The sequence below is a fragment of the Murimonas intestini genome (assembly GCF_024622195.1).
Taxonomy (GTDB): domain Bacteria; phylum Bacillota; class Clostridia; order Lachnospirales; family Lachnospiraceae; genus Murimonas; species Murimonas intestini.
Genome location: NZ_JANKBI010000016.1, coordinates 1 through 57,671, shown reverse-complemented (window position 1 = coordinate 57,671; position 57,671 = coordinate 1). Strand labels below are relative to the sequence as shown.

At 48.2% G+C, this 57,671-nt stretch carries 51 protein-coding genes (1 of these 51 running past the window's edge); 8 read left to right on the top strand and 43 right to left on the bottom strand.

The window, feature by feature from the left end:
* From NSB28_RS19150 to NSB28_RS19025, 26 genes are all read right to left on the bottom strand, one after another.
* Positions 1–2,081 carry the 5' portion of an ATP-dependent Clp protease ATP-binding subunit gene (locus tag NSB28_RS19150; RefSeq protein WP_109748229.1) on the bottom strand. The gene continues 376 nt to the left of window position 1, outside the view, so only the first 2,081 of its 2,457 coding nucleotides appear in the window; the start codon lies at positions 2,079–2,081; its stop codon lies beyond the left edge, outside the window.
* 17 nt (positions 2,082–2,098) lie between these two features.
* Positions 2,099–2,467, bottom strand: a complete 369-nt coding sequence (locus tag NSB28_RS19145; RefSeq protein ID WP_109748230.1) for a GntR family transcriptional regulator — start codon at positions 2,465–2,467, stop codon at positions 2,099–2,101.
* A 163-nt stretch (positions 2,468–2,630) separates the two neighbouring features.
* Positions 2,631–3,704 carry a uroporphyrinogen decarboxylase family protein gene (locus NSB28_RS19140; RefSeq protein WP_257497892.1) on the bottom strand — a complete coding sequence of 358 codons (1,074 nt, stop codon included), beginning with the start codon at positions 3,702–3,704 and terminating at the stop codon, positions 2,631–2,633.
* A complete protein-coding gene (locus tag NSB28_RS19135; RefSeq protein WP_109748232.1) occupies positions 3,697–6,006 on the bottom strand; it encodes a glycoside hydrolase family 31 protein in 2,310 nt (769 codons plus the stop codon). Before NSB28_RS19135 ends, NSB28_RS19140 begins: the two co-directional genes overlap by 8 nt.
* Positions 6,007–6,104: 98 nt before the next feature.
* Complete coding sequence (locus tag NSB28_RS19130) at positions 6,105–7,151, bottom strand: ABC transporter permease (protein ID WP_109748233.1); 1,047 nt, start codon at positions 7,149–7,151, stop codon at positions 6,105–6,107.
* A 12-nt stretch (positions 7,152–7,163) separates the two neighbouring features.
* A complete protein-coding gene (locus NSB28_RS19125; protein WP_109748234.1) occupies positions 7,164–8,147 on the bottom strand; it encodes an ABC transporter permease in 984 nt (327 codons plus the stop codon).
* Positions 8,148–8,159: 12 nt separating this feature from the next.
* Positions 8,160–10,058: an ABC transporter substrate-binding protein gene (locus NSB28_RS19120; protein WP_109748235.1), complete on the bottom strand. Its 1,899-nt coding sequence runs from the start codon at positions 10,056–10,058 to the stop codon at positions 8,160–8,162.
* A 55-nt stretch (positions 10,059–10,113) separates the two neighbouring features.
* Positions 10,114–11,136, bottom strand: coding sequence for an ABC transporter ATP-binding protein (locus NSB28_RS19115; protein ID WP_109748236.1), 1,023 nt, complete (start codon positions 11,134–11,136; stop codon positions 10,114–10,116).
* Between the two features lie 14 nt (positions 11,137–11,150).
* Positions 11,151–12,179, bottom strand: a complete 1,029-nt coding sequence (locus NSB28_RS19110) for an ABC transporter ATP-binding protein (protein WP_109748237.1) — start codon at positions 12,177–12,179, stop codon at positions 11,151–11,153.
* 24 nt (positions 12,180–12,203) lie between these two features.
* Positions 12,204–13,889 (bottom strand): hypothetical protein, encoded by a 1,686-nt coding sequence (locus NSB28_RS19105; protein WP_109748238.1) that lies wholly within the window; start codon positions 13,887–13,889, stop codon positions 12,204–12,206.
* Positions 13,890–14,223: 334 nt separating this feature from the next.
* Positions 14,224–15,279, bottom strand: a complete 1,056-nt coding sequence (locus NSB28_RS19100) for a LacI family DNA-binding transcriptional regulator (RefSeq protein ID WP_257497891.1) — start codon at positions 15,277–15,279, stop codon at positions 14,224–14,226.
* A 268-nt stretch (positions 15,280–15,547) separates the two neighbouring features.
* Entirely contained in the window at positions 15,548–16,744 is a 1,197-nt protein-coding gene (locus NSB28_RS19095) for a cadherin-like beta sandwich domain-containing protein (RefSeq protein ID WP_109748240.1), read from the bottom strand.
* A 25-nt stretch (positions 16,745–16,769) separates the two neighbouring features.
* The gene (gene purD, locus NSB28_RS19090) at positions 16,770–18,041 is read right to left on the bottom strand and encodes a phosphoribosylamine--glycine ligase (RefSeq protein WP_109748241.1); all 1,272 of its coding nucleotides are present in this window, start codon (positions 18,039–18,041) and stop codon (positions 16,770–16,772) included.
* Positions 18,042–18,110: 69 nt separating this feature from the next.
* A complete protein-coding gene (gene purN / locus NSB28_RS19085) occupies positions 18,111–18,737 on the bottom strand; it encodes a phosphoribosylglycinamide formyltransferase (protein ID WP_109748242.1) in 627 nt (208 codons plus the stop codon).
* Complete coding sequence (gene purM / locus NSB28_RS19080) at positions 18,731–19,756, bottom strand: phosphoribosylformylglycinamidine cyclo-ligase (protein WP_109748243.1); 1,026 nt, start codon at positions 19,754–19,756, stop codon at positions 18,731–18,733. The genes purN and purM overlap by 7 nt, the downstream gene beginning before the upstream one ends.
* A 65-nt stretch (positions 19,757–19,821) precedes the next feature.
* Positions 19,822–20,334, bottom strand: coding sequence for a 5-(carboxyamino)imidazole ribonucleotide mutase (gene purE / locus NSB28_RS19075; protein ID WP_109748244.1), 513 nt, complete (start codon positions 20,332–20,334; stop codon positions 19,822–19,824).
* Positions 20,335–20,447: 113 nt separating this feature from the next.
* Positions 20,448–22,493, bottom strand: coding sequence for an aminopeptidase (locus NSB28_RS19070; protein ID WP_109748245.1), 2,046 nt, complete (start codon positions 22,491–22,493; stop codon positions 20,448–20,450).
* Positions 22,494–22,495: 2 nt separating this feature from the next.
* Positions 22,496–23,092, bottom strand: a complete 597-nt coding sequence (locus NSB28_RS19065) for an HD domain-containing protein (RefSeq protein WP_109748246.1) — start codon at positions 23,090–23,092, stop codon at positions 22,496–22,498.
* Positions 23,093–23,103: 11 nt separating this feature from the next.
* A complete protein-coding gene (locus tag NSB28_RS19060; RefSeq protein WP_109748247.1) occupies positions 23,104–23,421 on the bottom strand; it encodes a DUF6142 family protein in 318 nt (105 codons plus the stop codon).
* Positions 23,414–23,875, bottom strand: coding sequence for a VanZ family protein (locus NSB28_RS19055; RefSeq protein ID WP_109748248.1), 462 nt, complete (start codon positions 23,873–23,875; stop codon positions 23,414–23,416). Before NSB28_RS19055 ends, NSB28_RS19060 begins: the two co-directional genes overlap by 8 nt.
* Positions 23,872–24,024, bottom strand: a complete 153-nt coding sequence (locus NSB28_RS19050; RefSeq protein ID WP_187374236.1) for a hypothetical protein — start codon at positions 24,022–24,024, stop codon at positions 23,872–23,874. Before NSB28_RS19050 ends, NSB28_RS19055 begins: the two co-directional genes overlap by 4 nt.
* A gap of 64 nt (positions 24,025–24,088) precedes the next feature.
* The gene (gene pyrE / locus NSB28_RS19045) at positions 24,089–24,763 is read right to left on the bottom strand and encodes an orotate phosphoribosyltransferase (RefSeq protein ID WP_109748249.1); all 675 of its coding nucleotides are present in this window, start codon (positions 24,761–24,763) and stop codon (positions 24,089–24,091) included.
* Between the two features lie 77 nt (positions 24,764–24,840).
* Complete coding sequence (locus NSB28_RS19040) at positions 24,841–25,743, bottom strand: dihydroorotate dehydrogenase (RefSeq protein ID WP_109748282.1); 903 nt, start codon at positions 25,741–25,743, stop codon at positions 24,841–24,843.
* 5 nt (positions 25,744–25,748) lie between these two features.
* Entirely contained in the window at positions 25,749–26,528 is a 780-nt protein-coding gene (locus tag NSB28_RS19035; protein ID WP_109748250.1) for a dihydroorotate dehydrogenase electron transfer subunit, read from the bottom strand.
* 10 nt (positions 26,529–26,538) lie between these two features.
* Complete coding sequence (gene pyrF / locus NSB28_RS19030) at positions 26,539–27,465, bottom strand: orotidine-5'-phosphate decarboxylase (RefSeq protein ID WP_109748251.1); 927 nt, start codon at positions 27,463–27,465, stop codon at positions 26,539–26,541.
* Positions 27,466–27,547: 82 nt separating this feature from the next.
* A complete protein-coding gene (locus tag NSB28_RS19025; protein WP_109748252.1) occupies positions 27,548–28,840 on the bottom strand; it encodes a dihydroorotase in 1,293 nt (430 codons plus the stop codon).
* A gap of 233 nt (positions 28,841–29,073) precedes the next feature.
* Between NSB28_RS19025 and mnmL the strand changes: the two genes are divergently transcribed.
* Both mnmL and NSB28_RS19015 read left to right on the top strand, forming a co-directional pair.
* On the top strand, positions 29,074–30,009 hold the full coding sequence (mnmL, locus tag NSB28_RS19020) for a tRNA modification radical SAM protein MnmL/YtqA (RefSeq protein WP_334296035.1): 936 nt from the start codon (positions 29,074–29,076) through the stop codon (positions 30,007–30,009).
* Between the two features lie 20 nt (positions 30,010–30,029).
* Positions 30,030–30,542 (top strand): DUF4364 family protein, encoded by a 513-nt coding sequence (locus tag NSB28_RS19015; protein ID WP_109748254.1) that lies wholly within the window; start codon positions 30,030–30,032, stop codon positions 30,540–30,542.
* A 38-nt stretch (positions 30,543–30,580) separates the two neighbouring features.
* Here the strand turns inward: NSB28_RS19015 and NSB28_RS19010 are convergent, their stop codons facing one another.
* The 4 genes from NSB28_RS19010 to NSB28_RS18995 all read right to left on the bottom strand — a co-directional run bounded on the left by NSB28_RS19010 (position 30,581) and on the right by NSB28_RS18995 (position 34,941).
* Entirely contained in the window at positions 30,581–31,894 is a 1,314-nt protein-coding gene (locus NSB28_RS19010) for a replication-associated recombination protein A (RefSeq protein ID WP_109748255.1), read from the bottom strand.
* A 44-nt stretch (positions 31,895–31,938) separates the two neighbouring features.
* The gene (locus NSB28_RS19005) at positions 31,939–32,670 is read right to left on the bottom strand and encodes a polysaccharide deacetylase family protein (RefSeq protein ID WP_243134813.1); all 732 of its coding nucleotides are present in this window, start codon (positions 32,668–32,670) and stop codon (positions 31,939–31,941) included.
* An 87-nt stretch (positions 32,671–32,757) separates the two neighbouring features.
* Positions 32,758–34,317: an ASKHA domain-containing protein gene (locus NSB28_RS19000; RefSeq protein ID WP_109748256.1), complete on the bottom strand. Its 1,560-nt coding sequence runs from the start codon at positions 34,315–34,317 to the stop codon at positions 32,758–32,760.
* 42 nt (positions 34,318–34,359) lie between these two features.
* Positions 34,360–34,941: a hypothetical protein gene (locus tag NSB28_RS18995; RefSeq protein ID WP_109748257.1), complete on the bottom strand. Its 582-nt coding sequence runs from the start codon at positions 34,939–34,941 to the stop codon at positions 34,360–34,362.
* Positions 34,942–35,117: 176 nt separating this feature from the next.
* Between NSB28_RS18995 and NSB28_RS18990 the strand changes: the two genes are divergently transcribed.
* Genes NSB28_RS18990 through NSB28_RS18980 form a run of 3 tightly spaced genes read left to right on the top strand, consistent with a single transcriptional unit; the run spans position 35,118 to position 37,708 of the window.
* Entirely contained in the window at positions 35,118–35,588 is a 471-nt protein-coding gene (locus tag NSB28_RS18990) for a MarR family winged helix-turn-helix transcriptional regulator (RefSeq protein ID WP_109748258.1), read from the top strand.
* Positions 35,569–36,987 (top strand): MATE family efflux transporter, encoded by a 1,419-nt coding sequence (locus tag NSB28_RS18985; protein WP_109748259.1) that lies wholly within the window; start codon positions 35,569–35,571, stop codon positions 36,985–36,987. The genes NSB28_RS18990 and NSB28_RS18985 overlap by 20 nt, the downstream gene beginning before the upstream one ends.
* Before the next feature lie 37 nt (positions 36,988–37,024).
* Positions 37,025–37,708: an NUDIX hydrolase gene (locus NSB28_RS18980; protein ID WP_109748260.1), complete on the top strand. Its 684-nt coding sequence runs from the start codon at positions 37,025–37,027 to the stop codon at positions 37,706–37,708.
* Between the two features lie 2 nt (positions 37,709–37,710).
* Here NSB28_RS18980 and NSB28_RS18975 read toward each other — a convergent pair whose 3' ends face one another.
* The 7 genes from NSB28_RS18975 to NSB28_RS18945 form a co-directional block, all read right to left on the bottom strand.
* Positions 37,711–38,889, bottom strand: a complete 1,179-nt coding sequence (locus NSB28_RS18975; protein ID WP_109748261.1) for a YibE/F family protein — start codon at positions 38,887–38,889, stop codon at positions 37,711–37,713.
* A gap of 3 nt (positions 38,890–38,892) precedes the next feature.
* Positions 38,893–40,452, bottom strand: coding sequence for an alkaline phosphatase (locus tag NSB28_RS18970; RefSeq protein WP_109748262.1), 1,560 nt, complete (start codon positions 40,450–40,452; stop codon positions 38,893–38,895).
* Between the two features lie 170 nt (positions 40,453–40,622).
* Positions 40,623–41,702, bottom strand: coding sequence for a YibE/F family protein (locus tag NSB28_RS18965; protein ID WP_109748263.1), 1,080 nt, complete (start codon positions 41,700–41,702; stop codon positions 40,623–40,625).
* 242 nt (positions 41,703–41,944) lie between these two features.
* The gene (locus NSB28_RS18960; RefSeq protein WP_257497890.1) at positions 41,945–43,195 is read right to left on the bottom strand and encodes a Gfo/Idh/MocA family protein; all 1,251 of its coding nucleotides are present in this window, start codon (positions 43,193–43,195) and stop codon (positions 41,945–41,947) included.
* Between the two features lie 40 nt (positions 43,196–43,235).
* Complete coding sequence (locus NSB28_RS18955) at positions 43,236–44,060, bottom strand: carbohydrate ABC transporter permease (protein WP_109748265.1); 825 nt, start codon at positions 44,058–44,060, stop codon at positions 43,236–43,238.
* 3 nt (positions 44,061–44,063) lie between these two features.
* Positions 44,064–44,930 (bottom strand): carbohydrate ABC transporter permease, encoded by an 867-nt coding sequence (locus NSB28_RS18950; protein ID WP_109748266.1) that lies wholly within the window; start codon positions 44,928–44,930, stop codon positions 44,064–44,066.
* 109 nt (positions 44,931–45,039) lie between these two features.
* Positions 45,040–46,347 carry an ABC transporter substrate-binding protein gene (locus NSB28_RS18945; protein ID WP_109748267.1) on the bottom strand — a complete coding sequence of 436 codons (1,308 nt, stop codon included), beginning with the start codon at positions 46,345–46,347 and terminating at the stop codon, positions 45,040–45,042.
* A 199-nt stretch (positions 46,348–46,546) separates the two neighbouring features.
* On the opposite strand from NSB28_RS18945, the gene NSB28_RS18940 reads away from it, so the two are divergent.
* Positions 46,547–48,364, top strand: coding sequence for a cache domain-containing sensor histidine kinase (locus NSB28_RS18940; protein WP_109748268.1), 1,818 nt, complete (start codon positions 46,547–46,549; stop codon positions 48,362–48,364).
* Positions 48,354–49,937, top strand: a complete 1,584-nt coding sequence (locus NSB28_RS18935) for a helix-turn-helix domain-containing protein (RefSeq protein WP_109748269.1) — start codon at positions 48,354–48,356, stop codon at positions 49,935–49,937. The genes NSB28_RS18940 and NSB28_RS18935 overlap by 11 nt, the downstream gene beginning before the upstream one ends.
* Here the strand turns inward: NSB28_RS18935 and NSB28_RS18930 are convergent.
* Genes NSB28_RS18930 through NSB28_RS18900 form a run of 6 tightly spaced genes read right to left on the bottom strand, consistent with a single transcriptional unit; the run spans position 49,888 to position 56,559 of the window.
* Positions 49,888–50,958 (bottom strand): iron-containing alcohol dehydrogenase family protein, encoded by a 1,071-nt coding sequence (locus NSB28_RS18930; protein WP_109748270.1) that lies wholly within the window; start codon positions 50,956–50,958, stop codon positions 49,888–49,890. The two genes, NSB28_RS18935 and NSB28_RS18930, sit on opposite strands and share 50 nt — an antisense overlap.
* 24 nt (positions 50,959–50,982) lie before the next feature.
* Positions 50,983–51,210 (bottom strand): hypothetical protein, encoded by a 228-nt coding sequence (locus NSB28_RS18925; protein WP_257497889.1) that lies wholly within the window; start codon positions 51,208–51,210, stop codon positions 50,983–50,985.
* A gap of 30 nt (positions 51,211–51,240) precedes the next feature.
* The gene (locus NSB28_RS24735; RefSeq protein ID WP_276538830.1) at positions 51,241–53,832 is read right to left on the bottom strand and encodes a LuxR C-terminal-related transcriptional regulator; all 2,592 of its coding nucleotides are present in this window, start codon (positions 53,830–53,832) and stop codon (positions 51,241–51,243) included.
* Positions 53,804–54,838: an ABC transporter permease gene (locus tag NSB28_RS18910; protein ID WP_109748273.1), complete on the bottom strand. Its 1,035-nt coding sequence runs from the start codon at positions 54,836–54,838 to the stop codon at positions 53,804–53,806. Before NSB28_RS18910 ends, NSB28_RS24735 begins: the two co-directional genes overlap by 29 nt.
* Positions 54,832–55,575 carry an ABC transporter permease gene (locus NSB28_RS18905; RefSeq protein WP_109748274.1) on the bottom strand — a complete coding sequence of 248 codons (744 nt, stop codon included), beginning with the start codon at positions 55,573–55,575 and terminating at the stop codon, positions 54,832–54,834. The genes NSB28_RS18910 and NSB28_RS18905 overlap by 7 nt, the downstream gene beginning before the upstream one ends.
* A gap of 9 nt (positions 55,576–55,584) precedes the next feature.
* Complete coding sequence (locus NSB28_RS18900; protein ID WP_109748284.1) at positions 55,585–56,559, bottom strand: ABC transporter ATP-binding protein; 975 nt, start codon at positions 56,557–56,559, stop codon at positions 55,585–55,587.
* 592 nt (positions 56,560–57,151) lie between these two features.
* Between NSB28_RS18900 and NSB28_RS18895 the strand changes: the two genes are divergently transcribed.
* A complete protein-coding gene (locus NSB28_RS18895) occupies positions 57,152–57,391 on the top strand; it encodes a hypothetical protein (RefSeq protein ID WP_109748275.1) in 240 nt (79 codons plus the stop codon).
* The last annotated feature ends 280 nt before the right edge of the window (positions 57,392–57,671 follow it).

Genomic DNA, 57,671 nt, shown 5'->3' with positions numbered 1-57,671 from the left:
TCATAATTCTGCTTCTCATCATCCACGGCGCCGAACCCAAGCTTTTTCGGTGACATGATTGACTGGGCGCCCGCATTTGAGGTCATGATAAGGATCGTATTCTTAAAATCTATCTTCCTGCCCTGGGCATCTGTGATATGTCCGTCATCCAGCACCTGCAGCAGGATATTAAACACATCCGGGTGGGCTTTCTCTATCTCATCAAAGAGGATAACGGAATAAGGATTGCGGCGCACTTTTTCACTCAGCTGTCCGCCTTCATCATAGCCCACATATCCGGGCGGTGAGCCCACCAGCTTGGATACGCTGTGCTTCTCCATATACTCAGACATATCTACCCGGATCATGGCCTGTTCGCTTCCGAATACTGTCTCTGCCAGAGCCTTGGACAGCTCTGTCTTGCCCACGCCTGTAGGCCCCAAAAACAGAAAAGAACCTATCGGCCTCTTGGGATCCTTCAGTCCCACTCTTCCCCGGCGCACCGCCTTTGCCACGGCAGTCACTGCCTCTTCCTGCCCGACAACACGCTGATGCAGTGTCTTATCCAGCTTCAGAAGCCTCTGGCTTTCCTTTTCCGCAAGCTTCTTCACAGGTATCTTTGTCCACGAGGAGACCACGTCTGCGATATCCTCCTCTGTCACCTGAAGCCTGTTCTGGGAATACTTCCGCTCCAGCCTCTGCTTCATGCGGGCCAGTTTATCTTCTTTATCCTCCTGCTCTTTTTTCAGGAGGGCAGCCCTCTCGAAATTACCTTCCTTGATGGCCTCTTCCTTTTCGTCGTAGAGATCAAAGATCTCGTTCTGGAGCTCTTCTATATTATGCGGGACCTTGTAGCCCCCTAGCTGTTTTTTGGACGCTGCCTCATCTATGAGATCAATGGCCTTATCGGGAAGAAATCTGTCATTTATATAACGCTCTGACATTTTCACTGCCGCTTCCAGCGCTTCGTCAGTGATGATTACCCCATGGTGTTCTTCATAACAGGACCTCAGCCCTTTAAGTATCTCCAGGGCTTCTTCCGGCGTAGGCTCATCTACGGTCACAGGCTGGAACCTGCGCTCCAGGGCAGGGTCTTTCTCAATATATTTTCTGTATTCTTCAATAGTCGTGGCTCCGATCAGCTGGATCTCACCCCGGGCCAGAGCCGGTTTTAGGATATTAGAAGCATCCATAGCGCCCTCGGCGCCGCCCGCTCCGATGATGGTGTGCAGCTCGTCTATAAATAACAGCACATCACCGCTCTCACTGACCTCTCTTATGACCTTTTTTATCCTCTCCTCAAACTCGCCTCTGTATTTAGAACCGGCTATCATACTTGCCAGGTCCAGGGTCACCACCCTCTTATCCTGGACTGTCTGAGGGACAGCCCCTGTCACTATCCTCTGGGCCAGCCCTTCCGCGATCGCCGTCTTTCCGACTCCCGGCTCGCCGATCAGGCAGGGGTTGTTCTTAGTCCTCCTGCTCAGGATCTGCAAAAGCCTGTTGATCTCCATCTCACGCCCTATGACAGGATCCAGCCCGCCTTCCCCTGCCATCTGCGTAAGATCCCTTCCATACTGATCAAGGGTAGGTGTCCCGGTTCCGCCGCTCTGCTTATTTCTGGCCGCTTTGGCGTTCTGGATCAGCTCCTTGTACATCTCCTCACCGATTCCCATAGTCTCTAATACTTCTATAAAGACCTTCTGGAAATTCACATTCATGGTATAGAGAAGCTTGGATGCCACACATTCTGTATCCTTCAGAAGAGACATGAGGATATGCTCTGTTCCTATCTCCTCCATGTGAAAGGACACTGCCTCCCCGCGGCTGTTGTCCAGGATAGCTTCGGCCCTGGGGGTATATCCCTCTCTTCCGGCCAGGGCTGTATTTCCCTCCGGCGCGATCAGCTCGTCGATCATCCTGAGAAGCTTCTCCTCCTCCAGTCCGCAGTCCCTGAGCACCATGCCTGCAGTCCCGTGCTGCTCACGCAGCAGCCCCAGCAGCAGATGCTCCGAGCCGATGTAGCTGTGTCCCAGCTGCTTTGCCGCATTTTTAGCCGCTTTCAGTGCATCCTTTGCACTCTGTGTATACTCAATACGCATGTAAAATGTTCCTCCTGCTATTCATATTCTGAAAAAATCTCATCTACCAGCTGGTGAACCTCCTGGCATGATATATTCCTGCATCTGCCCTCCGCCAGGATCACCTGCAGGTTCCTCTTCATTTCTTCTATGGCCCTCATCTTATCCACATCAAGGGATACGATGGCTCCCCTCCTCCTGTCGATGGTAACAAAGCCCTCCTGCTTTAAGACTGAATAAGCCTTGTTTACGGTATGCATATTAATGCCGATATCCTCCGCCAGCTGACGCACTGACGGCAGAGTATCACCCTCCTGTATATTTGACGTGGCAATCCCCAGAATTATCTGGTTACGAAGCTGTATATAAATAGCTTCCTCACTTTGAAAATCAATTTTAATATACATGCTATCACCTTTCCTGTTCTGTATGCCTGATTATCCTGCGTTTGTTATACGTATAATAGCACAAAACTCACAATAAAACAAGAGCATCAAAAAAGGAAAGCGCTGATGAAACGTCCATCATCGCTTTCCTTCTGTACTTTCCAAGACACACGCCCGTGCGCCATCAGTATATATAGCCAAACTCCTCCACTGCTTCACATACTGCCCGCAGATTATCAAAGGATGTATGGGGATTGACGCTCCCCACTGTGCTGACTACAATATGCTTCCCTTCCCCAGCCTGTCTGATGTTATTTTTGACACACTGGTGTATGCTCTCAGGTGTCCCCCTCAAAAGAATGTCTTTTGGTGGTATCTGCCCATATATCACAGTATCCGGCATCACCTTCAGGATCTCTTCTGCTTCGATGTAAGGATCCACATTCACTTCATTTACCCCGATATTTTTCAAAAGAGGCAGCAGATGGAGCATATGGTAGTCTGCGTGGTAATATCTGCGTCCCTGGCTTCCCGGAGCAAACCTCTCATAGATTTCCCCCTCTGCTTCCCTGATAAATTCATCATAGAGATATGGCGGAAGCATTCCTGCCACATCGCTGGCAAAAGAGAATTTATTTTGGCCCTTAAATCCCGTGGCGCTTCTCATCGACTCCAGATAGCGTACCGACATCCTTTTCCAGAATTCCACCAGCTCGCGGATCTCATCGGGGTCCGTCATGATCCATGTCAGGAAATTTGTAATCCCGCACAGCTGGCCCAGCATAGTGGCACAGCCTTTGATTGAATCGCCGTAAGTTATGGTTATCCCATAATCTCTCTGGATCCTCTCCCTCCATTCCAGAAACCTGGGAACAAGCCCGCTTGACAAAAAGTCTGTATTCTCCATTCTGGAGATAAAAGGACCTATCTCCTCCGGGTCATGGATGACCGGCTCCAGTACGGGAGTAGCATCACGGCCGCACCTGAGGGCACCTCCGTAAACAGACGCATCCAGGATCACTCCAAAATCTATTTCCGGCATGATTTTATACCCAAATTCTTTTTCTGTTGATTTTGAACATTTTTCACGCATCTGCTGCTGGTAATCATATTCCGTGTAATACCTGGCGCAGTCCAGCTGCATATAGGCACAGATCCAGTCTCCATTCAGATAAAGGCTGACCGGCACCCTGGGAATATCCTCACCCAGAGTCATACATACCTGGTTCATTTTCCAAAATTCCTTATAATCAATCACGTCTGCCATCCCTCCTGTACATAAATTTAACTTTTCCCTGCACCTCATCCTGACCCCCGGCTTCAATATATTCCAGTCCCTGCCCCGGCCTGCCAAGCATTCCTGACGCAGTCTTCCCTCCTGCCGAATATCCGTAGAATACCACTTCTTCCCAGTCAAGTTCTGACGTTGACTGTATATCCCGCTCCGTATGAGGTATGAGAGAACCATTTTTCACAAGTACAATGATCGGGATACCGGCTGCTTCTATCTGATATCCCGCATTGCCTTTATAGCTCCTGCAGGTCTGGTAATCAATCCACTCTCCTTCCGGGAGGTATACATATCTGCTGCAGATATTTGCCTCCAGAAGAGGGGCTACCAGCATATTTTCTCCAAACATGTACTGGTCGCCGATCTTCCAGCAGATAGGATCCCGGGGATAATCTATAGCCAAAGCACGCACTACCGGCAGTCCCCGTTCTGCGGCATACACAGACTGGGTGTAGATGTAGGGGAGCAGATGATATCTTGTACTGACAATTTTCCTGAAGCTCTCAGTAAATTCTTCCCCATACTCCCACGGCTCCTTGGGCGGCTGTCCATGACATCTTATGTGGGAGGTAAAAATTCCGAATGCCAGCCACCTCAGGTACAGCTCCGCCGGACTTTTTTTGACAAATCCGCCCACATCATGGCTCCAGTATGTAAAACCGCAGGCTCCCAGGCTGAGGCCTCCGCGCAGGCTTGACGCCATGCCTGAATCGCTTGTCTCTGAATCCCCTCCCCAGTGCACCGGATACTTCTGGCTTCCTGCCCAGGCGCTCCTGGCCCAGATTACAGCCTGTTCTGCCCCGGCTCTTTTTTGTCCCTCACAGACTGCTTTTGCGTAGCGCAGCGGATAGAGGTTGTGTTCTGTCAGCCCGCTTTTTCCGCTTTTGTACTGCCCTGCAAGGGGAGCCCCCTCACCAAAGTCCGCCTTAATGGCAGAAACACCCATACGGGTCAGTTTTTCTATCTTTCTGCTGTACCATTCACCTGTGTCTTCGCTGCTGAAATCCAGCACCGCATCTTCTCCTGGAAGCCTTCCTTCCCCGTCTAAAACTGCCAGCCCCTTTTCCATGATCTCGGGATATAGTGTATTATTAGGATTGAAATATGGCATCTGCCACAGGCTGGCATGAAGATCCATGTCTTTAAGTTCCCTCAGCATTTCTTCCGGATCTTCAAACCTATCCGGCGCAAACTCATAATTACACCGCCACTCTACATCAAACCAGCCTGTGTCAATATGTATTACATCACAGGGGATCCTGTGGCTGCGCAGGTTTTTGGCCACTGCCATCACTTCCTTCTGTGACTGGTAAGTGATCCTTCCCATCCAGAGTCCAAAGGTCCAAAGAGGAAGAACAGGTGCCCTCCCCGTAAGACGTGTATAACTCTCCAATATCTGTCTTGGATCTCCCAGTATAAAAAAGCAGTCCAGTATCTCATCCCCGGCATAAATATTGGCAGCCGCATTATAGCTGTAGCCCAGATCAAAGGTCACCGGCGCGGAGGTATGCACAAAAAGTCCATATCCGCTGCTGCTGATCAGAAACGGCACTGGTTTGTACATCTCCCGGTTCATAGTTCCCTTTGGATCACACATCCACAAATTCAGCTTCTGGCCCCTCTTATTTATTTCTGTGAAGGATTCCCCTCCTCCCAGAAAAGCTTCATCCGGCTTGATGGACAGAGACAGGGACAGATATCTTTTCAGGTCATCTGTACACCGCACAAAAGAGGTGGGCACTGGTTCACTGTTTACAATCCCCGCTTTGTCCTGGATCAGCTTTGTCTTAGTCAGCAGCCGTCCGCTCCTGTCTAATATCCTGATCCTGGATGGCTCAAACTCAATGACACAGCTTCCCGCGCTGTCTGTATAGCAGACACCCCCCTCCTGCCTCCTGCACTCCCACCGGGATTCCTGAAATTTTTCAAGCATAAGGGATTTTTCCCTTCTATCCGGCAGAGGGCCTTTTGCCGACATCCTGAGACGGATCACATTTGTGCCAATAAAAGATATATCAAAAGGCAGCAGCTTATCCTGTCCATATTCATCAGGGAATTCCCACCCTCCGCTCCTCTCGAACGGCATGGATACCTGGCTGAAGGACGTGCGTATTTTCTTAGAATACCGCTGCCATTCCATCACACCTGCTCCGCTGTGCACATCCAGTTCCTTTACTCTTGTCATATGGAAGAATATATTATTCTCCTCTGCGAAAGGCTGGCTGACATCAATCACTTCATTCAGCAGACGTATATTACGAAAGCCCATAAAGCACCCCTTCCTCACTTATATTTTTGCTATTACCTGCTGTACCGGTCCGTCATTATCCCTAATCAAAGACCTCCCTGCAGGTATGTCCACCCGGCTCATTGCCCGCGGGAATAAGGATCTGTCGCATCACGCAGCGCATCCCCGATAAAATTTAAGGACAGCACTGTCAGCATAATTGCCAGCCCCGGAATCATGATCCAGGGATACAATGCGATCACTCTGAAGTTCTGTGCCTCCTTCAGCAGAGTCCCCCAGCTGGTCATAGGAGGACGCAGCCCAAAGCCTAAAAAGCTTAAGCCCGATTCCGCCAGTATCGTCTGGGGAATCGTCAGAGTCGCCAGTACGATCAGATGGCTGTTCAAAGACGGCAGAATGTGCCGGAACAATATTCTGGGGGTGGACGCTCCCATGGAGACGGCCGCTCTCACATATCCGCTCTCTCTGGCGGCAAGTGTCTTTCCTCTCACCTGCCTGGCCACATTTCCCCAGCTGACTACCGACAGCACAAGAGCTACCCCCAGCATCAGGATCACAGGGCTCATATCAGCAGGCAGAAAGGCGGCCAGCGCCAGTCCCAGAGGCACATTCGGTATGATCAGGAATAATTCCACGATCCTCTGTATGACCATATCGGCTGCCCCTTGAAAATACCCCGATATCATCCCTGCAAGAGTCCCCAGAAAGAGGGTGATAACAGCTGTTATAAATGCAATGATGATCGAGATCCTGCCGCCGTACAGCACACGGCTGAATACATCCTGCCCGATCGAGTTTGTACCGAACAGAAAGAAATCCCCTCCTTCTGCCCCTATAAAATGCAGGTCAAATTTCATACCTAAAATCCTGTAAGGCTCCCCCTTGATGAACAGCTTCAGAGGATATCTTTTAGAAGTGTCCTCTGTCCATGTCATCTCACCTGTCTTCAGGTTAAACTCTGATTCCAGCCCATAGACAAACGGAGTATGGAGCTTCCCGTCCTCACCCCTGATATGTATGCTCTGGGGCGGCGTACTGGCATATCTTGTCGTCTGGCTCTCCCCATATGGTGCGAAAAATTCAGCAAATACCAGGAGCACCATGATTACTGTAAAAATAATCAATCCTGCCATTCCCACCTTGTGTCTTTTAAATCTGTGCCACATCCTGTCCCCTCCTTATTTACTGTCCAGCCTGATCCTGGGATCGGACCATCCAAGCGCCAGATCTGCTATCAGGTTGCCAGCCAGCAGAAGTATGACGGTCAGCAGCAGGTAAGCTCCTGCCAGATACATATCCTGAGACTTCAGCGCCTGTATAAAAGTCGGCCCCATGACCGGCAGATTGAGGACAACAGCTGTCACTACGATACCTGATATCAGTTTCGGGGCCAGAAGCCCTGCCAGGCTGATCAGCGGATTCATGGCGATCCTGACTGCATGCCGGATGATGACCCTGTGTTTTTTAAGTCCCTTAGCCCTGGCCGTCATAATATAGGGCTGTGACATCACTTCTATCATACTTCCCCTCATGATCCTCATGACCTCAGTAATATTAGACAGAGAGATCGCTGCAATGGGGATCCATATGTGCTTCATCAGATCCATAACCTTTTCCAGGCTCCACGGGGCATTTACAAACTGAGAGGAAAACAGCCCTCCCGCAATCCCGTATCCTGAGGATATGAGCAGATAGATCAGTATCAGCGCCAGGAAAAACGGGGGTATGGACAGCCCCAGAAATCCCAGGAAGGTAAAGACATGGTCCCCTATGGAATACTTATGCAGGGCCGAATAAATGCCTATGAACATTCCGGCCGCCCAGGCCAGCACAAAGGATATCCCGGTGATTATGACAGTCCACAGAAACTCACTCTTTATCAGTTCCATGACAGGCTTCTTATACAGAAAGGAATATCCCAGATCCCCCCGCACCACACCGCCTATCCATCTGAAATACTGCTCATATACGGGCCTGTCCAGCCCGTACTGCTGCCTCATCTTTTCAGCCACCTGCGCACTTCCGGCAGAATCTCCGCTCTGGCTGATGGCATATGTTACAAAATCCCCCGGCGGAAGCTGGATGATAAAAAATATCAGTATCGAGGCCAGAAAAAATGTTATCACAGCGACACCCAGCCGCCGCACGAAATAGGATTTCACAGACAGCACCTCCTACTGCTCATAGTATAAGATCCAGGGATGAATATGCTTCTCTCCACAGAATTCATTTCCTGATATCCAGGTTTCCGGCACATTCTTAAGCTTCGCGTTTACTACTCCGCATTCCATATATGTTGTAGTGGGGATCACAAAAAGATTCTCCGCTACAAGGGCGGAAAGTTCTTTGCCGTATCCGGCCCTTTTCTCATCATCTGTGGCGCCAAGCGCCTCCACACATTTTGCATTGATATCCTGAATAAACCGGGGCATTTCAACCCCCTCTTTTCCGTCTGAATGGTACCATGCCTGCATGGGCACACCAACGTTGTGCCAGAGGTAATCAGGTGCAGAAAGATCAGCCCAGGCATAATTAAAACGTACCGGGTCTACCGCCCCATCCAGCTTCCAGGCATATGCCGTGTAGGAATTATCCTGCCATCTGGCCAGCATCAGAGACCTCTCAATTGTATTTACAACTGCATCGATACCCAGCTTTCTCCAGTGCTCTGCCACCAGCTCTATCCCCTTAACCGGCCCGGAGCCGTATCCATCCTCTGTATCGATTACGATCGTCAGCGGTTTGCCGTCTATTTCACGGATCCCGTCATTATTTGTATCCTCCAGACCCAGTCCGTCAAGTATCTCGTTTGCTGTGTCAGGATCATATTCCGTGTACATTTTTGCATATTCTTCGCCCGGGTAAGACGGCGCCACCTCAAGCGGACATGCACCCCAGCCTTCTACCAGCCCGAAATACAGAGAATCACTGATCGCTTCCCTGTCGATCCCCAGGCTCAGGGCTTTCCTGAATTCCAGATCTCTGAAAAGCTCCCGCAGCTTCAGGTCTTCACATGCATAATTCAGCCTGATGCACGGTCCAAGGGAGGACGAACTGAGCGCCAGCGCCCTGTATCCCCCTGCTTCCTCATTCTGTTTATAATAGGAGTAATCAGAAAACTGCATATTCCTGACCTGGAAATCAATCTCACCTGCAGCTACCATGGCAGGAATGGAATCCGTACTGGCCACGTATTTAAATTCTATTGTGTCCACGTAGGGCAGCTGGTTTCCTTCCTGATCTACTTTCCAGTAATACGGGTTCCTCTCAGCCACTATCAGCCCGTTATCCGTGTAGGAGCTTACCTTCCACGGAGACAGCTGCGGCAGGTCTTCCAAACCCTTCCCATTTGTGTAGGAACACCAGGCGCTCGTGAGATCCTCCCAGGTTTTTGTATCATCATATCTGGGATCAAACTGCTTCAGATAATGTTCCGGTGCATAGGGCTGTTCAAATGTAGCCGCATATTCAATGGGATAGTATTCTTTTAATTTCAGCTCAACTGTATAGTCATCTATCTTCTTTGCCCCATCGGAAACCACGGCTGCTCCCAGGCCATTCTGTTCCAGAGGGACATTGCCGCTCTGGCGCACTCCAAGGTCATAGAGGATATCGTCCACTGTAAACGGCTCTCCATCCGACCATTTAATGCCCTTATGCAGTTTCAGCACAAGTGTAGTATTATCATCTCCCTGGTACTCCCAGCTCTCTACCAGATTAGGCTGGGCTACACCCTCCTGGCTTACATAGACCAGCAGTTCATGCCTGGCTCCTATATAGTTGAGGCTGTTCCAGTCAGAGACTCCCGTGTATACTCTCCTGATAGTCCCCCCATATGTGCCCACTGATTCAACCTGCTCTACATACGGCTCCTCCGGAAGGCGTTCTTCTGCCGGAGGCAGTTCCCCGCTCTCTACCTTTGCAGCCAGATCAGGCGCCTCTTTATATACGCCGGTATCCTGAGCCTTAGTCAAAGTCCTTTCCGGCACCTGTATACCTGCACTGCCGCAGCCCGCCAAAACTGATATTGCCATTACTACCCCCAACAGTTCCTTTGCCCTTTTTCTCATCATATTGCTGCACTCCTTTCTCCTGGCAGGCCTGTCCTGCAGACCTGCATATTATCTTTCATACCTCTCCTGGTTCTGATACTGCTTCTGATACTGTTTCTGATACATTTCCCCCGGCAAAATGACAGGCCGCAAAGTGCCCTGGCGTTACCTCTCTTAGCTGGGGTTCACTGATCCTGCAGCATTCCTTTGCCCCGGAACATCTGGGGTGGAATCTGCAGCCTGACGGCGGATCTATTGGACTGGGGAGATCACCCTCCAGCAGGATCCTTTCCTTCTTTATCTCCGGGTCCGGGATAGGGACTGCATTCAGCAGTGACACCGTGTATGGATGGAGCGGGCTGGCATACAGTTCTTTTTTCTCACACTGCTCCACGATTTTCCCCAGATACATCACAGCAATACGGTCACTGATATGCTTGACTACACTCAGATCGTGCGCGATAAATAAATAACCCAGTCCCAGCTCCTTCTTCAGGTCTGCCATAAGATTAATGATCTGCGCCTGGATGGAAACATCCAGGGCGGATACAGGTTCGTCCGCAATGATCAGCTTTGGTTCCAGGGCCAGCGCTCTGGCGATCCCGGCCCTCTGTCTCTGACCGCCTGATAATTCATGGGGATACCTGCCTCCCTGCTCTCTGGTCAGCCCTACCAGTTCCAGGAGCCTGCCTATTTTCTCATTCTGCTCCCTGCGGGGCATTTTATAAATCACCAAAGGTTCCCTGATGATCTCCTGGATCGTCATTTTAGGGTTCATGCAGGAGTAGGAATCCTGGAAAACCATCTGCATATTCTTTCTTATATCCTTCAGCATCCTTTTATCCATGGACAATATTTCCTGCCCCTCAAACCATACCTCACCTGAGGTTGCATTCTCCAGACGCAGAACCGTGCACCCGGCAGTTGATTTTCCGCAGCCTGATTCTCCCACAAGCCCCAGGACCTCTCCTGGCTGAATGGAAAAACTAATACCATCTACAGCTTTTACCTGGCCTAAAAGTTTCCTGGACAGCTTTGATTTAACAGGATAGTATTTCTTTAAATTTTTTACTTCTAAAAGCGCTGTCCCACCACTCATGTCCGACCCCTCCTTTATATTCCGCTGCTGTCCCTTATGTCACCGGCAGCCATCTTACGCCTCAGCTCTGCTGTCTTTTTACTGAAGAAACAGGCCGCTTCATGATCCTCCCCTACTTTTACAAGCTCCGGCTGTTCTTTTAAACATCTCTCCTCACACAGCGGGCATCTTCCTGCATACCTGCACCCCTGGGGGAGATCTGCAGGGCTTGGCACTGTTCCCTTAATGGTATAAAGGCGCTCACACTCCCTGTCCAGCCTTGGCAGGGCATTCATCAGTCCCAGAGTGTAGGGATGGGACGGATTTTTAAAAAGTGTCCTGACATCTGCGGATTCTACTACCTTTCCTGCATACATGACCACCACTCTGTCAGCTGTCTCAGCGATGACCCCCAGATCGTGGGTGATCAGCATGACTGACATCTGCCTTTCCTTCCTGATCTGCATGATCAGATCCAGTATCTGTGCCTGGATCGTCACATCCAGGGCCGTAGTTGGCTCATCCGCAATCAGAAGCTTAGGATCCATACTTAATGCCATGGCGATCATCACCCTCTGCCGCATGCCTCCGCTCATCTGATGGGGATATTCCTTTGCACGGCTCTCCGGGGAGGGGATCCCCACCTTTTCCAGCATTTCCACTGCTTTTCTCCATGCCTCTTTAGAAGGGATCTTATTATGTGCCAGTATGGCTTCCTGGATCTGTGCGCCCACCGTATAGACCGGGCTTAAAGAGATCATGGGATCCTGGAAGATCATGGCGATCTTTCTGCCCCTCATTTTTCTCATCTCTTCTTCCCTGATCTGGGTCAGATCACAGCCATCAAATTCAATGGCCCCTTTTTTGATCTTCCCTTTTCCTGAGATCAGCCGCAGAACAGACAGTGCAGTCACACTCTTCCCGCATCCCGATTCCCCCACGATCCCCAGTATTTCTCCCCGCCTTATGCCAAAGCTCACATCATCTACTGCATAATAAACTTTGTCCTCCTGATAAAAACACGTCTGTAAACCCTTAATCTCCAAAATATAGTTGTCATCCATCTGCCGCCCTCCTGCTGACAGGTATTAGTATATCTGCTCCAGCTGCCGGATGGCATCCATCCTGAAGCCGTGAATCTTATCATGGCACAGCAGCACACTTCCTGGGTAAGCAAATACTGGAAAACGGTATCTTCCGATCCTCTCTTCCACATCCTGCAGCTCTTTCAGCGCCTCATATGCCTGTCTCTTATCCTGCAGTACCTCCACCCCTTTTACCATCAGATAAACTCTCGACGTGGCTCTGAACATTTCCACATACAGGCGGTACATCTCAAACTGGCTGACAAGCCGGCTGTAAAAATCAGGAGCCAGCCCCGGATTCCCGGCTGCAATCCTGTCATACAGCAGTCCGATCTCCCTTAAAGCCTCATCCTTCTCTTCCAGCAGAGACGCCACATTTTCCTTAGTCATATCCAGGTCATGCCCCCGCTCCGGGAACCATTTCTGAAGTCCGTGATGCTCCTTCGACAGGAAATCCCCATGCCGTATATCAGCCGGTATCTTACTGTTTGAGCTGAAAAGAAAATCATGCATATAGACTGTTTTTTTCATGACGCTCCATGTCCCATCCAGTATTTCCATGAGCGCTTTTGTGCAGTCCTCTCTGGCTTCCCTGCTTAACCCGGGGCCATACAGCCTGTATTCCTCCAGATAAGCCCTGTAGATCTCCTGAGCAGGCATGTCAGGATCCTGTGACAGCATGGCGCCTGCATAGACATTGAGCACATTTACTGTACCAAAGGCCGAGTGGGAAGGCAGCGCCTCCCAGTCCACGCGCAGGGTAAATCCCTTTGCCCCGTTGGCCAGGCCGTGCCTGATCCTGCGCCGGATATCGTCTATAAGGATGCATGGCATAACACCGAATCCAAAATATTCTCCCATTACCTCATATTCAATCCACATCTCCCGATCCCCTGTCCTGCCGATCAGGGCGTTATCAGGAAATGTGGGATAAAAATCCTGAGGCGTGTTCTTGACAGACACAATGATGTCTTCAGGAAGCTTCAGCATTCCCGCCCGGATACCCTCCTGCTCATCCGCATAATATGTAAAATCTCTGACCACCAGCTGTTTACCTGCCTCTTTTGTGGGCCTGTATATGGACATGATAATTTTCTCCTGCCATTCGTCCTGACTGAAATTCCTACAGCGCTCACACCCGCATTTGCCATGGGCCAGAGAAGCCCTGCTCTCCCGGGTCCCCGTGGATATGATAACTCCGGACAGCTCCGGCAGGCAGGCATACAATTCCCCGTATTTCTGCGGCAGGTATCTGTCCCACCAAAAGCTGTCACTGGGACACACCACACCGTCATGGGCGACAGAGCTTTCATAGATCAGGTCTGAGAACCACAGCTCTTTTGACTGCAGAAATACCCTGATCCCCTTTTCAGCTGCAATCTTCACAATACTCCGTAAAAGCTCGGCAAATATAGGCTTCTCGTCATGGAATACAAAGGGGCTGGGGGTTCTGTCATATATTTCCCCATAAATGTTCCTGTAGATATCATAGATGTTCTTATCCTTCTGTCCCTCCGTAAAAAGCAGTGAGGGGTATACTACTTTATCTACAATATCATTCTCATGGAATATCAGTGTGTTCATATTATGCCTGACCATAAAATCCGTTATCTTCCTGATTTTATCTGGGTTCCAGATCGTTAAAGTGTCGTGGATCTCAATGCTCCTCACCTGCATGTTACTTTTCATCGCTCTTTTCTTCCTTTCTTCGAGATACGGTTAAACCCTGCCTGTTGTTTTTCAAAAAATCATTTCCTCTTCTGTATTTGTATTTTTCAAATAATACCTTGGAAATATTTTCCATTTACTGTTTATAGCTCTATATCATTCAATATAATCTTTAAAATGATGTTCGTACATCATTTTAAATTAAAAAACCCCCTTCCCCCTTTACTTAAAAGGCAGCTTTCTGCGCACTGTACAGCCCGGTACTTTCCGCCCAACTGCATTTTTTGCGGGGCCGTTACAATATGATTTGACACCCCGCAGTTTTTCCGTCATTTTACCTCCGGTATCTTTTTTCCTACACATCCCCCTTCATTTCTTTATAGTATCCCTCCAGATTCTCCCTCATCACAATCTCCATTTTAGTAATGATCTCATTCTGTACCGGCAGCCTGCCCTCCATGAGATAGTCAAACAACACTTTTACCGGCTCATATCCCTGTCTGTACGGTTCCTGGCAGATGACTGACCGTACCCGCCCTTCCCGCAGAAGTTCTGCATGTTCCTCATTCAGGTCATAACCAACCAGACTGACTTTTTCCTCTTCCCCTAAGGCTTTAAGCGCGTCGGCTACCCGGACAAGATTATCGCTTGCCACAAATATTCCCCTCATCTGGGGATACCGCACCAGGATTTCTTTTACCTGTTCCGCCACACTTTCCATATTTCCATGAACTTTAAACGGCCCCTGAGCCCTTATCCCGGAATTTTCTGATAAGTAATTTCTAAAACCGGCAACACGCTGTCCCATATTTGTAAGATGCTCGCTGCGGATCACGATCCCGGCTTCTCCCCGGTGTTCCAAAAAGGCGTCCATCAGCTGTCCGGCACATCTTCCCGCCACCACATAATCCGAGCCCACATACATCAATCTTCTGGACAGCGGCATATCATTATTAAATGTCACAACGGGTATCCCGGAGTCGATCAAACTGTTAATAAAATCTGAAAACTCCGTCCCCGGCTCCCAGGGTGCCACAGCCAGAGCATCAATCTCCGGAAGCATCTCTCTGATTTTCCGTATCTGCTCTTTCTCATCCAGCGCATCCTTTGAGATAATAAGCTGCATTCCAAAATCCCTGAATTCCTCATATGCCTGCTGTATCCCCCGCTCTACCTGGCTTCCAAACCATTCCGGCAGCAGATAGGAGATACCGATATTGCACCTTACCTTTTTAGAGAGATACTTGGCATTTTTATTTGGTATATAGTTCAGCTCCCTGGCAGCTTCCAGAACAAGCTCTCTCGTCCTGGGCGATACACTCCCGCGGTTATTAAATACCCGGTCTACTGTAGCAATAGATAGATTCAGCTTCTGCGCAATATCTATCTTTGTTGTACGTTTCTCTTTCACTTCATAACCCCGCAATGATGTACGTACATCATTTTTCTGTAAAAAAATAAATTTCTTATATACAGAGTATCAGATAAATCTCCTAATGTCAAACAAGAATTATAAAACTAGCGTTTTAGATAAATTTACCTTGTTGTTTTAGTTAAAGATTCACATAGAGTCACAGGCCACCCCATAACTGTTCCGCAGTTTCACAGTTATATACAGAAATCCCACCGCCAAAAGCGATGGGATTTCTGTAATCCTGTATCATATTCTCATATCTTTTCTATAAATCTACCATATTGACGTCAATATCCTGATCCTTTTCGCTTACAGGCGCATCCTGTACCTGCTTGGGTTCCGGAGCCCTGTCCTGCTTTGGAGCACGCGGCTGGTCTGAAGGCCTCTTCTGCCTTGGGGGCCTTGACTGCTCAGGAGATTTCTTCTGTCTTGGAGTCTCTCTCTGTGCCGGAGCTTCCTTCTTGGCAGGAGCTTCCTTCCTTGCCGGAGGAGCTTTTTTAACAGGCGGCTTGTCCTGGTTTACAGGCTGGTCATAATCTGCCGTCGGCTCAACTGACGGCTGACTCTCCTGCTGCGCCTTCCTGTTATCCTTCCTGGACGGCTTCCTGTTCTTGCGTCCTGAATCCTTTCTGGGATTCTCTGAAGGCTTAAGCTGCTCAGGTGTCTGGCGGAATGTCTCTTCCATGACTTCCTGGTCACGCACGGCTGCAGATGCCTCATGGCGGTCATCTTTACCTTTTGTCTGGTTAGGAGCATAGTAATTATCCGTACTCATGCTCTTTTCTTTCCTTGCGAACTCATTTGTCTGATAATCCAGTTCATCTTCCGCATCCCTCAGGTCATCTTTTAAATCCCTGTTCTTTAAGATCAGGTTGATAATGATAAACAGCAGGATAACAGCAAATGCGATCAGACCATAGATGATTTTCATTGTCAGATCATTCTTGACCTTCAGGTCATCGACCTGAGCCCTCAGGCTGTTGGCCTCACTCTCAGCCAGACTTGCCTGGACATTGGGAGTTTCTGTCTGCGGAACCTCTGGCTGGGCCTGAGTAGCCGGCTGGGTCTGAGGTGCTTCCGTCACTGGCTCTGTTGCAGGCGCACCTTCGGCTTCTTTCACATGGAGCACATAAAGTGCATCGATGCCGCTCTCGGAACGCACGGTGATGCTTACATCTACTGCACCGTCAACCAGCGTCGTATCTGAGATATCCACGATAGTGGCATTTTCATTGGATGTCTGCGGATCTAACTCCAGCTTTGTGGTTCCTGCAGGGACAGTTACAGTATATTCAACTGTACTGTAATCAAATTCCGGTGACACTTCTCCGTTGGTTATCCCCAGACCTGCCAGAGAGTTGTCATCTGACTGCCCTGATGCCAGGACAGGCATGCTGAACATACAGATCAGGACAAGCGCCATCCATAAACTGTGCTTCAAACGTCTCTTAAAATTATTCATATATTACCCCTTTTCATCTGTCCGCTTATGCTTCGTCGATTGCTTTCCCGATGTCATGCCTGTAATATTTGTTCTCAAAATCAATCCAATTCACTGCTTCATAAGCGTTGGCCCTGGCTTCTTTTAAATCTTTACCTTTAGCGGTAACACCCAGGACACGTCCTCCATTTGTTACGATTCCCTTTTCTGTCTGTTTTGATCCTGCATGGAACACATAATATCCGTCTTTGTCTTTAAAATTTTCAAGACCTTTAATGACAAAGCCTTTTTCATAGCTGACCGGGTATCCGTCTGATGCGAGCACGACACATACTGCTGCATTGTCCTCAAATTCCAGATCGATTTTGTCCAGTGTTCCATCCACACAGGCTTCAAACACATCAATAATGTCATTTTTCATTCTCGGCAGAACTACCTGAGCCTCCGGGTCTCCGAATCTGGCATTATATTCCAGTACCTTGGGGCCATCCGGCGTCAGCATAAGTCCAAAGAAGATAATGCCCTTAAATGGCCTTCCCTCAGCTGCCATAGCATCAACAGTAGCCTGATAGACATATTTTTTACAAAATTCGTCCACTTCATCCGTATAGAATGGGCTTGGTGAAAAAGTTCCCATGCCGCCTGTGTTCAATCCTGTATCTCCGTCTCCCGCACGCTTGTGGTCCTGTGCTGAAGTCATAGTTTTAATCGTCTTCCCATCCACGAAGGTAAGCACAGACACTTCCCGTCCTGTCATGAATTCTTCCACGACCATACGGTTTCCTGCCGAACCGAATTTCTTATCTTCCATGATGGACTTGACTCCCTCGCGCGCCTCCTCCAGATTCTGGCAGATGAGCACACCCTTTCCAAGAGCCAGTCCGTCCGCCTTGAGCACGATGGGAAATTTAGCAGTCTCCAGGTATTTCAGCGCCTCTTCTGCATCATCAAAATTCTCATAAGCTGCTGTGGGAATATTGTACTTCTTCATCAGATCCTTTGAAAATGCTTTGGACCCTTCCAGAACAGCAGCATTCTGCTTAGGTCCGAACACTTTAAGTCCTCTCGCTTCGAACACATCCACGATCCCGCCTACCAGAGGATCATCCATTCCTATAACAGTCAGGTCGATCTCATGGGCAGCGGCAAAATCTGCCAGCTTATCAAACTCCATGGCGCCAATGTTCACGCACTGGGCATACTCAGCTATCCCCGCATTGCCTGGTGCGCAGTATATCTTATCTGCTTTTGGACTCTGGGCGGTCTTCCATGCTATGGCATGTTCTCTCCCGCCGCTGCCCACGATCAATATTTTCATTTTATTGCCTCCGTCTTATTTCCCCGGACAACGAGCCAATGCCATATTCTCATGGCCTTAGCTGCTTCCTCACTGCTTCCTTACTACTTTCCCGTCCACTACTTTTATCATGTCATTGGCGATGAGATTAATTGCCTGGGGCATGATCACCCACTCTGCCTCTTCCATCACTCTCTGCTGAAGGCTCTTGGGAGTATCATCCTCATGTACCTCCACCGCCTTCTGAAGGATGATCGGGCCAGTGTCTGTCCCCTCATCTACAAAATGCACAGTGGCCCCTGTCACCTTCACGCCCCGGGCAAGCACACCTTCATGTACCTTCAGGCCATAATAGCCTGTCCCGCAGAATGCAGGGATAAGCGCAGGATGGATATTTATGATCCTGTTGGGATACGCCTTTACCATAATTTCGGGAATCACCACAAGGCAGCCTGCCAGAACTACAAGATCCGGGTTATATGACTGTATGCTTGCGAGAAGCGCCTCATTAAAAGCCTGTCTGTCACCGAAATCCTTAGGTGAGACACAGACTGCCTCTATCCCGTTCTCCCTTGCTCTTTCCAGGGCATATGCGTTCTTATTATTACTTATTACAACTGCGATTTCTGTATTCGTGATGGTTCCGTCTGCAATCCCGTCAATAATAGCCTGCAGATTTGTACCGCCGCCTGATACAAGAACAGCCAGTCTCAGCATAAGGTCACTCCCTTTTCTCCTGCCTCAATATGCCCTATCACATATGGAGTCTCACCGGCAGCTTTTACAGCTTCCATTATTTTATCAGCATCTGCCGGATCAACTGCCAGTACCATGCCGATACCCATATTATATGTATTGTACATCATCTGGTCATCAATGCTGCCTTCCCTGGCAAGCATCCTGAAGATAGCGGGAACTTCATAGCTGTCCTTTTTCACAACTGCCCTGACGCCATCCGGAAGCATTCTCGGAACATTCTCATAGAATCCACCGCCTGTGATATGGCTGCAGCCCTTTATGCGCACTCCCGCTTCCTTAACATTCTTAAGTGTCTTCACATAGATTTTAGTAGGAGCAATGAGCGCCTCACCAAGTGTTGTTCCCAGTTCTTCATGATATGTCTCCAGAATTTCCTTTTCCATCCTGAAGACTTTCCTTACAAGAGAGAAACCATTGCTGTGCACGCCTGAGGATGCGATTCCGATCAGTGTATCTCCCGGCTTGATATCTTTGCCTGTGATCAGGTCTTTCTCATCTACCACACCTACTGCAAATCCGGCCAGATCATACTCATCTTCCGGATAGAAGCCCGGCATCTCAGCTGTCTCGCCGCCTATAAGCGCTGCATTTGACTGGGCACATCCGTCTGCCACTCCGCTGACGATAGTTGCGATCTTCTCCGGCACGTTCTTGCCGCAGGCTATGTAATCCAGGAAAAATAATGGCTCCCCGCCAGCGCAGGCAATATCATTGACGCACATGGCAACGCAGTCAATGCCTACTGTGTCATGCTTATCTAAAATAAAAGCCAGTTTTAACTTTGTGCCTACACCATCTGTACCTGAGACTAAGGTAGGTTTTTCCATATTTTTAAAGGCTGACATTGAAAATGCCCCTGAAAACCCTCCGATATTTGTCAGTACTTCAGGCCTCATGGTCTTTTTGATATGCTCTTTCATCAGTTCAACTGATTTGTATCCCGCTTCAATATCTACGCCAGCGTTCTTATAATCCATTTAATTTTCCTCCTAAAAACCTGTCTCTTCTATAATAATATATAATATACTTTATCCGGGCAACGTTATTTTTGTTTCATATATTCCTTATAACCCAGCTTGTCCAGCTTCTCAGCCTTTGCCACAACCTGATCCTTCAGATCACTGGAATACTTTTTCAGTCTCTCTAAAAGAGCGTCATCTGAGGTAGCAAGGATCTTTGCGGCCAGAATACCTGCATTTGCGCCGCCGCCTATTGCTACTGTAGCCACCGGTATACCGGAAGGCATCTGTACGATGGAGTACAGGGAATCTCTTCCGCCTAAAGAAGTGGTATGCATCGGAATACCGATTACCGGCATCGGGAAGATTGCAGCGCACATTCCCGGAAGATGTGCCGCCATACCTGCTCCTGCAATGATAACCTTCCATCCTTTGCTCTCAGCTGACTTTGCGTACTCGAAAAATACGTCCGGCTCCCTGTGTGCTGAAATGATAGTCATTTCATATTCTACTCCGAGTTCTTCCAGTACATCTGCTGCCTTTGCCATAACCGGCATATCTGAGTCACTGCCCATTACGATTCCAACTTTTGCCATGGTTTTATTCTCCTTTGTTTATTATTATTTCAATCCATATTATGGGTCTTGCTTTACCGAATCATTACAACTATTTATTCTACTAACTCCCACGCGGCTTGTCAACTTTTTTGTTAAAGCGGTTTATTTAACTCTTCAGTCCCTGGAAGCACAAATCTGCCGTTCTTTATGATTTCTGTCCTGCTTCCGTCTTCCCTGACCACTTCAATAAGCCCAAGCTCATCATAGGGAATGGTGATGTCAGTGTGGCAGTTAAAATATGCCCTGCCCGGATCTTCTTTTCTTAATATGGAAACTTCATTGTCACGTGCCACGATCTCCTTGCCGTTTGGATTGAAGACAGCCGTATCCTCCGACCAGCTGTAGCATGTATCACCCACTGCAAAGTGCGGTCCCATCTTCTCTGCTATGAGGATGGGCAGCTTATCGGCTATGCCATATTTTCTGGCAGCCGCATACGCGGTCGTATTAGTTCCGATAGCAAATTCTCCCAGCGGCAGCGTGTCGTGATGATAGAGGACATTTTCTCTTACATACTTTCTGTTCTTTTCCTCTGAATCAAAATTGCCGCAGGTATAATCTGTAATCATGCCGTCCTCCAGAGTTACAGACAAGTCAATATATTTCAGTTCATTGAGGTATACCTCGCTCACATGGAGAACTCCTGTGGTGCCGGAGAGCTTCGGTGAAGTAAATACTTCTCCCACAGGGATATTTACATCTGCCACACAGTTCTCAAACTTTGTCTGTTTCTGCGGATCTTCAATATCCTTCAGCATGACAGTCAGGTCAGTGCGGTTCCTGCCGCATCCCCGGATATAAACAGACACACCTGTATCCAAAACGTCTATGATCGTCTGCTGGATCCTCTCGTACAGTTTGTAATCCAGAGTATTTATCCTGACTACTTCCCTGAATATCTCCTCAAAGCTGCTGCCGATCTCCGGTACAGGGAATGCGATGATGGTAAAGCTTCTCTCTTCCCCAATGATATACTGGTTTGTCAGCTGTGCTGATTCACTGTCATACAGGGCTGACAGCTTCTGCTGCTTATCGCTTAAATGATATGCCTCTTCTTTATCCAGCGGTGCAAATGGCTGCTCTCCAAATGTCTCTATACATGCCGGGCCTGCATGCCCATTTGCCAGCTTCCTGTAATTCTCATATGCAGTGCGTATCACGCCAAGCTTTCTTTCAATAAATGGTTTATCCAGATAGATCGCATTGTCATTTTTGTGGTCATAATCAAACTGCTTATTCGGGATGCCTCCCAGATAACCGATACGGCTGGCCTGCCTCTTATTGACTGAGGAAACAGCAGCCCTGTATATGACAGGCTTCAGTCCCATCTGTGCAAAGTTCTGGATGGCTTTTTTGACCATCCGCTCAAATCCAAGGGTAAAACGGATATTGACTGTCTCTTTTTTAGACAGGTCTTTATGACCCAGAACAAATCCGATACGGTATCCTTCTGTATAAGTGTCAGCCATCAGGTCTATATCCTCCTGGGGCAGACTGTTCATGAAACGTGCCATCTCCAGCTCGTTTTCCGATACATATTCACCATATTTATAGAGATAGCGCAGATCATTTAAATCTTCCTCACAGATGATCCTGACTGCAAAATCAAGAGACGGGTCTATCGCCTCTCTTGTCCTGTATTCCACTGTAATATCGCTGTTGTCGCTCTCAAACCAGTAGACGATCTGCTGCAGCTTCCTGTATGAAGGCAGTTCATCCTCAAAGCAGTTATAGATCTCTACAAACAGCTCATTTAAGATCGTCATTTCCGTAAGCCTGCCCTCAAAGGCATAGACGATCATTCCACGCAGTTCTGCATACAGAAAACTTAAGATCCGGCCGTATACATCCCCCAGTGTCTTCACTGCCCAGGCCGGGTTTGCATAGCTGGTCTCATAATTTTCCGGAAGGATATCGGCATAGAGAGCGGCATTTTGTTCCTGCCACTGCTCTAATGTATAACCTTCCGTCTCTCCTGATTCCAGCTTCCGCTTCAGCTCATCCATCTGCATGATGAACTCCGCCATCTTTACAAAATAGTCCCTCAAGGGTTCCTGTACTGTCGTTTCAGCCGGGATCTGGGATATCCTCTCCACCACCAGGCTGTATCTTTCTAATAAGACATCGTCATTTTCCATTATTATTCCCCCGCCTTTATATTTCCGTCCGCTATATTTTTCTCGATCAATTCCCTGCAGTATGCCCACAGTTCCTCAGAACCGTCGCCGGTATGTGAGTTTCTTGACATTATCTGGGATTCTTTTACTTCATGTTCCTTCCAGCTCTTTCCATGATTTGCATTTGTCAGGAACACCGGCTGGATCTTATCAAGCGTATTTGCAAATCTGGCTTCTGCAGTCTCACCCTCTTCAAACTCATCCCAAAGCCCGCGCATTTTTGCAGCCTGGTCTGAGGGAAGCAGGCTGAATATCCTTTCTGCTGCTGCCAGTTCCCGCTCTCTCTTAGTGGAATTGCCTGCCGTATCATAAGCATAAGTATCCCCCGCGTCGATCTCAACGATATCGTGTATGAGCACCATGGCAGTCGTCTTTAGAACATCTATCTTCTCATTTGCATACTCAGACAGCAGGATGCACATAAGCGCCAGATGCCAGGAATGCTCCGCATCATCCTCTTTTCTGCTTCCGTCCGCCAGATATGTCTGCCTTATCACTTTTTTACTTTTATCAGCCTCCAGGATAAAATCCATCTGCTGCTTTAATCTTTCTATATCCATATGCTGCCTCCCTATCTGACTCCGAACAAATATATCGCAAGCCATATCACAAGTATTGTGCCGTTGATCATGGAGCCTGCCTTTGAAAAGAATGAAAGTCTGTTCTTTTCTTTAAAGCTGCGAAGCCCTGTCACAAGGCCGGCTGCTGCAATAATGATTGCAGTCATGCCGATCGCCCCCAGATATGCTCCGCCTTTTCCTCCATTTGCCATGGCAATGCCTACGAGCACTATGCAGATAACGGCTGACAGCGCTCCCAGAACTGTGGAAGTGATCCCCTTTTGGGAATGGCGTTTTTCAGCAAATGAATATGTCGGTTTTCTAGACATATAATTTTCTCCTTATCCAATTACAAAACGCAAAACACAGATAGCCTATAACGCCGCCCAGTGTATTCAAAATAATGTCATCCACATCAAAGCTTCCCACCTTAAAAATCAGCTGGATAGTCTCTACCATCAGGCTGAACTCCATACTCAGCAGGAAGATGAGCAGAAAACTCCGCGTTCTGCGGTTTATCACAGGCAAAATCGCCCCAAACGGAACAAAGGCCAGGACATTTCCAAATATATTGGTTATGAATGCCACTGCCCCTAACTGCTCCCTGTATTGGAAAAACCGTTTAATTTCTAAGAACGGAATCAGGTTGTATGAATACACCCGCTCAGTATTCGTCCTGCCATAGCTCTCCGCAAAAAACAGAAAATAAATAAGCAGCGCCAGATACAGCAGAAATAAGACGACCCCCATACGCCTTATCCGTTTTTTGGTCTTTCCTCTCATATCATCATTTTGCCTTTATCCCTTAAGAGTTTTGCCCCATGTATAATCATGAGCACGCCTGTGGCAACGCCTGTAGCGATTGTTACGATACCCACCACAATACCGGCAGTTCCCGCAGTCCTCATTGTATTATAGATTTTTTCATTCATGGCCGAATCCTCCTTTTTTAAAGCACGTGCAGACCGTGCTGCAGTAAACCCATAGAACTGTAACTTATTCTGCTCCGTATTGCTCATAATATGCGTCAATAGCTGCCTTAATCTTGTCATCAATGATGACTTTCCCTTTGTACTCCCTGTTATACAGGTGCTCTGTCACTTCTGCCATCGTTACGATCGCATTTGCCGGGAAGCCGTAAAGCTCCTTAATCTCATCCAGTGCACATTTACTTCCTTTCCCGCGTTCCATGCGGTTCAGTGAAACCATCAGTCCTTTGATCTCTACATCTCCCTGTGCCTTGATGATGGGGAATGTCTCCTCGATGGACTTTCCTGAAGTAGTGACATCCTCAATGATCACCACCCTATCTCCGTCCTTCAGCTTGCTCCCCAGCAGAATTCCCGTATCACCATGATCCTTAACTTCTTTTCTGTTGGAACAGTAGCGCACCTCTTTGCCGTAAAGCCTGCTGATGGCCATTGTCGTGGCAACACTCAGCGGAATGCCTTTGTACGCCGGCCCGAACAGCACATCAAAATCCAGACCATAATTATCATGTATGGCTTTTGCATAATACTCACCCAGCTTTTCCAGCTGCGACCCTGTCACGTAAGCGCCTGCATTCATAAAGAACGGGGATTTTCTTCCGCTCTTGAGAGTAAACTCTCCGAACTTAAGCACATCACTGTCCACCATAAATTCTATAAATTCCTGTTTGTAAGCTTCCATCTCTATCCTCCTGCGTATTCCATCTTATTGTATCCGCTGATCAAACTCCCCCGCTTTAAGGGGAGAATGCCGCTCCTCTATCTCACAGCGCCTATGAGATCTGTGATCTTATCCACGCCGTACTTCTCCATATATGCCTCTATGCCTGACACTACTTCCTCTGTGGCTGTGGGATTGAAGAAGTTCGCCGTTCCCACGGATACTCCCGTGGCTCCTGCCAGTATAAATTCAATCGCGTCCTCAGCTGTGGCTATACCTCCCATTCCTATGACAGGAAGCTTAACAGCATTCGCCGCCTGGTAGACCATACGCACCGCCACAGGCTTTATGGCAGGGCCGGAAAGTCCGCCCGTCCTGTTAGCAAGGGCGAAGGCTCTTTTGTGGATGTCGATCTTCATCCCTGTCAGTGTATTGATCAGGGAAAGTGCATCGGCTCCGCCTGCCTCAGCCGCCTTGGCCATAACAGTAATATCAGTCACATTCGGGCTCAGCTTCATGATAATGGGCTGTCTTGCCCTCTTCTTCAGCTCACTCGTGATATGTTCCACAGCCTTCGGGTCCTGGCCGAAGGCGATACCGCCCTCTTTCACATTCGGGCAGGAGATATTGATTTCAAGCAGGTCCACATCCTCATCCGCCAGCCGTTCTACGACCTGGCAGTAATCCTCCTCAGACCTGCCGCAGACATTTACAATAATCTTTGTATCAAATTTCTTCAAAAACGGAATATCCCTTTTAATGAATACTTCCATTCCGGGATTCTGCAGCCCGATGGCATTTAGCATGCCCGAACTTGTCTCCGCCACTCTCGGGGTGGGGTTGCCCGGCCACGGTACATTTGCCACACCCTTTGTCACTACGGCTCCCAGCTTGTTCAGATCTACAAATTCGCTGTATTCTTCACCTGAGCCAAAAGTCCCTGACGCTGTCATCACAGGATTTTTCAGTACCACGCCCGCTATATTTACGCTGGTATCTATTCTGCTCATAATTCTACCTCCGTGGATAAGAATACCGGCCCGTCCTTGCAGACGCGCTTGTTGTGCACATGAGAATGACCGTCCACCTCAGTAGACTGGCATACGCATCCAAGGCATGCCCCCACTCCGCAGGCCATCCTCTCCTCAAGGGAAAGCCAGCATTCGATCCCCCGCTCCTGTGCGAATGATTTCAGCGCCCTGAGCATGGGTGTCGGGCCGCAGGCGTAGATCACATCGGCATCCAGCCCGTTTTCCTTAATGGCATCGATAACTGTCCCGCATGTACCGCAGCTGCCGTCTTCTGTGGCTATATAGAGGGAGCCGTTCTGCTTAAGCTCCTCAGCAAGGAAGACCTCATCCCTGTAGCCCGCAATGATCTGCCTCACTCCGCCAATCTGCTTTGAAAGCTCCACAATGGGAGGAATTCCGATTCCCCCGCCGATAAGAAAAGCCTTTTTGCCCTCTCCTGCACGCTCCAGAGGAAATCCGTTTCCAAGCGGTCCGAGAATACTGAGCTTTATGCCCCTGTGATATTTTGAAAATTCTCTCGTGCCTGCACCGGCAATGCGGTAAACGATGCGGAGTGCACCTTTTTCCTTATCTGTCTCACATATACTGATGGGGCGTGGAAGCAGCCTGCTCCCATCCCTGCTGTACACAGAGATGAACTGCCCGGGAACTGCTGCCCGGGCTATCTTATCTGTTTTAAGCCACATGCTGTAGATATCAGTCCCTATACATTCCTGGCTTATTATTTCACTGTCTTCTCTGAATTTTTCTGCCATGTCTTCGCTCCTAACGGTTATTTAACGCCTGGGAGATATCAGCAATCATATCCTCCACGGCCGCCCTTGAGGCTTCACCGAAGTTTTCAGCTCCGTACTTTTCATATTTCTCCTGTTTGTATGCTGCTATGATCCCTCTGGAAGAATTTACGATCGCACCCAGTCCGTCTTCATTGAAGAAATGTACAAGGTCTGCGCCTTTTCCTCCCTGAGCTCCGTAGCCCGGTACCAGGATAAAGGACTTTGGCATAATGCGGCGGAGCACACGGCCCTGCTCTGGATAAGTAGCGCCCACCACAGCGCCTACATAGCTGTAGTCATCTCCCATACACTCTTCGCCCCATCTTGCCACCTGCTCTCCCACAAGTTCATAGAGGGGACGGCCGTTCACAAGCTGGTCCTGGAACTCCCCGCTGGACGGATTGGAAGTCTTTACCAGAATGAAAAGGCCCTTCTTTTCTGCCTTGCAGACATCCACGAAAGGTTTGACTCCGTCTGTCCCCAGATATGGGTTGACCGTCACAAAATCTTCATCAAACGGGGCATATGTCCTGCTGCCCACCTGCACCTTTCCTATATGTCCCACAGCATACGCCGCTGAAGTGGATCCAATGTCACCTCTCTTGATATCCCCTATCACCACCAGGTCTTTCTCTTTACAGTAGTCAACTGTCTTCTTGAATGCTTTCAGCCCTTCCAGTCCGAACTGCTCATACATGGCGATCTGCGGCTTCACAGCAGGTATCAGGTCAAAAACATTGTCCACAATTTCCTTATTATACTGCCAGATAGCTTCAGCAGCCCCTTCCAAAGTCTCTCCGTACTCCGCGAAAGCCTTCTGCTGGATATGCTCCGGTATATAATTCATCATCGGGTCTAATCCTACCACTATCGGCGCATTTGTACTTTTGATTTTACTGATTAATTTCTGAATCATTTCTTAAAATTCCTCCCTGTCCGTATATGCCGCAGCAGCCTGAGAGCTGTCTGCTGTATTTTGTTAAAAACTTAATTATTGTTTATTTTTTAGAATCGTCATAGACGATGCGGCCGCCGCAGATGGTCATCTTGACTTTTCCTCTCACCTTCCACCCGTTGAACGGCGTATTTCTGCCTTTTGAAGCAAAGCACGATGCATCAATGATATATTCCTCTTTGGGGTTGATTATGACAATGTCAGCCTCTTTTCCTGCTTCCAGGCTTCCCCTGTCAACTCCTATGACCTTCGCCGGATTATAACTCATCTTTTCAGCCATCTGCATGGGGGTCAGGATCCCCTTTTCCACCAGCTCAGTGACCGTCAGGGGCACGGCTGTCTCCAGGCCCACGATACCAAAGGGGGCAGCATCCATGCCTTTTAATTTTTCACTTGCTGCGTGGGGGGCATGGTCTGTGGAGATCACATCCATGATGTCATCCTTTAAGCCCTGTCTCAGCGCTTCCACGTCTTCCTTCGTGCGAAGGGGAGGATTCATCTTGAAGTTTGTATCTCCTTCAACGATATCCTCTGAGGTGAGCGTAAAATGATGCGGGCATACCTCGGCAGTCACAAAAAGCCCCTCTTCCTTTGCCTCTTTCACCATCCTCACACTGTCCTTTGTAGAACAGTGGCACAGATGGAGATGTACACCTGTCTCCCTGGCCAGCATGATATCCCTTGCTGCTATAATGTCCTCCACTGCATTTGAGATGCCTCTGTAACCCATGGCCTCCGTGTGTTCATCTGCATTTACCACTCCGCCCTTTACCAGGTTGATATCCTCACAGTGCGCCAGGACCGGAATGCCTGCTCTGGCGGCGATCTTCATGGCTTCCCTGTAGAGCCCGGAGTCCATGACTGACTTGCCGTCCTCACTTATAGCCGGAGCGCCGGCCTCTGCCATTCCTTCTATATCAGCCAGCTCTTTTCCTTCCTGTCCTTTCGTCACGGCTCCTGCCTGGAGGACATGGATCGGAGCATTCATCTTCGCCTTATTATGCACATAACTGACTTTCTGCTTATCATCAGTCACAGGCTTAGTATTCGGCATGGCCACTATCGTGGTGAATCCGCCCCTGGCTGCAGCCATGGCGCCTGTCTCCACAGTTTCCTTGTGGGTCAGTCCCGGATCCCGCAAATGTACATGGAGATCTATAAGTCCCGGCATGACAAAGCATCCCCCGGCGTCGATCACCTTTCCGGCCCCTGCCTTTTCTGCATCTATTTTCTCTTCTACTTTTATTATCTTATCGTCTTCAGTTAAAATGTCAAAACTCCCATTCCTGCCGGAAGCCGGGTCTAACACCCTGCCATTTTGAATTAAAATACGCATCTGTTTTCATTCCCTTCTTCTATTCTCTCCTGCCGCTGCAGGATAAAAATGCATAAAACCCCATAATCACTTTATTTTACCATACATACAAAGAGGCCGCAACTTTAAAATGTTTCGAAACAATAACATGTTGAATTCTCACATTTTAAATGATATGATAAACGTAACTATTTAGCAGGTCTGTGCATTTATTGCACTGACCTCTGGAACGAAAGAATGCGGGGAATGAAGGATTGATGTGGGGAGAGAAACCCTACCGTTCGCTTGATTATCATCTGAGGGAGCGGTTTGGTGAAAAAATATACAAAGTATCTTTAGACGGAGGCATGACATGTCCAAACAGGGACGGTCATATCGGCAGCAAAGGCTGTATCTTCTGCAGCGCCGGAGGTTCCGGAGATTTTGCGGCGGACAGACGCCTCTCCGTTACAGAGCAGATAGATTCCCAGATCTCTTCTCTGAAGGATAAAAAGAACGCCCGGCACTACATCGCCTATTTCCAGGCTTATACGAATACTTATGCTTCCTGCTCTTATCTGCGGGAAATATTTACAGAAGCCCTCTCCCATCCTGATATAGTGGGGCTTTCAGTGGGAACAAGACCTGACTGCCTTCCCGGGGACGTGGTTGGATTATTATCAGAATTGAACAGAACAAAGCCTGTATGGATAGAATTGGGCCTGCAGACTATACATGAGAAAACGGCCGGGTATATCCGCCGGGGCTATGGCCTGCCCTGTTTTGACAGCGCCGTGCACAGACTGCGCCAGGAGGGCCTTGATGTGGTCGTGCATACTATACTTGGGCTTCCCCATGAAACTGCGGATGATATCCTGCAGACAATAGAATATTTAAACAACATGGACATCCAGGGCATCAAGCTTCAGCTCCTGCATGTCCTTAAAGGGACTGACCTGGCTGCAGACTTTCTTGCCGGCAGATTTTCAGTCATGAGCCAGGAGGAATATACAGACCTGGTCATCAGCTGTCTGGAGCACCTGTCTCCGGACATCACTGTCCACCGGCTGACCGGGGACGGTCCCAGAGATCTTCTCATTGCTCCCATGTGGAGTACCAGGAAGCGCAGTGTATTAAATGCGCTCCATCAGGAACTGAAAAACCGCGGCACCTGGCAGGGAAGGCTGTATACAGCCCCATACCCGGCCTGACAGACTCAAAAGGAGATACTATGGCTGAACCTTTAACTCTGTACAAACTGATCATCCTCTACATGCTGAAAAAAGTGGATTTTCCTCTCACAAATGCACAGATTACTGATTTTATGCTGGACCATGAATATACAACTTATTTCACTCTCCAGCAGGCTCTCTCTGAACTTCTGGAATCTGAGCTGATACGGGTGGAAACCATATCCCATACTTCACAGTACCGTCTCACTGAAGCCGGCGCTGAGACACTGGAATACTTCTCCCACATGATTTCCAGGCCTATTCAGGAGGATATCGATGCATATCTGGCTGACAATAAGCTCAAGCTGCGCAATGAAGTGTCCGTACTCGCAGATTATTATAAGACAAACGGGAACGAGTTCGCCGTACACTTCCGTGTCAAGGAAAAGGCTAATGACCTGATCGACCTGACCCTGACAGTCCCCCTGGAAGACCAGGCAAAGGCCATGTGCAGCAGCTGGCATAAAAAATGCCAGCAGATATATGCTTATCTGATGGAAGAGCTGATGTGACCGCTCTTTAAAAATAGCGGATCCTTACATCTTTTATCCTACTCTCTAACCCACTTCAGATAAGCTTCAATATTCTTTTCATAACCATTCCCTGAGGGTCTGTAAAATACCTTATCTTTTAACTCCTCCGGCAGATACTGCTGGCGTGAGAAATGTTTCGGACAGTCATGGGCATATTCATAGTTGAGTCCGTGCCCCAGTTTGGCCGCCCCTTTGTAATGGGCATCCTGCAGGTGGGACGGAATAGTTGCTTTTGAACTTCTTACTGCTTCCATGGCTTCCCCGATGGCATTTGTAGCGGAATTGCTCTTTGGCGCCGATGCCACATACAGCACTGCCTGGGCCAGAATAAGCTGTGCCTCCGGCATCCCCACTCTCTCTACGGCCTGTGACGCCGCAACGGCTACCTGGAGGGCCTGGGGATCAGCATTTCCCACATCCTCAGATGCACAGATCATGATCCTCCTGGAAATGAATGTCACACTCTCCCCGGCATAGAGCATACGCGCCAGGTAATAGACCGCCGCATCGGGGTCTGAACCTCTCATACTCTTTATAAAAGCTGATATGGTATCGTAGTGGCTGTCGCCGTCCTTGTCATAGCGCACTACCCTCTTCTGTATGCACTCTGAAGCCACGTCCAGCGTGATATGTATCTTTCCGTCTCCGCTTCTGTCTGTCGTAAGCACGCCAAGCTCTATTGCATTCAGGGCTGACCTGGCGTCTCCCCCCGCTATGTCTGCCAGGAAATCTGCCGCGTCTTCATCTATAACTGCCTCATATGCGCCCATTCCCTTCTCTTTATCGTAGACTGCCCTGTCGATCAGTGTCCTGATATCTTTCTTATCAAGAGGCTTCAGTTCAAAAATAATAGATCTGGAGATCAAAGCCCCGTTTACTTCAAAATACGGATTTTCTGTGGTTGCCCCTATGAGTATCAGGGTGCCGTCCTCCACAAACGGGAGCAGATAATCCTGCTGGCTCTTGTTAAACCTGTGTATCTCATCCACAAAAAGGATGGTCCGCTTCCCATACATCCCCAGATTGTCTTTTGCAGAATGCACCACTTCCTCCATATCCTTTTTCCCGGCCACAGTGGCATTAATCTGCCTGAATTCGGCGCTCGTGGTATTGGCTATGACTTTTGCCAGGGTAGTCTTTCCTGTACCCGGCGGCCCGTAGAATATAATAGAGCTCAGCTTGTCCGCCTTAATGGCCCGGTAGAGCAGCTTGTCCTTTCCGATAATATGCTGCTGCCCCACCACCTCATCCAGGCTTCTGGGACGCAGCCTGGACGCAAGGGGCGATTCATTTTCCATTGTATTGCTTCTCATATAATCAAATAGATCCATAATTATACCTTTTCTTTTTCTGTTTTTTATCCGCCTGATGACACCTATTCCAGTATGAGCTCATCAGCTGTGACAAACTCATAGCCCTCCTTCTGGAGGATATCCACGATCTGCAGGGCTGCGTCAACCGATGATCCATAATAATCGTGTAGCAGGATGATATCATTTTCCTTTACATTCTTTACTACCCTGTTCACTACGGCAGAGGTGTCTTCTGTCTTCCAGTCCAGGGGATCTACACTCCAAAGTATGGAGATCAGCTCGATCCCGCACTCCAGATTGTCATTCCATGACCCAAACGGGGGCCTGATAAATTCTGTCCCTGATCCTGTGACCTCATATATCAGGTCGTTTGTTTTGATGATCTCCTCACATGCCTTTTCCTCACTTAATTTCGTCAGCTGGACATGATTGTATGTATGATTGCCGATCAGGTGGCCTTCGTCCTTCATGCGCCTGACTATATCTTCATTGCCGATGATATTTTTCCCTATGAGAAAAAATGTGGCATGGACTCCCCGTTCCTTCAGACCGTCCAGAAGCCTGGGTGTAAAAACAGGGTGAGGGCCGTCATCAAAGGTCAGCGCTATTTTGGGCTTCACATCATCTGTTTCTCCCCCGTCCTCAGCCAGAGGCTGGTCTGCACGAATGCTGCCTGATGTCCCTCCCGCGCTTATATCCTCATGAAACTTTCCATATAAAAATGCGCCTGTAAGCATAAACAGAACCATAAGTTCAAGACATATCGTATATCTGCTTTCCCACAATTTTCCCATGAAATCCCCGCGTAAACACAGCTGCCCCCAGTCCGGCCAGCCGCATTCCTGTCAATATCACTTGATTATATGCCGCGGGAAGCTGTTCTATTCATCGCGCTCGAAATACATATGATCCATATAAAGCTCATTAAAATCCGGGTCTGTGGAAAGTTCCACCTCCCTGGATATCTTTATGATATGTTCCACCTTCTGTTTCGCTTCCTCATCCAGTATGTACTGCTCCGCTCCGGAGAGGGAACTGTTTCCCACAGCCTTTATCCTGCCCTCAAAGGCCTTTGGAAGGAGCCCTATATCTATAGCCTTGTCCTGGTCGATGTGGAATCCAAAACCTCCTGCCAGATAAAGTGTATCTACCTGGTCATAAACCACTCCGTAGCGCAGCAGGAGCGTCTCCATTCCTGCACGGACCGCGGCCTTGGCCAGCTGTATCTCCCGCACGTCCTTCTGGGTAAATGTAATGGTATCTCCTGAGACGGCTTCCGCCAGCGGAAACCCTTCCCCGAAGTATTCCTCATCCAGAAGCCCCGTCTCATCCACAAGCGCTGCCTTCACCAGCTCAGCAGCTGTCTCAATGACCCCCGTGCCGCACAGCCCTTCAGGCTCTGCACCCTGTATGGTAGTCACTGAGGCTTTCCCGTCTGTAATTTTTACATTTGAGATTGCCCCTGCCACGCTGCCCATTCCCCAGGAAATATTTCCGCCCTCGAAGGCTGGTCCCGCAGCTGTGGATGTGACAAAGATCTTATCCCTGTTCCCCACTGCCATCTCTCCATTTGTGCCCAGATCCACCAGAAGGCAGACCTTTTCATTTTCTGCAAATCCGCAGGAGAGCAGGCCTGATGTGATATCTCCTCCCACATAGGTGGAGATCCCGGGCAGCAGTACAATATCGCAGTCTAGTTCATCACTCTTTAGTATTTCACTGAAGGGCCTTCTGATGGTGCTGATATCTACCGGCCGGAACGGGAAGATTCCCAGATGCTCACAGGAGAATCCCATCAGCAGATGGCCCATAGTGGTGTTTCCGCCTATGGCGATCTCCTTCACCTGGTCCCTCTCCACTCCCATGCTTCCTGTCAGCTCCCTGATGCCCGCCAGCAGATCCCGGCAGATGCTCTTTCTGAGCAGCTCCTTTTTGCCGTCATTTGACGCCTGTATCCTGGATATGACATCAGAGCCGTAGGCTCTCTGGTGATTAATGCCTGTATAAGTCCCGGCAGCTTTGCCTGTGTCCAAATCCAGCAGCTGCATGGCAAGCGTGGTTGTACCAATGTCGATCGCTATGGCATATCCAGAAGCCGCCTTCTCACGCGCCGCCGCGCTCTCTCTGCCGGCTACCACATTAAATGCTTCATCTGTCTGGAAATGCAGGCGTATCGTGCAGTCCCCCTGTGGAACTGCCTTGCATGCCAGCCTGAATCCGGCCTCCAGCTCTTCTTTTTTCAGTTTCTTCTCATCAGAAGGGGTGACTGGAAGATCACCTTCCACTACCTGTATTCTGCATTTTCCGCAAGTACCCCTGCCCCCGCACACGGCACTGACATAAATGCCCTGCCGGAGCAGGGCATTCATAATACTTTCATTTTCTTTGCAGGTCAGCGGATACCCCTTCCCCTCATCTGCTATTTTCAGCACATGTTCCATAGTATCCTCTCCTTTTTTGTTATCCTTTTACAGAATTCGTAATCATTCAGTATCTTCACGGTTACATGCGTCATGATCCTCAGGCTCTGTCTTTATATCTTGACCGCCGTCTGGCCCGCAAACTTTCTCATCTGCGCTATTCTCCATGATATTCTCATCATCTGTGATATATCCCCCGGCATCATTGACATCCTCATCCCGGCTTCCTGCATCTTCTGCCCTCTGTTTATCTGCGATACCGAGATATTCTTCCTTTGCCCTTCTCTTTGCACTGATAGTCAGCACATAGACGATAACACCCAGAAGCCCTGTGCTGCTGCTTCCGATTCCCACCAGGAAATACAGCAGTCCGGCATAGCCCGCAAATCCCAGCAGTACGCTGCGGTAAAATGCCCTCATCCTTGTCCCATCCAGGCCTTCCAGATCTCCTGTCAGCTTTGGCTCTGCCACATCCAGCAGCAGCCAGTAAAGTACAAGAAACACTCCCACGACAATATTGAACACTGTCTCATTGCTGTTTCCGCTGGCTATTGTATATACAAGATACCCCACTACCAGCACCAGCAGTATGATAGACGCGGCAGTGATTTTTTTTCTTACCTTTTTCTTCTCTTCAGGTTTCATATCCTTCTCCTTTTGTATGCGTTTTAGACGGCCGTCACTGAACTGTACTTTTCATTATACATGATACAGCGGGATTTTCCAATATCTTTTATTTATTGACTTCAGGCTGAAAATGGTCTATACTTATTGCGTGCGCAAACAGTTATTTGCGTAAGCAATTACATAAAGGAGGCATCATGAGGGAACTATTTAAATGGGCTTCTATCCTGGACCGGAGCTACAGCAGCTATCTGGATAAGAAGTTGGCTGAATTCAATATCAACAGCAGCCAGTATTTCTATATTCTGAGGATCTGCGACAATCCGGGCATCACCCAGGACAGTATTTTCCAGACTACTTACCGCAGCCCAAGCAATATTACGCGTGCCCTGGCACAACTGGAGACAAAAGGATATCTCACAAAGGACCCAAGCCGGGCTGATAAGAGGACTTATCATCTTTATCCCACAGATAAAGCGGTCCGGGATTATGATAAGATCCTTTCTATAATATTGGACTGTGTGGAAGAACTGCTCTCCCCCTTTTCCCAGGAAGAGAGGCTGGTTTTCCTGAAAATGCTCCGGACTGCCGGAGAGAACGCTTTTGCACTGAATAAAAATGAAAAAGAAAGAACGGAGGAATTTATGGATGAAGCCAACATCTATTGATGCTGACAATCCCCTGGGTTATCAGAAAGAATCTAAGCTACTTATTAATTTTGCAATACCTTGTATCATTTCCATGCTCGTCACGGCGCTCTACAATATTGTGGACCAGATATTCATCGGACAGGGCGTGGGCATGCTGGGAAATGCCGCCACTAATATCGCATTTCCGCTGTCCACCACATGTACTGCCATCTCCCTGCTGCTGGGCATAGGAGGCGCCTCGAACTTCTCACTTGAACTGGGCGCGGGCAACGATAAAAAAGCATCCAAATCAGCGGGGAACGCTATGATGCTCATGGCCGTCTTCGGGCTCTCCCTGTTCATCATAGTTGTCCTCTTCCTGACTCCAATGCTCAAATTCTTCGGGGCTACGGAGGATGTGCTTCCCTATGCCCAGACATATACCAGGATCACGTCTATCGGTTTCCCGTTCCTGATTGCAAATACAGGCATCAGCAAGCTGATACTGGCGGACGGAAGCCCCAGGTATTCCATGACATCCATGCTGGTGGGAGCCATAGTCAATACAATCCTGGACCCCATCCTTATCTTTGTATTTGATATGGGGATGGCAGGTGCTGCAATTGCCACTATCACAGGACAGATCATATCCTTCTGCATCAGCCTCCGCTATGTCTTCCATTTTAAACATATCAGGCTGACAAAGGACAGCTTCCGCCTGGATCTGAGGCACTGCCAAAAAATATTCGCCCTTGGGGCCAGCGCCTGCTTTAACCAGATCGCCATGACCATCGTACAGATCGTAATGAATAATACTCTGTCACACTATGGCGCCCTCTCTTCTTATGGAAGCGAGATCCCTCTGGCCTGCGCAGGCATCATTGCAAAAGTTAATATGGTCTTCATGGCTATTGTAATAGGTATCTCCCAGGGGACCCAGCCCATTGTAGGATTTAATTACGGGGCGCGCAAATACGGCCGTGTCAAAAAGACCTTCCTGCTTGCAGTGGGCACAGCCACAGCCCTCTCCTTTGTGGCCTTCCTCTGCTTCCAGCTCTTCCCCCGCCAGATCATATCTATCTTCGGTCAGGGAAGCGATATGTACTTTACCTTTGCAGAGCGCTATTTCAAGATTTATATGTTCCTGACACTGGCAAACGGCATCCAGCCTGTATCTTCTAATTTCTTTACTTCAATAGGCAAGTCCCGGCTGGGTGTTTTCATGTCCCTCACAAGGCAGATCATCTTCCTGCTGCCGCTGATCGTCATCTTCCCTCTGTTTATGGGAATCGACGGTGTTATGTATGCAGGACCCATAGCAGATGCCGCTGCCGCCGTAGTCTGTGTATTCTTCTCCGTCCGTGAGATGAAGGAACTGAACGCAAAACAGAAGGAGATATCCGGAGGGTCTGGAGCCGCTGCAACCATAGCCGGTTAAGACAGACTGCAAACGGAAGGAGGCACCAGAGCCTGACATGAGCAAAATAAATACAAACCAGGACACAAAAGCAATTGACGAAACAAAAAACATATCTTCCTACAGCACAGATAAGCTCCTTGAATTAATCATAGAGCTCCAGGGCCTGGCACAAGCTGGCCTGCATTATGGAAAGGATGCGTTTGACCTGGAACGTTATGAACGTATCAGGGATATTTCAGCTCATATGCTGAGCATCTGCTCGGATGAACCTGTGGAAAAAATAAAGGGATTGTTCTGTAATGAGACTGGATACCAGACACCGAAGCTGGACTCCAGAGCCGCTATTTTCAATGGACAGGGAAAAATACTTCTTGTCCATGAAAATAACGGTACCTGGTCTCTGCCTGGGGGATGGGTTGATGTCACCCTCTCTGTCTATGAAAATATTGTAAAAGAAGTGAAAGAAGAAGCGGGACTCCATGTTCTCCCCCAAAGGGTGATTGCTGTCATGGACCGTGAGAAGCACAACAAACCTCGCTATGCCTTCCGCATCTGCAAGATATTCATCCTGTGCAGGGAGCAGGGCGGCGGCTTCATTCCCAACATCGAAACTACAGGATATGATTACTTTTCCATGTCTGACCTCCCGACTCTGGCTGAAGAGAAAGTCTGCCGGGAACAGCTGCAGATGTGTTTTGATGCATACAGTTCAGATCATTGGGAAACATATTTTGATTAACATCAGGATTTCTCAATTTTTCTTCCCTGCTTCCCGGAAGCAAGAAAGAATCCGCTAGTAAGGGCTGTGAATGGCGCAACTGTCACAAGTCCAAAGCTTCCCACTATCGTGTCCAGGATCTCTGATGACACATATTTATAATTCAGGATATTGTCCAGGGGGGTGCCCTGTGCCATGAATACCATGAGCAGTGCCACGCATCCCCCGGAATAAGCAAGCAGCAGAGTCGTAGTCATGGTTCCCATGGCTGCGCGCCCCACTGCCATGCCTGAGCGCACTGCCTCTCTCCAGCCTATATCCGGCTTTTTCTCTACCACCTCATTGACGGCAGACGTGATATCTACTGCCAGATCCATAACTGCCCCCGACGATCCTATGAATATGCTGGCCATGAATATCTGTGTCAGATTCAGATGCTCATATCCGCTGTAAAGAAGGCTTTCTGAATTGCTCATGATCGCCCCATGTATCTTAAACGCATCTGTGAATATAATACCAAGTATGCATGTGGTTATGATCCCCAGGAATGAACCGCAGACTGCTGACAGGGACCGCCTGTCAAATCCGTACACAAGAGATATAATGATAACTGTAAGCCCCAGGACGATCCCCAGCCCCACAAGTACCGGCTGCATCCCGTTCAGATATGCAGGCACCATGACTTTCCAGATCATCAGTACAGTAATCACAAAGGACAGCACCGCCCTGATCCCTGTCTTTCCTGCAAAGAGGATAAGCAGAAGGACAAAACAGCCTGCCAGTATCCATTCTTTATTAAGGCGGTAATGGTCTATGAGGTTCACTGACATTATCTCCCCGCCGTTGTGGCTGATGACCACCAGCACCTTATCCCCCACCTGGAATATCTTATCTGTCTGCAGGGAGCCTGAGAGCATATTAAAGCCGTCTGCCTCCTGGCCTTTAAAGGCCCCGCCCAGAAACTTCACAGTACATGTCTGTTCCCCTGATTTTATAAGCCCTGTGCTGATGATCTTGCTGTCATTTACAGAGACTACCTCAGCTGCACAGCGCTCTGTGCCTTTATAGATCACGGCATCCTCAAAGCCTGTGGGCAGTATAAGCAAAAGCACTACCAGTGCCAGGCAGAAGATCACCGGCAGCTGGTAGCATACACTTTCTCTTGAAATTTTTCTATCTTTCCCTTTTAACTTATTAAACATAAATTATTCTACACCTGTCAGGGCCGCAAGGTTTTTATAAATATCTGTATTGTCATAGTAACCTTCAAACAGCGCTTCGCCTGCTCCTGCTGCGAATACCGGCACCGGAAGTCCTGTATGTGCATATGATGCAAAATTGATTCCTGACTTATTATTGAGAAGATGTGTGATCGTTACTGTGAGAGGCTCATATGTGCCGTATAACACATATTCTTCCTGAGTCATTGCATCTTTCTTTGCACTGCCTGTATCCATGGTCCTCTGATAAGCTTTTTCAAGAAGAGAATACTCATAATCTGTGAGTACCAGCTTGGAGTCTTCTGCAGCATCAGGATCATCACCGGCCATCAGTCCGAAGTTTTCCTTGATATCCTTTAAGACATCTGTAAACTCAGTCTTTTCTTCTTTATATTTTGCCACATAGTCAGAGTCAAATTTAGCATAGGATATTTTCTGGTTAGCCAGATTTGTCAGGTAGGTATCATAGTCTGTCCCTGCATAACCGATTGTCAGACCACCTGTCTCATGGTCGCCTGTCACCAGGATCAGAGTGTCATCAGGATGCTCATTATAGAAATTGACAGCCTCTTCTACTGCGTCACTTAAGGCTTTTGTATCATTGATGGTGGACCCTGCATCATTCGCATGGCAGGCCCAGTCAATCTTGCCGCCTTCAACCATCATGAAAAATCCATTGTCATTATCAAGGACGTCTATTCCCTTTTTCACATAATCTTTCAGTTCCCACTCTGCTTCCTGCACATCCAGTTCATATGACATGGAATCTGAATCTGCCAGGTTCTCTGCGATCACGATGCTCTTGCCGTCCTCAGCTGTCAGGCTTTCTGCCTCAGCCTGTGTCTTGACCACCTTATATCCAGCTTCCTCTGCCACCTGGTATGCATCTGTCTGGTCCTCATTCTCTCCAGTGGGGTCTAAGAGGGCTCCGCCTGCAAAATAGTCAAAATTACTTGCTGTCAGTTCCATCGCAATATCATAGTAGCTGTTTCTGGATGCCTGATGTGCATAAAAAGCAGCCGGCGTGGCATGGTTCAGGTTTACTGTGGTGACGATTCCAACCTTGTAATCCTTCTGGCTCTTCAGTTTTTCTGAGATAGTCTCAAATTTCTGTGTCATAGTTGTATCCATGTTAATAGTACCGCTGTAAGTCTTGTTGCCTGTAGAAATCGAAGTTGCCGTTGAAGCAGAATCCGGTGCAAAAGATGTGCTGTCATATGTCTGCGCCGTTCCTACAACCGGGAAGTCCATGAAAGAAAGTGCCTGTGACTGGATTCCCCCATCACTCTCAGTCGTCCCCAGATAATCTGCCGTGGCCTGGATCTGCGGGAAGCTCATACCATCTCCGATAAACAGGAAAATATACTTAGGCGTCCCTGCTTCTGTCTGGGAATCTGCTGCTTCTGTCTCTGATGCAGCCTCCGCTGCCCCCGATTCTGCCTCTGTCTCCTCTGCCGCCAGAGTTGTTATTGCCTGTGTCCCTGCCAGTGTTGGTGCAATCATTGCAGCTGCGAGCATGATAGCGCTGATCTTCTTAAACTTCATAATGTTCTCCTCCATTGAAAAAAGTAGTATATGTTTTGTACAAACCATATACTACTCTTCCAGTGTAAATTCTGTTTAAGGCCGTTTGTAAAGATACGGTAAGATTTGGTAAAGTTTCTGCATCCGGAAACTGCATGCCCTGCTTTGCCGTATATCTCACGGAGTGTATCTTAAAACCCGCTTTTAAATTTTTTCCCTGTCATAAAAAACCCTGCTGCCAATGATGTAAAAGGGATAACAAGCAGAGGGAAAAATCCCAGAAGCAGCACATCCATCATCTGCCCTGCAGCCATAGCCAGGGCTGTGTCCCTCCCTGTCCCCGTAAAGCTGGCTAAAACCCCGACACATCCGCAAAGATACGCGCTCAGAAGCACAACTGCCGCCATGCCCATATTCAGCCTGCCGGATGCCATGCCGGTATGTGCGGCCTCAAGCCAGTTCATATCCTTCTGCCATTCAAGAGAACGCTTCATTGTTCTTACGATCCGAAGCCCTGTATCCGCCGCAGCGCCTGATGCTCCTGAGAGCATCCCGGCTAACAGAATGCCCCCATCGCCTGTCAGCGAATCCGGTACAGCCGCAGCAGCCACGGCAGCAGTCATTAAAATACTCCCTGCACATCCTGTATATGCTGCCGCAAACTCCTCCTTACTGCGCGCCTGCAGCAGCAGGAGCACAGCTGAGATCCCCAGCGCTGCCAGAATGCCCGAAACCGCCGGAGCAAATCCCCTCTCCCATGCAGGAAGGATGATTTTCCATATAAGAAGCATGGACGGTATAAGCATTATAATAGAAGTTATTTTTTTCCTGCCTGTCAGCAGGATAATACCCGCCATACAGATAATTCCCAGAGTGAGCTGTCTGTCCAGGCGGAAGGTATCTGATAAGCTGACCCCTATAATCCTGCCATCTTCTATGCTCATACTGACAAGAACCCTCTCACCTTTCTTTGCTCCTTTCGGAAAAGCCGTTTCCGCTGTTTCCGGAATAGCGGCCTCAGCCTCACTGCCTGCAAAACTGCCAGTCAGTATCCTGACCCTCAGAGGTTCATTTCCCTCCACAACAGCCACAGCCCCCTGCATACCGCCTGCCCCTGCTGCATCTGTGCCGCTGATCCTGCTGCCTGATGCCGGCAGCAGGATCAGTACGGCGCTCAATAAAATGCAGAAGATCACAGCCGGGTTGATTCTCAGATTCCTTCGGGGAATCCTGTATATAAAAGAAATGTTCTGTACTCTCAGCGTTCTCATACTTATCTCTCCTCTCACTTAAACCATTTTGTAACTGTTCAGTACCTTCTCAGTTGCATGCAAAAATCCATTTAATATCGCCTCCGGCGATGGGATTTTTGCACCCTTGAATCATTTTCTTACGGTCTGCGCAGTAAATGCACAGCCCTGCTGAATAGTTACAACATTTTTCTGTTATCATAATTGTAACAAAAATATGTAAGGAGACCTGGATACCTTTGTAAAGAGAACGTAAAATCCCGTTATTTATCCTGCAGTTCTATCACTTTCCCCCCAAGCTGCCTGGATTCTTCGGCGGCAAATGCCATGATATGCCCCTGCAGAGACATTCCCGCACCGTAAGCACCCATTCCTTTTTCCGGGTTTTTCAGTATCTGGACAAAGTCTGACATAATCCTCTCATCGCCGCCGGAATGCAAAGTCTTAGGTGTATGTACCCTGACCTTTGTAATATTTCCTGTATCAAAATCCCTGATATAAAAGCTGTCTTCCTCCAGACACCCTTCTATATCACCCTTTGTTCCCATTATCTTTGTCTGCCTTGTGATCTCCTGGGTAAACGCGGATGCCTGGAAGGATACAGTGACCCCGCCTTCATATTCCAGATTTACCACCTGTCTGGACACTGCATCATTGTCGCACTGGTATACACATCTGCTGTAAGGGCTTTCCTTCAGATGCTTCAGAAATGCCTCCCTGTCGTCTGTCCTCATAATGATGTCCCTGAAATTATCCCTGTTTGTCCTGTCTTCCAGATATTTGTAGGCTGAGTACTGGCACGTCTTATCATAGGGACAGCCCTCCATACAGTTGGCGGCAGCTCCCTGAGGCATATTGTCCCTGGTAAAGTAGCTGAGATCTCCAAAAGATGATACTTTCCTGCACTTTCTGCCTCCCAGGAGATAATTGAAGATATCCATGTCATGACAGCATTTTGCAACGATCATGGGAGTAGTTTCCTTCGTGTTATGCCAGTTTCCTCTCACATAGCTGTGGGCGAAATGCCAGTATCCGATGTTTTCAATATGATGGATAGACTGGACATCCCCAATGGCTCCGCTGTCTATCTGTTCCTTCATTGCCATAAAGTAAGGCGTATGCCTCAGTACATGGCAGACCATCAGAGGCACTCCTTTTTTATCTGCTGCCTCTGTGATCAGCTTTGTCTTCTCCGCCGTCTCAGCCATAGGCTTTTCAAGGAGTATCCCCCACCCCTTTTCAATGGCCGCCATGGCCGGTTCAAAATGCTGCTGGTCCTGGGTAGATATGATGACCCCGTCCAAACAGGGATTTTTATCAATCATATCCTTCCAGTCCTCAAACTGCCATTCCTCCGGGATCCCATGTGCCCTGGCAAATACTGTCCGCCTGTCTTTAAGAGGCTCTGCGACACAGACAAATTTTATTTCTTCCGGATACTTAAATGCATACGGCGCATAGCAGTTTGCCCCGCGCTCTCCTGCACCGATCAGACCTAATCTCAATTGTTCCATATTTATCTCACCTTTCCGCATTTATTCCTATATTGTTCTGTCAGCCTTTTACCGCGCCCGCTGTCATTCCCGCAATAATATATTTCTGTCCGAAGGCATAGACGATGATGATAGGCGTGATGATCATTACCATGATGACACATACCAGGTTCCAGCTTCTCTGGAACTGGCCGAAGAAGCTGTACACCATGGTTGTCATGGGCATCTTCGTGGATGTGTTCATTACATAAAACGGCGTGATAAAATCATTCCACGCATTCATGAAATTTAAGATGACTACAGTGACTGTAACAGGCTTCAGCAGCGGAAATACTACCCGCCAGAAGAGGCTGTTGCAGCCGCAGCCGTCAATGATGGCCGCCTCATCTATCTCCCTTGGCACAGTCCCTATAAACCCATAGTAGAGGAATATAGTGAATGGGGTCACAAGCGCCGAGTACAGAAGGATCAGCCCTATTCTTGTATCCATCAGGCCGAATTTCTGCAGCACCAGAATGGCTGGCACCATATTCAGCGGAGCTACCAGACCCACCAGAAAAAACAGGTACAGGCCCCGGTGAAGCCTTGTCTTCCTCCTTGACAGTACGTAGGAGCAAAGGGCGCCTCCCACCGTGGCGATTATAACTGTGCTCACCGACACCACCAGGCTGTTCATAAAGGCTCCGAAAATATCCACCTGCTCCATGACCTGGCTGTAATTTGAAAATACCCACTCCGTTGGCAGGGACAGCCTCATAGAGACTGACTCCCCCTGGGTCTTAAAGGAATTCAGCAGGATAATGATCAGCGGAATGAATACAAGGACGGAAAAGAGCCATAATACAGCTGCCTTGACTGTCTTCATGATTTTATGCTTCTTAGTCATCTGTCACTCCTCCTCCTTTGTCATAGCCTTCAGCACTGAGAATGCCACTATGCAGGTAAATACAAACATGATGAGCCCCAGAGCTGTAGAGAAACCATACCTGCCGGAACCATATTCTTTATAGATAACAGTGTTTAATACTTCCGTCTTCCTGGCCGGACCTCCGTTTGTGAGCACAAATACAAGGTCAAATACCTTCAGCCCTGCTATCAGGTTCAGGATCAGATTGATAGTGATGGACGGCAGCATCTGAGGAAGAATGACATATCTCAGTTTCTGCCAGCCGCTGGCCCCGTCAATATCCGCGGCTTCCAGATAATCATCTGAGATAGCCTGAAGACCGGCTATATAGATGACCATATTCTGCCCCACAAGCCTCCAGATCTCCACAGCTATGACTGCCCCCAGCGCAGTCTTCGTATCCCCCAGCCAGTCGTGTGTAAAGCCTCCCAGCCCGATCAGGCTCAGAAAATCATTGATCACACCATATTCAGGATTGTAAATTGACTTGAATACAAGCCCGATAATGAGGGGCGAGAGCATTACAGGAAAGAAAAAGACAGTCCTCAGAAAATTTCTTGTTTTGAAACCTTTGTTAAGCGCAAGCGCCATCCCAAACCCGATCACATTCTTAAATACTGTGGTGAATACTGCAAATATCAGGGTATTTACAATCACCAGGATGTACCGCTTATTAGTAAATATATCAATGAAATGATCAATCCCAATAAAATGGATCTCATCGTTGACCGCATTCCAGTCCGTAAAGGATAAGGCCAGCCCCATAAAGCTGGGAATAATGAAGAATGCCAGATACAAAATAAGCGGTAGGAGGGTGAAGTAGGATGGATATATTTTTTTGTGGTTCATACTGCTCTCCTCTCTATATGCGCAGCGTCATTTACGGCGGAGCGCACTGCATTTTTTGTCGGAAAAGGGGTGTCCCGCCTGAGACACCCCTTCTCTAAAAGTCCTGCCCTCAGAATCCCTCAAGACCTGCATCTTTAGCGAGAGCTCTTCTTGAATTATCAAACTCTTCCAGTACTTCCTGCGGTGTCAGAGACCCTACAAACATTTCCTGGCAAAGCTCACTGATCTTTCCTCCGTCATAGAAGTAAACGCTGGCTTCTGCACCCGGAGCGTTCTTGTCGCCCGCTATTTCCATCAGGTCTGTGAAAGCCTTTGTCGGAGCTGCTGTGATGCCTTTTACTGCTGACATCATGTATAATGGTTTTTCTTCATAGAGCTTTTCAACATTAGCCTTCTCAGCAAGGAAATCGAAATACTGTTTTGCCTCTTCAATATGCTCACTGCCGGCATTGATGCATTTTGTAGTTCCGCCTGCTGTCAGGGTCACGTATTCATTATCCACAAGGGGACTTGGGAACATACTGTAGTCATCAGGATTCAGCTCCGGAATATTATTCTTCATCTCATTTGGATAAGAGCCATGGATGATGATCATGCCATATTTGCCGCTGTCCAGCGCTTCATAAGAGTTATCATAGATATTGGACATATGGTTCTCTCCAAAATACCCTGCTGCCTCCATCTCCTTAAGCTGCTCAAGCGCCTGCACATATTCCGGAACATCTGCAAATCCGATCTCATTGCTGTTCAGCTGGTTATACAGCTCAGGATTGTTTGCAAGTGCAAGAGCGCTGGCTCCCTCCATCCAGTAATGTGTATGCCACAGGTCCTTCACGAACTCATATACAGGTGTGATGCCCGCCTCCAAAAGTTTGTCACATGCCTCCTTGAATTCTGCATAGTTTGCAGGCACCTTGATTCCCAGTTCCTCAAATACCGCCGGTTTGTAGAGTACGCCGTTTGTGTCATCCACACCTGCTATATTCTGAGCATACAGCTTTCCGTTGTAGGAAGAGCTGTCGATGGCCCACTGCTCCTGATCTGCCACCCAGGCCTCATCAGAGAGGTCCACCATATTTTTTTCAGGGTTAAAATCCTTTAATTTTGTTCCTGAGTAGGACATGAAGATGTCGGGTCCTTCCCCTGTATTCAGCTTTGATTTGATGATCGTCTGGTACTGGTCATCCGGGCTTAGCTGGAAGTTGACGGCAATCCCTGTCTTTTCCTCAAATTCCTTCGCCAGCTCTCTGTCTACATCCAGTATCCAGTTCTGGGAAGCTGCAAAATTCAGCGTCACCTTTTCTCCCGAGGAAGCCTCCGCCTTCATTCCTCCAATGCCTGTCCCTGCCAGCGTCACTGCCGCCATCGCCATGCACATAGTCCCCGACAATACCTTCACTGTCATATTCCTCTTCATAATTGAAATCCTCCTTTTCTCTCACTCCGGCTTCTTTGTTTTGATGAACTCATTATATTCTCCCTGAGATGATTTTGAAATGCACAATTCTGAACTCTTGGGTGGAGAAAACTGAACACTTCGTTTAACTCTATTTTCTTTTCCTGCAGTTCTTGCTATAATGTAGACACTTAGTCAAATACCCATCCGGGAGGTCGTCATGAAAAAAGCTAACTTTTCTTCCATTAAAACAAAGATCTTCGTTTCCTACGGGTCCCTGATCCTCATCATATGCATCTTCACCAGCCTGCTCTATTATTACACTGCCTACAATGCTTTCCTAAAAAACTACACCAAGAGTTCCCGGCAGCTGTCAAAGATCGTCTCCCACCAGCTGGACCAGTATTTTGAACAGATCAATTCGATACAGAAGAAAATCCTGGAGAATGATGAGATCCGTGATTATATCTTTGTGGATGCAGCCAGCCAGGATTTTGAATCTGACAGAGAGTTTCAGAAGACCATCTATACCATCACAGGATATGATTTCGGCTTTTTTCACATGAATATCCTGAACCTGGAAGACCATTCACTGATCAACTTCGGCAGCCGCTACATATATACTCCCTCTGAAGACTATAAGGTCACCCCTGAGATACAGGAAAATATCATAGACCCTGCCGTCGCATTAAGAGGGAGGAAATTCATCGTTCCCCCCGGCCACGGCTCTCTGAACATTGTGGATGAGGACACTCCCACCCTGTCCTTTGTCCGCTCTTTTCCACGCTACAGCTACTCACTGTCAGAACCTAAGGGTGTCATCGAGATACAGGTCACCTCATCCAGCATTCAGGAGCTGCTGGAGGCGACCCTGCTCTCCTATGATAACCAGGCTGAATCTATATATATCTTTGATGAGGAAGGCCGCCTTGTCTATCCCCTGGATCTGCCTGATGAAGAGCTCAAATACTATATATCACTGGATACAGAAAACAAAAATGATTTTAAAAATCCTTTTACCCACAAATCAGAGATAGTAGCCGGCACCTCCTCTTCCAGGACGGGATTTACTGTACTGTTGTGCACGCCTGATTCTGCCCTGCAGAGCAACAAATCTTTTTTCAGGAATGTCAGCCTTATTATTGCCGCTGTTTCCCTGCTGCTTCTCATAGCCCTGACCTACAGGCTGGCCAGCAGCATTTCCAGCCCCATCATCAAGCTGAAGGAGAGTATAGCAAGCCTGAGCCTGGACTCTATCTCAGAGAAATCGGCCTACCATGCAGATACTTCATTAAATGAACTGGAAATGCTCAGCGATGCATATAATCATATGCAGCTGCGGCTGAAGGAGTCACTTGATGATATTGTCCGCAGCCGCACCCTGTCCATCCATTCCCAGATCATGGCTCTGCAGGCCCAGATGGACTCCCATTTCCTCTACAACACCCTCACTATTATTTCTATCATAGCGGAGGAAAATGACGACATACAGGCATCTGAGATGTGTGTCAAGCTGACCAGGATGCTGCGCTACATAACAGAGGACCTCTCTAAAAGCACGACCTTCTCAGGGGAGCTGGAGCACACCCGCAACTACACTGACTTGATGGCTATCAGATACGGAGGACAGATCTGCTTTGAATATGACACAGAACCCTCTCTTTCCTCAGTCTGCATCCCCCGGCTTGTCATACAGCCTCTTGTGGAAAACTGTGTAAAATATTCCAGAAGCCCTGACAGGCCTCTTCACATCCTTATCAGGACATGGCAGGATAAGGACAGCTGGTGCGCCGAGATCTCAGATAACGGCAGCGGATTCTCAAAGGAAGTGGTGGACGGGATATATGAAAAGATCAAAAAGCTTGACCAGGAGGAGGCTTATCCTCAGATACATATCAACGGTATGGGTCTGGCAAATATCTATCTTCGTCTGAAGCTTTTTTATGAAAATGATTTTAGATTTGACATAGAGAACCACGGAGGACCCGGGGATGGATCTTCCGTTATCATAGGAGGCAGAATGGACCATGAAAAATAATGAGATCACCGTATTTGTCACTGAAGATGAACCTATCATACTTGGAAATATAGTCAAGAAAGTGGAAAGAGCCGGAGATTCTATCCGCGTATGCGGCCAGGCCACCACAGGCGAAGACACACTTAGAAAATTTCAGGATATTCTCCCTGACATCCTCATCACAGATATTGAGATGCCGGGCATGAACGGACTGGACCTTATACGCAGTGTGCGTGAGTCCTATCCCCAGGTACATATTGTGATATTAAGCGGTTACAGCAACTTCGAATACGCCCGCACGGCAATCAAATACGGAGTTGATGACTACCTCTTAAAGCCGGCTTCCCAGGACGAGATATCACGGCTCCTGGATAAGATTTCCGCCCCCATCCTGGAATCCAGACGCCAGCAGGAAAGAAATATCCTCTCTATGGCTATCCAGGGAGATGCCCCCCTGGACAGCATGCCCAGCAGCTTTTCGGACGGCAGCTTCCTCCTGGCCCATATTACTCTGGGAGGGCCGCCAGTATTTTTAAATTCCGCCGCTCTTCCCTCTCGGCCTGCTTTCTTATCCTCAGCGCCCGGTCTGTGGGGACGCCTGGACCTGTCCGGTCTTTTCAGTCCTGAGGGGACCCCGGGGGCTGATTATTTCTGGCTCATTGATGAACATTATCCCCTTCAGAAATTCCTTATTCTGCATATTAAGGAACTACAGGCAGATATACGTTTCACTGCCAGAAGGCTTCACCAGCATATGGGAAAACAGCTGGAAAACATGCCTTATTTTGTACTCTGGATGGCTTCGCCGCTCAGCTGCCGCGAGCTCTGGCAGGCCGCCCGGCGTATGAGGGAAGCACTCCCCCGGTACACAGCACCGGCGCTGCAGGGCATGGCCCTTTTGGAGGAGGACCCTCAGCTTTTCAGCCCGCCTGCTAAGAAACTGCGCCAGGATATAGATACACTGGGAGGCATGGATTCCCCCTCTTCCTTCCTCTCTTACTCCAGAAATATCCTGGAGGGCTGCCTTAAGGAGCGCTGCTCCCAGTCAGTCACAGAGAGCTGCCTCTACGACATCTTCAGGCTGGCCGCCTCCCTGTTTCAGCTCCCTGAGGCTCAGGTACAGAAAGCCCGCTGCCAGTTCTGTGAAAGGATGGTCTTTTCAACAACGAATGCAGAACTGTGTGCAGCCTTTGAGGATATCCTGAAAGAACTCCTGAAAGCTTCTCCCCTGGAAGCCGGTTCTGAGCAGTTGTGCCTGAAAATACAGGAATATCTGGCAGACAATTATCAGAAGAAACTATCTGTCTCGGACCTGTCAGAAAAGTTCGGCTATACGCCGTCCTATATAAACCGCATGTTCAAAAAGGAGTTTGGCTGCCCGCCCCTGCAGTACCTCACCGGTCTGCGCATAGAGCAGGCAAAAAAACTCCTTGAAAAAGAAATCGATATCAAACTCATAGCTTCTGCCACAGGATATGAGGACGCCCGGTATTTCAGCCGGGTATTTAAAAACGAGACGGGCATGACCCCCAGCCAGTGGACTTCTAAAAGAAGTTCTTCAGTACCACTTCATCCACAGGATACGGACAATTGACAAGCTTGGCATGGTTCTGAAGCATTTCCCGGACTGCCCTTTCCTGTATGTGTGCCGGGATCTCTATCCTGCCCAGCAGTTCATCCATAAAATGCTTAAATTCATCCATATCCTGAAAGTCCATCTTATCCAGGACCTGCCCTCTGACAGCCTCATCTGCTGCCGCCATATATGGCGCCTGGAAAATCCCCACTGCCCTGCCGTGGGGAACCCCCTCTTCGTATGTCAGGTAGTAGCTGAGTCCGTGAGGAAGGGAGGTACCTGTGTGGGAGATCGCCATTCCCGCCAGAGTGGAGGCGTTCATCATATTCTGCAGGTCCTCCTCTTCTGCCTCTCTCTTTCCCAGGAGTACTTCTTTTCCCTTGCTCCACAGGCTCAGGCTCTTTTCACAGAGCATCCTTGTATAATCAGTAGCATTTGTATTAATATAACTCTCAATACAGTGCCCCATGGCATCGACTGAAGTGGAGACCAGAACGGAGGAAGGGGCACTGCGCAGGTATCCCGGATCCGACAGCGCCAGTGCCGGGAATATCTTGTGGGATATGCTCCCCTTTATCCTCAGCTCATGCCTGGTCAGTATAGCCCAGGGTGTTGCCTCAGAACCTGTACCGCAGGTAGTCGGGACAGCAGCCACAGGATATGCCTCATCACTTCCCTTTCTATAGAGGAACTCCCCATTTTCACCGGGGTGCTTCATCATCAGGGCAATTGCCTTTGCCGCATCCAGAGGCGACCCGCCGCCGATACCGATCACAAAATCAGCTCCGGCATCCAGCCCTGTTTGCCGCGCCTTCATCACTGTTTCCACTGAAGGATTCTCTTCGATTTCGTCAAATACAAGATATGGCACACCCATCTCCTCCAGGGCAGTCCTGACATCCTGCAGGGACCCGTTCTTTTTAGAGGAATGCCTCCCTGTTATAATAAATGCCTTTGACCCAAGCCCGCAAAGCTCCTCCTTATGGTTCATAACACAGTTTTTTTCGCAGAATACCTTTGTTGGCATATAAAAATACATCTCTCAGACTCCTCCTTTTTTATATCATATTATGAGTGCTGAAACAGACAGAGCGCCCAGGAAAAATACATTGTAGCCTGTAAATGCTGTCAGATACCTGCCCTTGCTGCTCCCCGCACTGCGTACATAATATATATAGGAGATCAGGCTTGCCAGAGAGGCAATCAGCGTCCCCAGATTTGCAGCGATAGTCTGCAGGACAATAGTCCTGACCTTCACAGTTACGGCCTTTCTTTCGTCAAATTCTTTCACGACTGGTATTATAGCAGAGACGACCCGGTTTTACCAGTCCCTCATCTTATTTATAGCCGCCACCCTGTTGCTGACACCCAGCTTGCTGTAAATATTAATGATATGTGTCTTCACCGTTGCCATGGATATACACAGGCTCTCTGCTATCTCCTTATTTGAACGCCCCTGCTCCATCTCTTTAATCACCTCCAGCTCCCTGGCCGTCAGTTCATACAGGTTATACCTCATCCTTCTGCTTCCGCCGCCCTGCCGGCCTGTCTTTTGAGCAGCCGCTTTTCTCACAAAATCCACTGCTTCAGGGCTCAGTCTCTTCTTTATTTCCTGGGGGAACGCTTCCAGTATAGCGGCAGCAGTCTCCTTCTCATACCAGAATGGAAGAGCCAGTCCATTTTCAGTCCCATAAGACACTGCCTCCACAAAAAGGTTGAGCAGTACTCTCCTGTCCCCTCCTCCCTCATACAGCATTCTGGCTTTCAGCATGGAGCCTTCCGCGATTTTCAGCTTATTTCCTGATTTTCTCGCCCTTGCGATCAGACTGTCCGCCATATCAAGAGCCTCACCCGTTTTACCCGTATCATAACATATACCTATCATCAGCAGCTCTGAATCCATATTTTTCTGAACTGCATCGGCATGTTCATATTCCTGCCGGAACCTCTCCGTCAGCTCACCGCTGTGTTCTATGTAAATAGGGTACCTCAGAAGCCTGGCCAGGAAATATATATTCCTGTACATCTCATCTTTCTCCAGAACCTTCAGGATCTCCCCGGCCTTCCCTGACTGTCCGTCTATATAATACCACTCCGCCAGAGTATACAGATATGCCGTGCTGACAGAATCAGCCCCCTTTTTCACCGAAGCCTTCGCCAGCTCAAGTTCCTCCCAGGCCTCATCCATATTCATCTGCTTAATGTGCAGTCCCGCAAGTCCGATGTGGTAGGATGCCTCAATGGTGGGGACACTTTCTATATAGCTTTTCATCCTGTAGTAAAGCCTCAGGGCCTGCCCCAGTTCCCCGTATGCTTCCAGCACCTGCGTCTTCTCTATCAGCACAAAGCACTCAATATAAATATTTCCTGCTGTCTTATAGATACTTTCCGCCCTGTCCAGATATCTCACTGCCTCCTTCCCATTCTCCTGCAGAAAGAAAAAATAAGCCTCCTTAATAAGCAGATATGCCTTTGTCACCTCATTCATTCCCATCTCTTCTATCTGTTCAAGAGAGAGCACCGTGATATTTTTAAAATCCCAATTCACATTAAAGAAAATATTAACATTCCCAAATGCCTGAAAAACAGGATCATCCATCTTATTCTCTTTAATATACCTGTAGATCTCATCACATTTTTCAAAATCCAGCGATGCATAGTGGCAGAAAAAATACTGATAGGCAAAATTTACATTCTTAACTGCTTCAGATATGGGGACATGGCTCATGTAGCTGAATGTGACCACGTTCTGGGGCATAGACAGAAGTTTCTCCATGAGAGTCTCGTAGTCTTCCGCCTCCTGCAGCAGCCTGACCCCCTCCTCCTGATCTCCAATCCGGAAATAAATTGGGGCGGCCCGGCGGCAAAGCTCTCGCTTTTCCTCCCTGTCCTTCTCCAGCATATGCAGCAGAAAACCTCTCAGGATCCCATGATAGCTGTATTCTCTGCCGTCCTCTCCTATGTTCACCACAAACAGATTTTTATCAAGTATCATTCCCATGACCCTGTCAAAGGCTATATGCGGCAGCAGCTCTTCGCAGATACTTCTGCTGAAATACTCCAGGACGGAAGTCTTGACAAGGAATTCCTGTTCCTCCCCTGACAGGGTAAAAAAGATTTCCTGGCCGATATATTCATAGATCACACGCTCACTTGTATTGGCATATACCTTATTCTTCTGCAGCCTGGATGCCACCGCAAGCAGCTGCGCCCCTCCGATCCATCCATTTGAAGTAAGCGCTATCTTTTCCACAGACGGGTCTGTTTCCTGAAAGCCAAGTGTATGTATGAGAAATCCCCTGCACTCTTCCTCCGTCAGGCGAAGGTCCTCTTCGGTCAAAAGCAGAAGCTGGCCCTGGACAGAGAGCGCGCCCATGTAAATACCTGGTGTCTCCCTGGAGAGTAAGATAAGATGCATATTTCCTGGCATGCTTCTTATAAAATAATCGATAGTTTCAATCAGAAATTCATTTCTGATATGCTGGAAATCATCCAGCACCAGATAAATCTCCCTGTCCTCCCTTATCTTATTAACAAACACGGCAAGCATCTGCCACAGTATATCCTTCTGGACGTTCTCCTCGAAACTGGCTGACAGGGCGCCTTCCTCTCCCTGCAGGCAGTCCCTCAGCACAAAAAGGATATACCGCCAGAACAGAAACACCTGGTCCATACGTTCATCCAGGGCTATCCATTTAGTATCCTCAGCACCTTTTTCTTTAAAAAACAAGGAGAGGAGGGTAGTCTTCCCACTCCCCGCCCCTGCCTTTATGACTGTGACCCTGTATTCTCCCACAGCTTCCAGCTGCCTGGTCAGCTTTCTTCTGGGAATATAGTTTTTCCTTGGCGCCGGGATCCTGCATTTCACAGGCATTACCGGAAAATCACTCTGCTTTACATAATCTCTTTCCATGCCGTACATAGTCCTTTCTCGTCTTCAGCATGCCTATACTGATAAAAACTGCTGAGATGATTATAACATAAATCAGAGATGTTACAGCATCCTGATTCAATTTTCCTCTTTCCCATAAGTCAGCAAACCTCATGAGATTCTTCTGAGGCATCAGGTAAAGCGCCCTGTCTGCCCATGAGCTTCCCCCTCCCAGATCATAAAATGTCCCTGAGAGTACGCTTGTGAGCACAGCCACACAGCTCCCTGCCATATTGCCCGTATCGGCTGTCATAAAAAAGGAATGTATGAAAAGAGCCATGCAGGTAGAAAGCATAGAGCACAGAGCCAGAAGAAAAGCAAACTGTGCCAGGGTAAATCCCGTATCCTCACCTGCCAGCTTAGCGATACAAACCATTATGAAGGAGGGCACAAATACAAGAGCCCAGATAAATACTGCCTGCCCGGCCAGATATCTGCCAAAGGACATGGGAGATACTGCTATCCTCTCTATAAGATGCTTTTCCTTATCTTCGGCAAACATCCTCCCATACAGTATCCCCTGCATCAGCAGGAACATCATCATATATCCTATGATATTCGTCCCCACCTGCCTGGTTTCCTGGCCTGCAGTAATACCTTTATCGTTTAGGACGCCTGCTCTGCCTGCATTTCCGGCCTGCAGTGCACCCTGGCCTGCCTGCACGGCTGCCTGTATTCTCTCCCTGTATGCGTCTCCCTTAGCAGTCTCAATGTCAAAACTCCCGTCATCTGCAAGCTTTACAACAGCATCATACCTGTTCATAAGAAGCTCTGACCTGGCGGGCGCCTTTTCCGGATAGGTGACGCTGCATTCCTCCTCCAGATATTCTGCCCTGCCTCCCAGCACTGCAACATCCGGCGTTGTCTGAAGCCTGTTCGTCAGCAGGATAGCTGCTGCCGCTGCAAGAGATGTGAGCAGCACTGCTGTTACAAGATATTGCTTCTGCTGCATGATACGCGCCCAGTTATTTTTTAAAACAGTCAGCATATGCAGTCCTCCTTCCTGAATGTAAAGCAGCAGACAGCTGTCATAATAATGATACACCCTGCCAAAAATCCGGCTGCTGGCAGCAGCAGATGAGAATCTCTGTCATATATGATCTGAAAAGCTGCATTCACGATCCATTTGACAGGAGATATCATACTTATTTTCCTGACAGTCCCGCCAAACCCATCAAGGGAAAACAGCACGCCTCCCAGCACAGCCAGAAGATTGATAATAATACTCTGAAGCTGATTTGTCATGGACTCCTGTTTGATCACGCAGCACATAGTGATCCCCAGCGTAACCGAAAACAGCTCTGTCAGGCCCAGCAGCACCAACAGCTGCCCCACTCCCTTTACCTCAATGCCAAATACCAGGCTCAGTATGGCAAAATCAACAATATGAGCCAAAAAAGAAAATACAAAAGATGCACCAATCTTTGCCAGAAACAGGCTCTTCACGTTTCCAGGCGCATATATAATCCTCATGTTCGGTTTCTTTATCCGCTCTTCCATAAATGCGTTTGCCGCTGTCATCCCGCTGCTCAGAGCGGAGTAGATAATCAGGGTGACTCCGTAATAATCATATGAGCTGAACCCATTCCCATACGCTCCCTTTGTCAGATACCCTATTATCATAACAAGAAGCAGGGGAAATGCAGTAGCGTAGAACACCCACATTGGATTTGTAATCAGGTTCTTAAAATCTGCTTTGGCAATCAGCCATAAATTTCTCATCATATCCCCTCCCTATGAATCCCTAAGGCTTTTCCCTGTCAGCTTTAGAAATACATTTTCAAGTGTAGCAGTCCTGCAGAACAGATTCTTTATCCGTCCTCCGTCCCTCTGGGCCATCTCTATTATACCCTCCAGGTTTTCTACATTTTTAAGGGATGATATTATGATCTGTCCGTCCTTTTTATCAACCCCGCGGACACCTTCTATCCTGAAAAATCCATCAGTATCTGTATTGTGTCCCTCTTCCATTTCCAGGACAAACTGTCTCTCGTCAAAAATCCCCTCTTTTAAGCTGGCGCAGGTCCCCTCCGCAATAATATTGCCGCTGTCCATGATCAGGATCCTGTCAGATATCTCCTCCACCTCTTCCATGTAATGAGTAGTGTACAAGATTGTGATCCCTTTTGACTGCATATTCCTGACAGAGCTTAAAATGTGGTTCCTGGACTGGGGATCGATCCCGACCGTGGGCTCATCCATAATTAGCAGCTTTGGCCCATGCGCGATGGCACAAGCAATATTAAGCCTTCTCTTCATACCTCCTGAGAAGGTGCATGCCTTATCTTTTTTTCTGTCAGAAAGGCCGGCAAACTCAAGAGCCTCCTCTGTCTTCTCTTTCAGTTCACTGCCTTTCAGGCCATATAGGGAGGCAAAAAAAGAAACATTTTTCTCTGCGCTCAGATCCTCATAGATAGCCAGCTCCTGGGGGACCACTCCGAGATTTTTCTTGTAGGCATTCAGACATGTCCAGATATCCCTGCCATTCCACAGTACCCTGCCCCCGTCACTGTCCAGCAGCCCGCACAGGATATTGATCGTTGTACTCTTCCCCGCCCCGTTGGGCCCCAGGAGGCAGAGTATCTCTCCCCTGTTCACCTGGAACGACAGATCATTTACTACATGCTTATCACCATATGACTTATTAAGCATTTCAACCCTCAGCAGACCTTCGCTGCATTTTATCCCTTCATCTTCTTTGATCTTCATATCCATTTTAACCTGGCAGCTGTATGCCGAAAGACTCCTTATTTGGGAAACTCCGCATTTATCCGCTGCCCTCTCCTTTTCCTTTGATAACTATATCCTACTACCCGGATTAAAAAAAGAAATCAACCGAACGGTTGATTTCTCATACTGCAGGCGGCTATATTTCTCATCCCCTTATCTTAATTCTTTCAATCCACATTTGTTCAGAAGTTTCTCCTTCAACAAATATGTATCAGGAAATTGGCATAATTTATTGTTTTCCATCTCCGCTTGTATCATGACTTTATATCAATGATAATTTATAATTTTTATATTACGCCTCATTATATTTATCAATAATTATATTTTTACAAAATTATCAATATATTTAATCTGATATATTGTTGATTCACACAACGTATAGTATAATGAACGTAAAGATAAAATTTTTTACAAAACCAGTGAGGAATCCGCAGCTGGATAAAAGTCAGCAAAACTGCTGTGTCTTTTTTAACAGTATGTGGATTCAAAATGTGAATTGAAAGAAATAAGGAACCTTTTAATACGCAAAAGTATATTTTAACTACAAGGGATTGTAGGGAAAGGAGCAGGTATGAATACACCAACAATTTTTCTTATTTGTATAGTAGCTATTCCTGTATTGGTATTGATTGTTTTGGCAATTTACAACAAGATCAATTATAAAAGGCAGGTTTCAGGAAAAAAAGCCCTGAAAAAAATAAGTGACCAAAAAATTGCCAGTATTAATAAAAAAGAGGAACCAACAAATCCTGATATCGAGCTGCTTCAAAACGAAGCCAGGTTGAAAAGTGGGCAGAATCTCTTTTCTTGAGTACTGATAAAATGTAAATTGCTGTTTAGCTGATTAAAGGCGGGGAGGATGCTTTGCATTGTAGGCAGTGAATCAGTGGGAGGGGCAGGCGGGTGGGAGAGTTCGTGGTTCAGTCCAACCGCTACGTCGTGAAACTCTAAGGCCCCGGAGACTGCTTGAAACGCAAAAGGCGGCCGGAAACTCGGTGCGTTTGCTGATGCAACCGCCCCTCAGACAGCTCCGGCCTTGAGCGCAAGCGCTCACTTTTGCTGACCGCATTCTTCGGGGCCTAAGAGTTTCA

Bases quoted from the DNA above. Each gene is read 5' to 3' on its own strand.
- NSB28_RS19145 (WP_109748230.1), bottom strand. From the start codon at position 2,467: ATGTATATTAAAATTGATTTTCAAAGTGAGGAAGCTATTTATATACAG.
- NSB28_RS19135 (WP_109748232.1), bottom strand. From the start codon at position 6,006: ATGGGCTTTCGTAATATACGTCTGCTGAATGAAGTGATTGATGTCAGC.
- NSB28_RS19130 (WP_109748233.1), bottom strand. From the start codon at position 7,151: ATGTGGCACAGATTTAAAAGACACAAGGTGGGAATGGCAGGATTGATT.
- NSB28_RS19120 (WP_109748235.1), bottom strand. From the start codon at position 10,058: ATGATGAGAAAAAGGGCAAAGGAACTGTTGGGGGTAGTAATGGCAATA.
- NSB28_RS19115 (WP_109748236.1), bottom strand. From the start codon at position 11,136: ATGAGTGGTGGGACAGCGCTTTTAGAAGTAAAAAATTTAAAGAAATAC.
- NSB28_RS19110 (WP_109748237.1), bottom strand. From the start codon at position 12,179: ATGGATGACAACTATATTTTGGAGATTAAGGGTTTACAGACGTGTTTT.
- NSB28_RS19105 (WP_109748238.1), bottom strand. From the start codon at position 13,889: ATGAAAAGTAACATGCAGGTGAGGAGCATTGAGATCCACGACACTTTA.
- NSB28_RS19095 (WP_109748240.1), bottom strand. From the start codon at position 16,744: ATGAATAATTTTAAGAGACGTTTGAAGCACAGTTTATGGATGGCGCTT.
- purD (WP_109748241.1), bottom strand. From the start codon at position 18,041: ATGAAAATATTGATCGTGGGCAGCGGCGGGAGAGAACATGCCATAGCA.
- purN (WP_109748242.1), bottom strand. From the start codon at position 18,737: ATGCTGAGACTGGCTGTTCTTGTATCAGGCGGCGGTACAAATCTGCAG.
- purM (WP_109748243.1), bottom strand. From the start codon at position 19,756: ATGGATTATAAGAACGCTGGCGTAGATATTGAAGCGGGATACAAATCA.
- purE (WP_109748244.1), bottom strand. From the start codon at position 20,334: ATGGCAAAAGTTGGAATCGTAATGGGCAGTGACTCAGATATGCCGGTT.
- NSB28_RS19070 (WP_109748245.1), bottom strand. From the start codon at position 22,493: ATGGAAAATGACGATGTCTTATTAGAAAGATACAGCCTGGTGGTGGAG.
- NSB28_RS19065 (WP_109748246.1), bottom strand. From the start codon at position 23,092: ATGGATATAGAAAGATTAAAGCAGCAGATGGATTTTATCCTGGAGGCT.
- NSB28_RS19060 (WP_109748247.1), bottom strand. From the start codon at position 23,421: ATGTCTAGAAAACCGACATATTCATTTGCTGAAAAACGCCATTCCCAA.
- NSB28_RS19055 (WP_109748248.1), bottom strand. From the start codon at position 23,875: ATGAGAGGAAAGACCAAAAAACGGATAAGGCGTATGGGGGTCGTCTTA.
- NSB28_RS19050 (WP_187374236.1), bottom strand. From the start codon at position 24,024: ATGAATGAAAAAATCTATAATACAATGAGGACTGCGGGAACTGCCGGT.
- pyrE (WP_109748249.1), bottom strand. From the start codon at position 24,763: ATGGAAGCTTACAAACAGGAATTTATAGAATTTATGGTGGACAGTGAT.
- NSB28_RS19035 (WP_109748250.1), bottom strand. From the start codon at position 26,528: ATGGCAGAAAAATTCAGAGAAGACAGTGAAATAATAAGCCAGGAATGT.
- pyrF (WP_109748251.1), bottom strand. From the start codon at position 27,465: ATGATTCAGAAATTAATCAGTAAAATCAAAAGTACAAATGCGCCGATA.
- NSB28_RS19025 (WP_109748252.1), bottom strand. From the start codon at position 28,840: ATGCGTATTTTAATTCAAAATGGCAGGGTGTTAGACCCGGCTTCCGGC.
- NSB28_RS19015 (WP_109748254.1), top strand. From the start codon at position 30,030: ATGGCTGAACCTTTAACTCTGTACAAACTGATCATCCTCTACATGCTG.
- NSB28_RS19010 (WP_109748255.1), bottom strand. From the start codon at position 31,894: ATGGATCTATTTGATTATATGAGAAGCAATACAATGGAAAATGAATCG.
- NSB28_RS19005 (WP_243134813.1), bottom strand. From the start codon at position 32,670: ATGGGAAAATTGTGGGAAAGCAGATATACGATATGTCTTGAACTTATG.
- NSB28_RS19000 (WP_109748256.1), bottom strand. From the start codon at position 34,317: ATGGAACATGTGCTGAAAATAGCAGATGAGGGGAAGGGGTATCCGCTG.
- NSB28_RS18995 (WP_109748257.1), bottom strand. From the start codon at position 34,941: ATGAAACCTGAAGAGAAGAAAAAGGTAAGAAAAAAAATCACTGCCGCG.
- NSB28_RS18990 (WP_109748258.1), top strand. From the start codon at position 35,118: ATGAGGGAACTATTTAAATGGGCTTCTATCCTGGACCGGAGCTACAGC.
- NSB28_RS18985 (WP_109748259.1), top strand. From the start codon at position 35,569: ATGAAGCCAACATCTATTGATGCTGACAATCCCCTGGGTTATCAGAAA.
- NSB28_RS18980 (WP_109748260.1), top strand. From the start codon at position 37,025: ATGAGCAAAATAAATACAAACCAGGACACAAAAGCAATTGACGAAACA.
- NSB28_RS18975 (WP_109748261.1), bottom strand. From the start codon at position 38,889: ATGTTTAATAAGTTAAAAGGGAAAGATAGAAAAATTTCAAGAGAAAGT.
- NSB28_RS18970 (WP_109748262.1), bottom strand. From the start codon at position 40,452: ATGAAGTTTAAGAAGATCAGCGCTATCATGCTCGCAGCTGCAATGATT.
- NSB28_RS18965 (WP_109748263.1), bottom strand. From the start codon at position 41,702: ATGAGAACGCTGAGAGTACAGAACATTTCTTTTATATACAGGATTCCC.
- NSB28_RS18960 (WP_257497890.1), bottom strand. From the start codon at position 43,195: ATGGAACAATTGAGATTAGGTCTGATCGGTGCAGGAGAGCGCGGGGCA.
- NSB28_RS18955 (WP_109748265.1), bottom strand. From the start codon at position 44,060: ATGACTAAGAAGCATAAAATCATGAAGACAGTCAAGGCAGCTGTATTA.
- NSB28_RS18950 (WP_109748266.1), bottom strand. From the start codon at position 44,930: ATGAACCACAAAAAAATATATCCATCCTACTTCACCCTCCTACCGCTT.
- NSB28_RS18945 (WP_109748267.1), bottom strand. From the start codon at position 46,347: ATGAAGAGGAATATGACAGTGAAGGTATTGTCGGGGACTATGTGCATG.
- NSB28_RS18940 (WP_109748268.1), top strand. From the start codon at position 46,547: ATGAAAAAAGCTAACTTTTCTTCCATTAAAACAAAGATCTTCGTTTCC.
- NSB28_RS18935 (WP_109748269.1), top strand. From the start codon at position 48,354: ATGAAAAATAATGAGATCACCGTATTTGTCACTGAAGATGAACCTATC.
- NSB28_RS18930 (WP_109748270.1), bottom strand. From the start codon at position 50,958: ATGTATTTTTATATGCCAACAAAGGTATTCTGCGAAAAAAACTGTGTT.
- NSB28_RS24735 (WP_276538830.1), bottom strand. From the start codon at position 53,832: ATGGAAAGAGATTATGTAAAGCAGAGTGATTTTCCGGTAATGCCTGTG.
- NSB28_RS18910 (WP_109748273.1), bottom strand. From the start codon at position 54,838: ATGCTGACTGTTTTAAAAAATAACTGGGCGCGTATCATGCAGCAGAAG.
- NSB28_RS18905 (WP_109748274.1), bottom strand. From the start codon at position 55,575: ATGATGAGAAATTTATGGCTGATTGCCAAAGCAGATTTTAAGAACCTG.
- NSB28_RS18900 (WP_109748284.1), bottom strand. From the start codon at position 56,559: ATGAAGATCAAAGAAGATGAAGGGATAAAATGCAGCGAAGGTCTGCTG.
- NSB28_RS18895 (WP_109748275.1), top strand. From the start codon at position 57,152: ATGAATACACCAACAATTTTTCTTATTTGTATAGTAGCTATTCCTGTA.